Source organism: Pseudomonas sp. D4-21 (assembly GCF_051132125.1).
Classification (GTDB): Bacteria; Pseudomonadota; Gammaproteobacteria; order Pseudomonadales; family Pseudomonadaceae; genus Aquipseudomonas.
Genome location: NZ_CP071664.1, coordinates 2,621,056 through 2,677,612 on the forward strand (window position 1 = coordinate 2,621,056; position 56,557 = coordinate 2,677,612).

The window sequence follows — 56,557 nt, forward strand, 5'->3', positions numbered from 1 at the left end:
TTCCCGCGATCATTCCGTTGCCGCCACCGCCGCCTCCGCCCCCGGAAAAACCGCCGGAGCCGGAAAAGCCGGTGGAAGAAAAAATCGTCGAGCCCGAACCCACGCCCGAACCGGAGGAAGTCAAGCCGGAGGAAGAAGCACCGCCTTCACCCGCTGAGGACCTGGCCGACCCGATGCAAATGGACAGCGACGCCCAGGCTGGCTCCGACGCTTTCAATATCGGCGCGGGCAAGGGCGGCGGGATGGCTGGCGCCGGTGGCGGACGCCTCGGCAACGGCACCTACAGCCAGTTCCTTGCCTACAGCTTCCAGCGCTTGCTGCGCGAGTCGCCCGAGCTGCGCAACCTGGCGTTCCGCCTGGAGGCCGACGTCTGGCTGGACGAGGCCGGTCGCGTGACGCGCGTGGAGCTGGGACGCAGCAGTGGCGATGCCGAACTCGACGCCAAGGTTCTGGCGACCTTGCGCGCTTCACCCCATCTGGAACGTCCACCCGCCTCGTTGCAGGTGCCGGTGCGTATCCGCCTACAAGGACGCCGACCGGGCTGAGCCGGGTCGACAAGAGACCATTAGGAGTTGTGTTCATGATCTGCAAAATCAATCGATTGGCGCTGGGCGTCGGCCTGGTGATCGCCAGCCTGGCGGGCAGCGCGTTGGCGCAGACACCCTCGCAGAACGCGACGGTCAATCTGATTCGCCTGTTGGTGCAACAAGGCGTGCTCAAGCAGGACCAGGCGCAAGCGCTGATCAATCAGGCCGAAGCCGAGGCCGTGCAAGCCCGGCAGGCCGCCGCGACTGCCGCGCCGGTGCCAGCGCCCGGCGCGCCGGGGGAGGTGCGGGTGCAATACGTGCCGGCCATCGTTCGGGAACAGATTCGCGACCAGGTGAAAGCCGAAGTGATCGCCCAGGCCAAACAGGAAAACTGGGCCCAGCCCAACACCTTCCCCGACTGGGTCTCACGCATCACCTTTGAAGGCGACGTGCGCTTGCGCAACGAGTCGCGCTTCTACTCGGGCAGCAACAGCAACGAGATCGTCGACTTCGCCGAGCTCAACAACAGCGGGCCTTATGACGTCAACCCCAACAGCGGCTCGCAACTTCCGCCGTTGCTCAATACCCGCGAAGACCGCGAGAACATGCTGCGCCTGCGGGCTCGCATGGGGATGCGCGCCGCGCTTTCCCCGCAATGGACAGCGGCTATCCGCCTGGGCACGGGATCGGACAGCAGTCCTGTCTCCACCACCCAGACCCTCGGCGGCGGCTTTGACAAAAAGGACCTGTGGCTCGATCAGGGCTACCTCAACTATCGCCCCACCAAGGAACTGAGCTTCACCGGCGGGCGCATGCCCAACCCGTTCATGTCCACCGATCTGCTGTATTCCAACGACCTCAATTTCGACGGCTTGGCCGGCTCGTTCAATCACCCGTTGAGCCGCGACCTGGCAATGTTCGGCACCCTCGGTGCGTTCCCGGTGGAGTACAGCTCCGACAGCGCGTCGAGCGATGGTTTCAACAAGGAAGACAGCGAGAACAAGTGGCTCTACGGCGCCCAGCTTGGCGCAACCTGGGCGTTTGCGCCGGACAACAGCATCAAAGGGGCACTGGCTTACTACCAGTTTGACGACATCGAAGGGCGGCGCTCCAACCCTTGCGCTATCTACGACGGCGCGCCGGCCTGTGACAGTGACGAAACGCGTCCGGCGTTCATGCAAAAGGGCAACACCCTGATGGAACTGCGCAACCTGGTGCCTGACCCTTCCGCGCCGACCACCTCGCCGCAACCACAATTCGTGGGCCTGGCCTCGGAGTTCAACGTGCTTGACTTGAATCTGGTGTGGGACACCTTGCTGTTCGACGATCTCAAGCTGCGCAGCCAGGGCAACTACCTGGTCAACCTTGGTTACGACGAAGGCAAGATGCGCAAGCGCTCGGCCGGTGCGCTGGTCAACAACGTGGACGAAAACGGTGACATCGAAAGCGGCGATACCGCCTGGATGCTGCAGTTCACCCTGGGCAGTTCCCTGGACCTGAAGAAGCGCGGCGATTGGAACCTGTTCGCCGGCTACAAATACATCGAGCCGGACGCCTTGCCGGACGGCTTCAACGACTCCTCGTTCCACCTCGGCGGCACCAACGCCAAGGGTTATTTCCTCGGCGGCAACTACGGCATCGAAGACAACGTCTTCGCGACCGCGCGCTGGTTGAGCAGCGAAGAAGTCTACGGCGCGCCGTTCGATATCGACGTTCTGCAACTTGAGCTCAACACGCGCTTCTAGCGCCGGGAGAGACAGCATGAAAAAGTCATTTCATCCCGCGATCCACGCCGTGGTGCTGCTGTTGGGGCTCGGTGCAGCCCTGGGCGCATCGGCGCAAACCTTGGAAGAACGCCTGCGTGCCCAGTTGCGCAGTACCACTCAACAGCTGCAAACCTTGCAGAGCGAACAGGCGCAAGGCGCCGCCGCGCGCCAGGCAGCACAAACCGAGCTGAGCGCGGCACAAGCGCAAATCAAGCAACTGACCGCCGAACTCGCCAAGGCCCGCAGCCAGAGCGAACAACTGGGCGCGCAACAGGACGCCGTACGCAGCAGCGCCCAGGCGCAGATCGCGGCCAGTACCGAGCAGGTCGGCAAGTTCAAACAAGCTTATGAAGAGCTGCTGGGCCGCGCACGGGGTATAGAGGCGGCGCGCGCCACGCTGCAAGCCAGCCTGACCAGTCGGGACAGTGAAGTGCAGCAGTGCGTGGCGAAAAACCAAGAGATGTACGGCATCGCCAAGGAGATCCTCACTGCCTACGAAAACATCGAGGTCAGCGACGTATTGAAGATCCGCCAACCCTTCGCCAGTGGGGCACGGGTGAAGTTCGAAGAATTGGCGCAGCGCTACGGCGATGCGCTGTACCAGACCCAGTTCGATGCCGCCAAGACCACTGCCGGCAACTAACCATTGATCAAATGACCATAAGGAACATCCTGTCATGACCGCACAGACACTGATCCATAGCATCACTCCCGAGCAACTGGGCGAATTACTGCAAGCCTCCGGTTATCGTGTCAATCGTACCGAGCAAGGCGCCGTGGTTCAGTTGTTGAGCGCCAGCCAGGGCATTGGTTTTGCCGTGCGTTTCGGCAACCCGGCCGCCACCGAGGGCAGCTTTGTCGATTTCACGTTCAGTTGCGCGTTGCGCATCGAGGGCCAATTGCCTGACGGTCTGGTCCAGGTATGGAATGCCAGTCGCCGCTTTGCCCGCCTGAGTCGCCAGGGCGATTTCCTGGTGATGGAAATGGATGCCATCGTTGCCGCCGGTGTCAGTGAAGACCACGTGCGTGGCGTGCTGGAACTCTGGGACCGCCTGTTGCAGGAGTTCGTGGTGTACCTGCGCGACTACAGCCAGCACACACGCGAGCAGCACAAAGACGGTGCGGATGTAACGCAGGAAGCTGCGGTCGAAGAGGTCTGATTACGATGAACAGGTTTAGTAGACTGGCTGGCATCAGTGCGGCTGTCCTGATGCTCGGCGGCATTGTGCTGACGGTGATCTCCAACCCTGACGGCGTATCCCAAGCCTCGGTGCCTGCGGCACAACCGAAACCCGCCAGAGCCCCGGCCGAGGCTGCACCGGCCGTGGCCAGTCTGGGCGAACTGCAACTGAGCAGCGCCGAGCTCAACGCTGTGTTGAGCGCGCTCACACCGCAGGTGCGCGAGCAGCTGCGCGGCAATCGTGGTGCGCTGGAGGGGTGGGTCCGAGCGCGCCTGGCAGAGAAAGCCCTGTTGCAGCAGGCCGACGCCCAAGGTTGGCAGGAGCGTCCGGACATCCAACAGATGACCCGCGCGGCTACCGAACAGATTTTGCTGCGCACTTACTTGCAATCCGTCAGCCAGGTCCCCGCCGACTATCCGGATGACCAAGCCCTGCAACAGGCTTACGAGAGCGCCAAGGACAAGCTGCAAAGCCCGGCGCTGTACCGAGTCAGCCAGATTTTCATCGCGGTTGAGCCGGGAGCCAACGAAGAACCGCTGCGCAAGAAAGCCACCGAGCTGGCTCGTCGTGCCCAGGCCCCCAACGCGGATTTCGCCGACCTCGCCCGGCAGTTTTCCGAGGACCAGGCGACGGCCCAACGGGGCGGTGACAGCGGCTTGCAACCGTTGCAGCAATATGTGCCGGAGATGCGCCAAGTCTTGAGCCGACAACGGGTCGGCAGCGTCTCCGACGCGTTGCGTAGCCAGGCGGGTTTTCACATCCTCAAACTGACCGACATGCAGCCGGCACGCGCCGCCAGCCTGGATGAAGTTCGTGAACAACTGCGCGAGGCGCTGCGCAATCAGCGCCAGGAACAAGTGGCCAGGGCCTATATGGAAGGGCTGGTGAGCAAGGCAACGCTGAGCATCGATGGCGCGCAACTGAATCAGGCATTGGAGTCTGTACGTTAAGCGGTCCGGCAATTCGAGGGTCACCTTAGGGAGGAGGGCGTATGGCGTTGGAGGAGGTTGATCTCATTCACGAGTGTGCGCGGCAGGCCACCTCGGTAGGTACCGATGTCTTGAACGGCTTCAAGGATCTCCAGGCATTGGAGTTCTTCCTGGTGGCGGCCCGTTGCAGCTGTTTTATGCAGGCGGCGCGGAGCCTCAACGTCAAAGCTTCGTTGTTGCGCAAAAAACTTTCGCGGCTATCGAGCCATTACGGGCGTCCTTTGTTCGAGCACCGAGGCAATGCGCTGGTGCTCAGCCAGGACGGTCGTCATCTGCGCAGCCAGTTGCTGGCCCACCGTGCGTTGCTGGCATTGCCCGGCACGTCCGACGAGGACCCGGCGCTGGTTCGTGTGGCCGTGGCGGAGCCCTTGTTGCATGACATCCTTAATCGCGACCTGCTCGGCTTCCTGCGCCAGCACGCCAACGTACGCCTGAACCTGCTGCGCCTCGACAGCGAACCGGTCGAGGCGGATGTCATCGTCTGGCTCGCCGACTCGCAAGTCGTGGCTCCGAGGCTGTCGTTTCCGGTGGCCGAGCTCAGTTGTCTCGCCGAACTGGAATACATTCCGCACATCGCCAAGCGTTATTCACGGGAAGCGAGCCGCCCGCGCAGCCTGGTCGAACTGCAGGACTACATGTTGGTGAGCCTGCACAGCCACGCGGACATTGCTTCCCTGCAGCCTTGGAATAGAGCAGTCGAGGCGCGTCGTTCTGGCGTCACCCACGTGAATTCCTATGAATTGATGCGCCAGATGATCCAGTGGAGCGCTTGCGTGGGCCTGCTGCCGCATTACGTAGGCGCGCTCGAAAAAAACCTGCAGCCGCTACCCGAGTTGTTCGGCCGGGACATGACGATGCAGGTCTGGATGGCCGTGCACGGCGACGAAGCACACCGGGAAGAAGTCGCCCGGCTGGCGGCGCTGGTCCGCGCGGCGTTTGAGGAACACCGGGAATGGTTCTAGCCCGTGCCGGCCAGCCCTCCTTCACAACGCCAGGTCCGGGTCGGAGTCGCTGTGCTTCTGGCCCACCGGATCGCTGTTGGTCGGAGCCTTCGGCTCACTGTTGCCACGAATATCCGGTGGCGGTGTCAGTTGTAACACGTCGCTGGTGTATTTCCATTCCTCGTAGACACGGTCAGGATCGTCGTTGAGGCGTGTCCCATAGCTGGGCACGATCTGGTGCAGCTTTTGCTGCCAGGCCGGGGAGGCGACCTTGTCCTTGAAGACCCGTTGCATCACTTCAAGCATGATCGGGGCCGCCGTCGATGCGCCAGGGGACGCGCCAAGCAGGCCGGCGATGCTGCCGTCCTGGGAGGCCACCACTTCGGTGCCCAACTTCAGCACGCCGCCTTTTTCCTCATCGCGCTTGATGACCTGCACCCGTTGGCCGGCTTGCCAGAGGCGCCAGTCTTCCTGCTTGGCCTGGGGGAAATACTCCTGCAAGGCCTTGAAACGATCATCATCCGACAGCATGAGCTGGCCGGCCAGGTATTCAACCAAGGGGTATTGCTCGATGCCGACCTTGGTCATGGGCCAGACATTGTGCGTGGTCATGCTGGTGAACAGGTCGAAGTAGGAACCTTCCTTGAGAAACTTGGTGGAGAAGGTCGCAAATGGCCCGAACAGGACGACGCGCTTGCCGTCCAGTACCCGCGTATCCAAATGAGGCACCGACATCGGCGGCGCGCCGGTGGACGCAATCCCGTAGGCCTTTGCCATGTGTCGTTCGGCAACGCTGGGGTTCTCGGCGACCAGGAACGAGCCGCCGACCGGGAAGCCCGCGTATTCGTCAGCCTCTGGAATGCCTGACTTCTGCAACAGATGCAGGGCGCCGCCGCCTGCGCCGATAAACAGGAACTTGGCGTCGGTGGCGCTCGTTTCGCCGTCCTTGAGGTTCTTGTATTCAACGTGCCAGGTACCGTCGTCATTGCGGGTGATGTCGCGCACTTCGCTGGACAGCTTCAGGCTGAAGTTGGGTTTGCTTTGCAGATAGCTGACGTACTGGCGGGTGATTTCACCAAAGTTCACATCGGTGCCGATCGGCGCCCAAGTGGCCGCGAGCTTTTGATTCGGATCGCGGCCTTCCATCATCAAGGGCACCCACTTCTTGATCTGCTCCGGGTCTTCCGAATATTGCATTGGGCGGAACAAGGGGCTCGCCTGCAGCGCTTCGTAGCGTTTGCGCAGGAACTTGATGTTGTCGTCACCCCATACAAAGCTCATGTGCGGGGTGGAGTTGATAAACGAACGGGGGTTTTTCAAGACGCCGCTCTTGACCTGCCACGCCAGGAACTGCCGGGTGATCTGGAAGGCCTCGTTGATCTCGATGGCCTTGGTAATGTTGACGTTGCCTTGGTCGTCCATCGGCGTGTAGTTCAGCTCGGCCAGCGCCGAATGGCCGGTGCCGGCGTTATTCCAGCCGTTGGAGCTTTCTTCGGCCACGGCATCCAGGCGTTCGACCATTTCCATCGACCAGCCCGGTTCTAGCTCGTTGAGCCATATGCCCAAGGTTGAACTCATGATGCCGCCGCCCACCAGCAGCACATCGACTTTTTTCGTTTCCGCGGCCTGGGCACCGTTGACGCTCAATGAGAGAGCGACGGTCAGCAGGGTCGCAATGATTGCAGTGTTCATAGTTCCATCCTCGGCGACCGAGGAAGTCGCTCGTTAACGAAATGACGCAACCGACCTTGTGTTGACTGGCGTCACGGGGCGCTGTTCAGCGACCCGGCGGGAGAGGGTGACGAAAGGTGATTCAGCCTGGGCTGCGGCGGGGGTTTGACGACCCGAACAAGACCCGGCATATTGTGCTCGTTTATGTTTATTCATGCTCGTTTATGCAGGTTGTGATGTCATGAGCGCCACTTACGAAGTATTTCCCGGCGAGCGCCAACGCTTGATCAGTGAGCGACTCGCCGTTTATGGCCGGGTCATCGCGGCGGACCTGGCCAGCGAATTCAATGTATCCGAACACTCGATCCGCAGGGACCTCGGGGCATTGGCGGCGGCAGGCTTGTGCAAGCGCGTCTATGGCGGCGCGATTCGCCTGCCGGCGGCCGAAGCGCCCATAGACGTTCGGATCCATCAGGATCCGGCGCGCAAGGACGACCTTGCCCGGACGGCGGCGTCGTTGCTCAGCGCCGGTCAGCACGTCTTTCTCGATGCCGGGTCGACCAACCTGGCGATTGCCCGTGCCATCGATCCAGCGCTGCGCTTGACCATCAGCACCAACTCGCCCTTGATCGCGGTGGAGTTGATGAAGCTGCCCAACGCCGAGGTCATCCTGCTCGGTGGCCGTCTGAACCCTGTCGCCGGCGGTGCGATCGGGCTGGCGGCCGTCCAGCAATTGCGCCAGTTCAATTTCGACCTGTGTTTTGTCGGTGCCTGCGCCATCGACCCGGACAATGGCGTGACGGCGTTTGGCCTGGATGACGCCGAATTCAAGCGTGCGGTGGTCGCGGCGAGCGGTCAGGTGGTGGTGGCGGTTACCAACCAGAAGCTGTCCAGCGTTGCTCATTACCAAGTGGCGACGTGTGAAGAAGTCACCGCGCTGGTGGTGGAACACGATGCACCCCATGAGCGGCTCGACCCCTTCCTGGAGCGCATCGCCAAGGTCATCAAAGCCCCCGCCAAGACATAAGATGCTGCAACGGGCCACGAGCCCATTGTCCGACAAGCGTTTTACGTCTAGTTTGCTGCCCCATCATAAGTACAAAAGTCAGGAGTCATCGATGCAACCGATCCGTCTCGGTCTGGTGGGCTACGGTAAAATTGCCCAGGACCAACACGTGCCCGCTATCCGCGCCAACCCTGCGTTCGAGTTGGTGGCGGTCGCGACCCAAGGGCAGCCTTGCGCTGGAGTGGAGAACTTCCAGTCCCTGGGGGAGCTGCTGGACAAAGGTCCGCGCGTCGATGCGGTCGCGTTTTGCACGCCGCCCCAGGGCCGGTTCGAGCTGGTGCGGCAGGCGCTGGAGGCGGGTAAACACGTCCTGGTGGAAAAGCCGCCGTGCGCCACATTGGGCGAGGCCATGGCGTTGGTGGACCAGGCGCATGCGGCAGGCGTCAGCGGGCTGTTCGCCTGGCATTCGCGTTATGCGCCCGGCATCGAGGCGGCCCGCGACTGGCTTGCCAGCCGCACGCTGCAAAGCGTCCAGATCGATTGGAAGGAAGACGTGCGCAAATGGCACCCCGGCCAGGCATGGATCTGGCAACCCGGCGGCCTGGGCGTGTTTGATCCGGGCATCAACGCCTTGTCCATCGCCACCCACCTGTTGCCGCTGTCATTGTTCGTCGAGTCGGCCGAACTGCGGGTTCCCGACAACTGCCAGTCGCCCATCGCCGCGAGCATCAAGATGTCGGACGCGCGCGGTCTCGATATCCGCGCGGAGTTCGATTTCGACCATGGTCATGATGAGCTCTGGAGCATCGAGATTCGTTGCGCCGAAGGCACTTTGCGCTTGGACAACGGCGGTGCGCTGCTGAGCATCGACGGCGTGCGCCAGGTCGTGTCGCAGGAGGGTGAGTACGCGGCGGTGTACCGGCACTTCCAGCAACTGATCAATGACAAGGCGTGCGACATGGACCTGCAACCGCTGCGCCTGGTGGCGGACAGCTTTTTCGTCGGCAGCCGTACCTTGGTCGAGCCGTTCTACGACTGAAATACCCCATGCCGGGGGTATAGCAGAGCTTCCATGGCGAGCGAGCTTGCTCCCTCGCCATGGTGCCTTGCCTAGCCCAAATCCTGCGCCCGATGCCGCTCCGGCACCTGGCTCGCCTCATCGCCCCAGGTCCGGTTGACACGCTGTCCGCGCATGACTGCGGGCCGCTGGGCGATTTCCTCCGCCCAGCGCTGCACATGGGTGTACTCATGGGCGCTAAGAAATTCGGCCGCCGAGTACACGTTGTTCCGCACCAGTTGGCCATACCAAGGCCAGACCGCGATGTCGGCGATGGTGTACGCCTCGCCGGCCAGGTAGCGGTTTTCAGCCAGGCGACGGTCCAGGACATCCAGTTGGCGCTTGGCTTCCATGGTGAAGCGATTGATGGGGTATTCCAGTTTGTCCGGCGCGTAGGCGTAGAAATGGCCGAAACCACCGCCCAGGTAAGGGGCCGAGCCCATCTGCCAGAACAACCAGTTCAGGGTTTCAGTGCGGCCGGCCAGATCGCTGGGCAGCAAAGCGCTGAATTTCTCCGCCAGGTACAGCAGGATCGAACCGGACTCGAACACACGGGTCGGCGGCTCGACGCTGCGGTCCAGCAGGGCCGGGATCTTGGAGTTCGGATTGACTTCGACAAAGCCGCTGGAGAACTGGTCGCCTTCGCCGATGCGAATCAGCCAGGCGTCGTATTCCGCGCCGGTGTGCCCGAGGGCCAACAGCTCTTCGAGCATGATCGTGACTTTCACGCCATTGGGCGTTGCCAGCGAATAGAGCTGCAAAGGATGCTCGCCGATCGGCAAGTCTTTTTCGTGGGTCGGCCCGGCGACAGGCCGGTTGATGCTCGCGAAGTGGCCACCCGAGGGGGCCTCGTGTTTCCAGACTTTGGGTGGAACGTAAGACGCTTGGCTCATGAACGTACCTTATCGTTGAGTGCACTTGTTCCGGGACGAAGCCACGACACGTTTGCGCTATGGCTGGCGTCGAGACGTGGACTCTAATCTATGGGCGCTCTGTCAGGCAGACAAGGGCAACCGACAAGATAAGTCGAGTCGACGGCGCAGCGCTTTGAAGGGTCATTCCATTTAATGAAACAGTGGATTTCAATCCATGCGTATTCCTGCGCCACCGCTTTGGGCAGAAGATGGCTCCACCTCATGCACCGTTCGCCATCGGTGTGATGGACCCTCCCTGACCAATGCGCATTCAACCCCGTTGCAAAACGGGGGGCGCGAGGAGTAGCTGATGAACGAAGCCACCAAAGCACAATCTTCGCCCTGGCATGAAGGGGAGCTGACCTTGCAGCGCTCCGTCGGGGCGGTTGAGATGATGGCTGGCGTCGGTCAGCGACAACTGGCGCGTACCTGGATGCCGGACCAGCACCGGGAGTTCTACGGGCAATTGCCGTTTGTGGTGCTTGGGGCAGTGGATCGTCAGGGCGATGTCTGGGCGACTCTGCGCACCGGGCAGCCCGGCTTCATGAATTCACCTGATCCTGAAACGCTGCATATCCATTTCGATCCGCAGCCTGAAGACCCGGCACAAGAAGGGCTGGGCGAGGGCGACGCCATCGGCATGCTGGGTATCGAATTGCACACCCGTCGGCGTAATCGCATGAACGGCGTGGTGCGCCGCGAGCTTGACCAGGGCCTGGAGATTTCGGTGACCCAGGCCTATGGCAACTGCCCGCGCTACATCAATCTGCGCCAATACCGCTTCGTCGATGAGCAGCCTGCTGCCTCACGTGAGCTGGAAGTAGCCGATCCTTTGGTTCGTCGTCTGGTCACCGCGTCAGACTCGTTCTACATCGCCACTTACGTGGTACGCGACGGTGAACGGCAGGTCGACGCCTCCCATCGCGGCGGCAAGCCCGGTTTCGTACGCATGGACGAGGACGGGACGCTGACCATCCCGGATTTTTCTGGAAACCTGTTCTTCAACACGCTCGGCAACATCCTGCTGAACCCCCGCGCAGGCTTGGTGTTCGTCGATTTCCAGACCGGCGACCTGCTGCAGATGAGTGGTTCAGCGCAGGTGGTGTTGGAAGACCCGCAGATCGCCGCGTTCCAGGGCGCCGAACGGTTATTGCGGTTCACCCCGCAGCGCGTGGTCTACCGTTCGACGGCAATACCGTTGCGCTGGAAGGATCAGGCTGAAGGCGACTCGCCCAATTCACTGATGACCGGCAACTGGGAACAGACTGCCGAACGCTTGCAGGCCGAGGTCCTGCGTACCCATTGGCGTGCGCTGCAAGTCACGCGAGTGGTGGACGAAAGCCACAACATCCGCTCGTTCTATCTGCAAACCACCGACGGTGCCGGCTTGCCCCGGTTCGAGGCCGGGCAGCATCTGCCCGTGCGGGTGTTGTTGGAGGGGCAGGGCGTGCCTTCGATCCGGACGTACAGCGTGTCCAGCGCGCCCTCGGATGATTTCCTGCGCATCAGCGTCAAGCGTGACGGCGCGGTCTCTTCGCATCTGCATGAGCAGATCCAGGCGAGCCACGATATCGAAGCCCGGGCGCCACAAGGTCATTTCACGGTGGACGCCACCGAGCGCCGGCCGTTGGTGCTGCTGGCGGCGGGCGTTGGCATCACGCCGCTGTTGTCGATGCTGCGCGAGGTGGTCTATCAAGGAAAACGCATTAGCCGCATGCGTCCGGTCTGGCTGGTGCAAAGTGCCCGGCACGTGGCCGACCTGGCCTTTGGCGAGGAAATCGATGAGCTGGTGGCGCGTGCCGGTGACAAAGTGAAAGTGCTGCGCCTGGTCAGCCAACCGCCCACCGACGGCAAACCCGGGCAGGGTTATGACGTGGCCGGACGAATCGATGTGGCGCTGCTCAAGCAACTGCTGCCGCTGGACGACTACGATTACTACCTGTGCGGTCCGGGCACGTTTACCCAGGCGCTCTACGACGGCCTGCGCAAGCTGCGTATCCCGGATGATCGCATTCACGCTGAAACCTTTGGTCCGTCTACGCTGGTGCGCGATATCGAGGTCCGCGTACCGGCCGCCGAACAGGTGCCGGCGGCGACTGAGGCGGTGAAAGTGCTGTTCTCCGGTTCGGCCAAGGAAGCCCGCTGGGAACCCGGCAGCGGGACGCTGCTCGAGCTGGCCGAGGCCCGCGGCCTGAATCCGGAATTCAGTTGCCGTGGCGGTTCCTGCGGTACCTGCAAAACCCGCATGACCCAAGGTCAGGTGCACTACCTGACCCAACCCGCCGAACCCGTGGCCGACGGCGAAGTGCTGATCTGTTGCGCGGTACCGGCCCAGGGCAGCGAGCCTTTGGTGCTCGAAGCCTGATGCCCGACGATGCAGGCTGGCTAGATTGTCCGTGGGCAAGTGCTGGCCATCGGAAAACAGGAAACTAACGTGTGGCGGGGTTGTTCCTATGAAACGGCCAGCTGAATTCGGATGCGTCATGGAAAAACCCAGCTTCTACACAATCGGCCATTCAACCCGAACCCTTGAGCAATTCGTTGACATCGTGAAGAGCTTCGGTGTCGAGATGATTGTCGACGTGAGGACTGTTCCAAGATCGCGCACGAATCCCCAGTACAACCTCGATACGCTTCCCGCGCTTTTGGAACGGTACGGGCTCAAGCATGAGCAAATACGGCAGTTGGGTGGGCTGCGAAAAAAATCCAGGATCGTTGCCGATGAGGTCAATGGGTTCTGGGAAAACCGCAGTTTTCACAATTACGCGGATTACGCGTTGTCGGATGAGTTCGAGGCGGGCCTGGATCATCTTTTGGTACACGGCCAGACTCTCAAATGCGCAATCATGTGCGCGGAAGCGCTCTGGTGGCGTTGCCATCGCAGGATCATCACCGATTATCTGTTGCTCCGTGATGTCGACGTCTTCCATATACTGGACAAAGACAAGGCGACTCAAGCCGTGTTGAATCCAGCGGCACAAAACTCTGGGCTGAAGTTGACCTATCCAGCGTATCCCGACTCAGCACACCCGCCATGACATGGCGCAACGGCTGCCCGGTGCGAAGCCGCGACGGTATTCCTCTGCCAGGATGGCGGCCAGGCGCGGGGCCAGCGTGGCTTCGGGCAACTGTTCGAAACCCAGTCGGGCGTAGAATGGTGCGTTCCACGGTACGTTCTTGAAAGTAGTCAAGGTAATGGCTAGCAGCCCCTTGGCGCGCGCGTGGGCCATCGCGATTTCCATCAATCGACGGCCAATCCCTTGCCTTTGCTCGGATTGCATGACGGATAACTCGTGCACATGAAGCGCTTCGTCATACCGTTCTGCGCTTAACAAACCTTGAGGCAAGTCCCGGTGGTTGACGGCCACCCAGCACGTCGACAACGCAATAATCCGCTGGTGACGCTCGACAGGCATGGGCGCTGAATCAACCACCCAGCTCAGAGCTTCTATGGTACTGAATGCCCGGGCGGCGGATTTTTCAACGTCGGGCAGGAACGGCGCATCATCTGGATGTGCGAGACGAATGGTGATGGTCATGGGGCGCTTTTTTGGTTTTCTTCCGGTACTGAATTCTGGCAAATGACATCTGCTGAGACAAACTTCGAGATGCCTGGAATGTACTATGCTTTTTCGTATGCGGTAAAAGCAGTCATTTAACGCAGCGAAGGGAAACCTCAAATGACCAGTGCTGAAACCGTAGTTGGTAGGGCCAAGCAAGCGGACCTGACCGGTATCCTGGCCCTCCAGGCTAAGAACCAGATGGATCGGGGAGGATCGCTTTCTGCCAGCCTCCCGCGAACCCGCGTAAAAGCCATGATGAGGAATATGCCGTTGATCGTCGCGCGTCGTAATGGCCAGGTCACCGGTTTCCTGATGGCGACTCCTCGTGCGATGAACCTGGATCTTCCCATCGTCCAGGCCATGTTTTCTTCGTACGGGGGAACCTCGGATGCATACATCTATGGGCCTATTTGCGTAGGGGAAGAGGAGCGCGGCAAGGGCTTGGCCCAACGAATGTTCGACGAGCTCAAGCGACTCGCCCCCAAGCGCGAGGGCGTTCTTTTCATTCGCACGGATAACGCCCCGTCGCTTCGTGCGCATCAGAAAATGGGTATGAAGGAAGTGGGTTCTTTTCGCTTCAACGATTTCCAATACGCTGTGTTTTCCTATTTTGGCTAGTCCCGCTTGGATTCGATTGACCCCGAGCCTGACGAGCCTCATCGCGCACAACCAACCCGATCCCGACAGCAGACACCGCCATCCCCAGCGCCATCTGCCAAGACAGCGGCTCGTCGAACATCACCCAGGCCCACACCATGGTAATGGGCGGGCTCAGGTAGAGGACGCTGGCGACCCGGGTCGCCGAGGCCCGGCGCAGGCATAGCCAGTAGAGTCCATAGCCGCCCATCGTCGACAGTCCGGCCGTCCATATGACGCTCAGGGCGAACCCGGTACTGGGTATCGGCGCCAGACTGCCTTGCACGCCTTCGATCAGGGCAAAGGCCAGGCCCGAGACACAACATTGCAACCAGAGGTTCGGTAGCAGCCCCATGGATTGCGAGGCTGGCAGGTGTTTTTGCCAGAGTGTCGCCGCAGCGAGCGACAACATGCCCAGCAGTGGCAGCCCGTAGACCCACAACGGCGCGCTGCCCCACCCGAGCGCGCCATGGGTGCCCAGGGCAACGCCCGTCAGGCCTATGAACAAACCTGCCCAGACCCGCGGCGCCATGCGCTGCCCCAGGATACCCGCGGCCATCAGCGCCAGGCCCATCGGCAACAAGTCGGCGAACAAGGCGGCCAGGCCAGCGGGCACACCCCAGGCAATGCCCTGGGTAATACCAGCCAGGTAACCCGCCATCGCCAGCAGTCCGATACCGGCGTTTTTCAGGAGGGTGACGAGGGCGGTACGCCTCAGTTGCCGGACGACGAAAGGAAACAGCAGGAGCGTGACCAGCACGCAACGCCAGAACACCACAAGCAGCGGCGGGGCGTAATCGATGGAGAATCGCGCGCCGACGAAGCCGGAGCTCCAGGCCACGAGTAATGCCGCTTCGAGCAAGGGCAACGGAATCAGCCAATACGCACTGGGCGGCAACGAGCGGGTGATCGATTTGGTCGGGTTCATGGTCACAGGCTACGAAAGCCGACTAATCTAATAAATCAAAATATCGTGCAGCACTGGTTTAAAAAGGTTGAATCATGACAGCCATACTGGATATCGAACTGATCCGGACGTTTCATGCAGTCGCGCGCCTGGGCAAGTTCAGCGGCGCGGCGCAGCAGCTCCACAAGAGCCCGGCAGCGGTGAGCGTGCACATCCAACGATTGGAAGCAGTCGCCGGGGGCCGTTTGCTGGACCGTGACAATCAGTCGGTTTCCCTGACCGCCCTGGGCAAGCGCCTGCTCGTGTCCACCACGGAGCTGCTCGCGACCCATGACCGCGTGCTCGCCGACCTACACGGGACACGGCTGGCGGGGCGCGTCACCCTGGGCGTGCCGGACGAATACGCCGATCATGTCATTCGCGACATTCTGCCGACATTCACCGCAGCCTGGCCAAACGTGGTCCTCGAACTCAAGACCGCACCCAGCTATGCGCTGCGCGAGTATGTCCAACGTGCAAAACTGCAGGCCGCCGTACTCACCCAGCCAATGGACCAGCCTGAGGCGGCGGGCCAGATCCTGGTCACCACCACGCCGGTTTGGGTAGGCGCGACCCATGGGGCGCCGAGCGCGACGGACCCGCTCCCGCTGGCCGTGCATGCGGCGCAATGCCCTTACCGCCAAGTCATGCTGCAGGCGCTGCGGCAAAGCGGGCGCAAGGTGCGAATCGTCCTGGAGAGCCCCTCGAACCAGGCCATCAAGGCATGCGTGGAAGCCGGACTGGGAATCAGCCTGATCGACCGCGCCCGGGTGACGGAGAACATGCGCATCCTCGAGGGTTTGCCGGTGGTGCCCGATCATGAAGTGGTGTTCGTGCGCTCCCAGGCCTCACACGCCGATGAAGCGGTAGACCTGTTGGGCAAAGCGATCCAGCAGCGCTTTCGACTGTAAGAACAGGAGGAGGCGACGGCTATTCTTCCGCCGGCCTTATGTGAAAGAGGGTGTAGGGCAGGATAAGCGTATCGGCGACAAAACTGAGGGGCAGATCGATGGCCGCGAGCGGCGCAAACGCACTGGCGTACGTCGCGTTATCCTCCGTCGCCGCTTCCTTGAGCACCTGATAATCGAAATACGTACCGCAATAAGGCTGCACACCGCAGAGCGACCCGGGGCCAAAGGTTTCGTTGGCCGTTGCGCAGCCGGTCAGCAGTGCGATGGTTAGAGCCGCTCCGATGATGCGCATGGCGTTCCCTCGAATATTGGAGCGCGACTGTAGCATTTGTGACGGGTGAGTCGGTGCCTTGATCGAAAGCGCCTCGCAGCTCGCCGCGCACAAGTTATCGATCACGCCGATTTCTGTTCAGCGCACCCGCCCCGATGAATCGAAACGCCCCACAAACCCAACGCTACAACACTGATCGACCCACCCAGCCAACTGACCGCGGCCCAGCCCCATAGCGCATAGACCTGGGTCGCGGCGGCGGCACCCAGTGCGCTGCCGATCGAATAGAAACACATGTAGGCGCCGACCATGCGGCTTTGCGCGTCGGGACGTGCGGCGAGGATGAGGCTCTGGTTGGTGACATGCACGGCTTGTACGGCAAAGTCGAGCAGGACCACGCCGAAGACCAGGGCGATCAGGGAGCTTTCGGCGAAGGAGATGGGCAACCATGAGAGCACCAGCAGACCCAGCGAAAGACCCGTCACGCGTTGCCCCAGTCCTCGATCGGCCCAGCGACCGGCTCTGCGAGCCGCCAGCGCGCCGGCAACCCCGGCCAGGCCAAACAGGCCGATGGCGGTGTGGGAAAGCGACAATGGCGGGGCACTCAACGGCAGGACCATGGCGGTCCAGAGGACGGAAAACGCGGCGAAGATCAGCAGCGCGAACAGCCCCCTGATTCGTAACAGCGGTTCGGTCATGAACAGTTGGAACAGCGAGCGGATCAGGGCTGGATAGGGCTGCCGATTTCCCGGTGACGCCGTGGTGGGTGCCACTTTCCAGAACACCGTCGCGATGATCAGCATCAGTCCCGACGACACAAAATAAACCGCACGCCAGCCGGCGAGGTCGGCGATGAACCCCGAGATGAATCGCGCCAGAAGTATGCCCATCACGACTGCGCTGGTGAGGGTGCCGACGGTCTGGCCTCGTCGGGACGGTGCCGATAGCACGGCTGCATAGGCCACCAGCACTTGGACGACGACCGCGAGCAGGCCCGTGGTGATCATGGCGCCCAGGAGGATGAGCCAATGCTGGGATGCGCCGACGGCCGCCAATGCAATCACGGACAACGTCACCAGGGTCAGGATCAGCCGTTTGCCGTCGACCCTGTCGCCCAGCGGGACGATAAAGAGCAAGCCCAATGCGTATCCAAGCTGGGTGGCCGTGACCACGATGCCGATCGAGGCGGGAGCGACACCCAGGCTCTCGGCCATCGAGGCTAGGAGGGGTTGGGCGAAGTAGACGTTGGCGACGGCCAGTGCGCAGGTGATGGATAACAGGGATGTGAGGGCTGGGGACAGGCCTTGGCTTGGGAAGATGGGTGCGGTCATGTGCGCCTTCCAATCTGGTTGCAATTAAAAACCGGATTGGATTTTTGCTTGAATGGGTTTTAATTTGCAACTAGTTTGGTGGAGCTACCCCCCAGCGTCAGCAAACAGGAAACCCAATGTCAGAAAACACCCCATCGCCCAACAGCGAATGCCCGGTAGCCCGAACACTGGAAATCATCGGTGACCGCTGGTCGCTCATGATCATCCGCGATGCCTTCGACGGCATTCGCCGCTTCAGCGAATTCCAGAAGAGCCTGGGCGTTGCCAAGAACATCCTCGCATCGCGCCTCAAAGGCCTGGTTCAAGTCGGTGTATTGCGCGTGCAGCCCGCATCGGACGCAAGCGCCTACAAGGAATATGTCCTGACGGAAAAAGGCCAGGAAATCTTTCCAATCGTGATCAGCCTGCGGCAGTGGGGCGAACGTTTTTTGTTCGCCGAGCACGAGACGCGGTCGGTGCTGTTGGACAACGCCTCTGGCGAGCCGTTGATGCCCATCGAGGTCCGCGCATTGAGCGGCCAGAAATTGCAACCGGGGGATTGCCACAGGGTGAGACGCATCGCCGGCGAGCCGTGACTCAGGCGCGTTGCTTCAGGGCTGGGGAGGCTGCTCATAGCGTTGCTGGATACGCGCCAATTCGCCGGACCGGCGCAGTTGCTCCAGCGCGTTGCTCCAAGCGGTGATCAGTTCGTCGTCACTGTCGGTGCTGAAGGCGATGTACAGCGACGAGCGGTAAAGCTCGATGGGAATCTTGCGCAGGGTGCCCGGCGCGATGTCCAATTGGCGGCTGTAATACGCCACTCCGGCCGCGGTGTCGCCGACGATGATGCTGGTTCGTCCGGCAAGCAGCATGCGGTACAGCAGCCTGCTTTCGGTCGCACTTTTGTCCAGGTTATTGAAACCCAGCGATTGCAACGTCTGCGGCACCAGGCCCGCGTGCCGCGTGGTGATCTGCGGAGCGCGCAGCAGTTGTTCGAGAGAGTTGATCGGCGGCGAGCCGGCCAGTTGGTAGGCGTGGATGGATTCCTCAACGATCGGGCCGACCCATTTGTACAATGGCTCACGCTCCGGTGTGCGGAACAGCGAATACATGATGGTCTTGGGCCGGTTCTTCAGGATCTGCGTGGCGCGCATGCTGGGTTGCACCGACATCTCGAAATGATCGCCAGTCAGCGCCATGATGGCCCGGACGATTTCCGTGGTCATGCCGGTGAGCCGATGGTTCTCCACATAGTTGTAGGGTGCCCATTCCTCGGTGACGACCTGATATTGCCCGTGTGCGGTCGCCGGGCCGAGCAACAGGCTGAGCAGCACTGCGGCAGGCATCGAATACTTCACGTGTTCTCCTGATCAACGGTTCGCTGTTGCTGGCGAACCCAAGACAAGCATAGACCCAAACACGTGCCGGGCATCGGCGGCTGCTTCGTTATGCGAGCAATGCCTCAGCTCATTGTCGCAAGCGTGGCCGGTAGCAACTTTTACATTCCATCGCTGATAAAGTGGGCGCCCCGCCAAGACAGCGGCCGCATAAGCAACGCAAAACAGGATTGAACGCTTGAACGAACAGACATTGTCCATGCGCCTTGAACGCGTGGCGGGGCTCGTGCCGACAGGGGCGCGCCTGGCCGATATCGGCTCGGACCATGGCTACCTCCCGGTGGCGTTGATCAAGCGTGGGGTGATCGCGGCGGCGGTGGCGGTAGAGGTGGCGTTGACGCCGTTCCGCGCGGCTGAGCGCACCGTGCGTGAAAGCGGCCTGGACGAATGGATCAGCGTGCGCCTGGCCGACGGCCTGGCGGCGATCGAACCGGCGGACGGCATCACGGCGATCAGTCTGTGCGGCATGGGCGGCGAGACGATTCGCGACATTCTTGACAGTGGCAAGTGTCGCCTGAGCGGTCGGGAACGCCTGATCCTCCAGCCCAATGGCGGCGAACAGCCCTTGCGCCAATGGCTGATGGACAACGACTACCGCATCCTGTGCGAAGACGTATTGCGGGAAAACCGCTTCTACTACGAAATCATCGTCGCCGAGCGTGACGGGCCGGTGATGTACAGCGCCGAGGAGCTGTACTTCGGCCCGCTGCAAATGCAGGCCCGCAGCCCGGTATTCCTGGCCAAGTGGCAACGCATGCTGCGCCTCAAGCACAAGACCCTGGCCAATTTCACCCAGGCGCAGCAGGCCGTGGCTGAAGAAAAAGTACAAGACGTCGCGCGGCAGGTGCGGTGGATCAACGAGCTGCTGGCGTGAGCCCAGCGAATCTCGATGACGTCCCCGATCCAATCGGCTAACGGTCCGTCGCGTCCTGTTTCAACACCAGCAACCGATAGACGCCGCCGTCATTTTCGATCCCATGGGTGTCATGGGTGAAGCCAGGGAATGACCGGTCAAAACTCTCCAGAGCCTTCAGGTAAGCCAGCAAGGGTCCGTCTGATGGGCCAGCATTTTCCCCTGGCATCAACAGGGGGATGCCCGGTGGATACGGCACGATCCCCGTTGCCGCGATCCGACCGGCGGCCTCGTCCAGCGTCACCTGCTCGATTTCGTTTCTGACCAGTTTTTCGTAGGCCTCCACGGGGCTGAACTGCGCTTGCGGCAGCGTGCCGAAAGCCTTGGCCATGGCTGCGGTGGTCTTGGTTTTTTTCATGGCGGCGAAGATCTCTTCGGCCAGGTCCTTGAGCCCCATGCCGGCATAGCGCTGTTGGTTGGCGCTCAACAGGTCGGGCAGGCACAGCTCCAGTTCGAGGTTGGCGTCGTAGTCACGCTTGAAGTCGAGCAGGGCGTTCACCAGGGTGCCCCATTTGCCTTTGGTGATGCCGATGGAAAACAGGAACAGGATGGTGAAGTCGGTGGTTTTTTCCACCACGATGCCTTGCGTGCCCAGGTAGGCGCTGAGTACACAGGCCGGGATGCCAAAGTCCAGCAGATTCCCGTCGTCGCCCATGCCAGGGCTCAGGATCGAGACCTTGATCGGATCGAGCATGCAGTAGCCGTCTTCAATGTCGCCGAAGCCGTGCCAGACCTCATTGGGGTGCAGCACCCAGCAACCAGGATCGGCCTTGAGCCGCGCTGGATCGACCTCATGGAAGGCGATCGACTGCCCGTCCACTTGCACCATCGGCGGCTGCCAGCACGAGAAGAACCAATCGTCGTGACTGAACATCTCGCTCTGCATATGGGAAATGACCTGCCGGAAGGCGACAGCTTCTTCGATCGCCTCGCTGGTGAGGATCTGCCCGCTGGGCGCCTCCATCATCGCCGAGCTGACATCGCACGAGGCCATGATCGCGTAGTTGGGCGAGGTCGAGGCGTGCATCATGTACGACTCGTTGAAGCGCCCGTGGGGAATCGGATTACGGCCATTGCGCACGTGGATCATCGACGCCTGGGACAGCGCAGCCAGCAGCTTGTGAGTGGACTGGGTGGCGAACACGGTCGGTTTCGACGGGTCGTGGTCGTCCGGGCTGCCGTGCATCGCAAAGCGGTCCTTGTACAGCGGGTTGAAGCGCGCGTAGCCATACCAGGCTTCGTCGAAGTGCAAGCGATCGACGCTTTGCCCCAACAGTTCCTCGACGCGGGTGACGTTGTAGGTCAGGCCGTCGTAGGTGGAATTGGTGATAATCGCGTGCACGGGTGTCGGGTCGATGTCGCTCTTGACCAACGGATTGCTGGCTATGGCGGCCTTCACGCCCTCGGCGCTGAGGGTCTGCGGCAGGATCGGGCCGATGATGCCGAAGCGGTTGCGAGTCGGCACCAGGTAGGTCGGAATTGCCCCGGACAGCGTCATCGCATGCTCGGCGGATTTGTGACAGTTGCGGTCGCACAAGGCGATCTGGTCCCGCGTCACGCTGGCCATCAGGATCACGCGGTTGGACATCGATGACCCGTTGGTGACGTAGTAGGTGCGATGGGCGCCGAAGACCTTGGCGGCATAACGCTCGCCTTGCCCGATGGGGCCGCTGTGGTCGAGCAGCGAACCCAGCTCGCCGACGGAGATGGACAGGTCCGAGCGCAGCAGGTTTTCCCCGAAGAATTCATAGAATGCCCGGCCCGCCGTGCTTTTCAGAAAGGCCGTGCCGCCGGCGTGGCCCGGCGTGTGCCATGAATATTCGTAGCTGCGGGCAAATTTCAGCAGGGCGCCGAACATCGGTGGCAACACTGCCTGGCGATAACGTTCGATCGCCGCCAGGATCCGCCCGCTCAGGAACCGGCTGGTGTCCTCGGGCAGCCAGATGAAGTCGTCGGCGTGTTGCATGACGATCAACGGCACGTTGGACGCGGTGCTGCGATCACTGATCAGGAACACCGGCACGCGGGTGTTGCGCTCGCGCAGGGCGGTCAGCAGGTCGATGCATTCGCGATGGTCTTCGCTGGTGTCTATTTCCCAGCTGAGCAGCACGCACTGGATGGCCGGGTCGGAACTGAGGATCGACTTGGCATCGCTCAGGGTCTCGGAAGTCAGCACACTGACGGCGCGATCCTCTACGTCACTGATCAGCTGGATCAGGGCCCGGCCGAATACGCTGCGCTTGTCGGGTGCGTTGGAGACGAGCAGGGCCAGCATCCCCAATAGATTTCGATGTTCCGTCATGGCAATGCCTCCAGGTTAGCCGGCTTCAAGTGGTTGACGGGAATGGGCTCGCCAACGATGTGCTGCGCCGCGACGGTCTGGGTCGGTACGCTGTTGTTCATGGCCTCCAGGCGGATCAGGCGGGTATTGACGTAACCGAACAGCGTGTAGCCGACGATGACCGCCACGCCGCCGAGCATCAGCGCTTGTTCGCCCGAGCTGTAGAGCGCCAGGTAACTGTAGGCCGCGGCGATGCCTGCGACGATATTGGTGACCAGAGCCTTGTTCGCCGGGACATTGGAAACCTTCTGCAGGGTCACCAGCGTCGCCATGGAGAGAATGTACGGCACCAGGTTGGTCACCACGGCGAGGTTCACCAGCGTATCGAACTGCTTGGCGAGGTCGGGACTGATGGTCAGCAGCGCCATCGCCGTCTGCATCGCCAGCAGGATCAACATGCTGATGATCGGCACGCCATGCTTGTTGGCCTTGGCGAAGATCGGCAAGAAGTAACCCGTGTCCGCCGAACTCTTGAACACCTGGGCGACGGTGAACTGCCAACCGAGCAGGGAGCCGACGCACGCCAGCACCATCAGCCCCATGACGATGTTGCCCACCAGGGGCGTGAACATCTTGGCGAACACCAGGCCGAACGGCGCGGTGGAGGACACCAGCTCGGCGTTGTCGACGATACCGGCGATGACGTTGGTCGAGACGATGTAGATCACAGCGGCGCCGAGCGTCCCGCCGAGAACGGCGATCGGCACGTTCTTCTCGGGGTTCTCCACCGCGTCACCGTTGGCGCACGCCGACTCCAGGCCCAGGAAGGCCCAGAGCGTGATTGCCACCGATGCGCCAGCCGCTTCGTACCAGGGTTTGTCGTGAGGGTTCCAACCGGCCGCATAGACACTGCTGTCGAACCAGAACCAACCAAGGGTCGACACCAGCACCACCGGGGCAATGACGCCCCATACGGTCACGGCGCCGATCTTGCCGGTAACGCTTGCGCCGCCGAAATTGGCGAAGGTGGTCAGCCACAACAAGGCGATGGTTGCCAGGCCGACTTGCAGCGAGTCGAGCTGGATGCTGAAAAGCGTCTGGATATAGCCGACGGCCGTGATGCTGATCGCCACGTTGGCAATCAGCAGCGATAGGCCATAGGTGTAGTTGGTGATGTAGTTGCCGGATTTGCCAAAGGTGTATTCGGCGTATCCGCCCATGCCGCCGGTCTTTCGACTGAGCATGCCGCAGCGGGCGAACGCGTAGGCCAGCGCCAGGGAGCCCGTGGCGGTGATCAACCAGGACAGGATGGAGATGCCGCCGACTTCGGCGAGCTTGGTGGGTAACAGGACAATGCCGGATCCCAGCATGTTGACGGCAGTCAGCATGGTGAGTTGCCCCACGCTCATTTTCTTGGCGGCTGACATTCCCTTGCCTCACATACTGAAAGTGACGGGGTTAAGTCATAGCAGAGGATCTCCAGTAAGCAAGAATCGCTCGCATCGCGATGACTCCATCTATCGAATAACCCGTGGCGAGGGAGCTTGCTCCCGCTGGCCGGCGAAGCCGTCCCCGGCAGTCTTCGGGTAGACCGCGTCGGCTGTTTGCGACTGCTGCGCAGCCGAGCGGGAGCAAGCTCCCTCGCCACGGTGGGTGTGAGGATCAGCCGTCGAGCAAGGTCATCACCTCGGCACTGTAGCGCTCGCCGGCCACGGCGCCTTCGGGGGCGAAAATGGCGTCCAGATGATTCAAGTCATCGCTGCTCAGGAAAACGCTGGCGGCGGCGACGTTGCTTTCCAGGTATCGACGCTGCTTGGTGCCCGGGATCGCGGTGACATTGCTTCCCTGGGCCAGTACCCAGCCCAAGGCCAGTTGCGCGGCGCTGATGTGCTTGTCCTCGGCCATGGCCCGGACTCGTTCGACCAGGGCGAGGTTGCGATAGAAGTTGTCGGCCTCGAAACGCGGATTGAAGCGCCGATAGTCGTCGGCGGCAAAGTCCTCCGGCGTCTTCAACTCGCCCGTCAGGAAACCACGCCCCAACGGGCTGTAGGCGACAAAAGCGATTCCCAGGCGTCGGCAGGTTTCGAGCACGCCGTTGTGTTCCGGCTCCCTGGACCACAACGAATATTCGCTTTGCACCGCCGCCAGGGGATGCACGGCATGGGCCCGCTCGATTGTCTCGGCGCTGGCTTCCGAAATGCCGATGTGGCGAACCTTGCCGGCCTTGACCAATTCGGCCATGGCGCCAATCGTTTCTTCCACCGGCACCTGAGGGTCGATTCGGTGTTGATAGTAAAGATCCAGGTAATCGGTTCCGAGGCGCTTGAGGCTGCCGTCGATCGATTGCCGGACGTACTCCGGGCGACCATCGACGCCCCGGGCATGTGGATCGTCGCTGCGAACCAGGCCGAACTTGCTCGCCAGAAAAATCCCATCGCGCTTGCCGCGCAACGCCCGTCCCACCAATTGCTCGTTGGTGTGCGGCCCGTACATGTCCGCGGTGTCGAAGTGTGTTACGCCCAGTTCCACGGCGCGGTGGAGCGTAGCGATTGCCTCTCGTTCATCCGCGCCGGTGGTGTAGAAATCCGACATGCCCATGCAGCCCAAGCCGATGGCGCTGACGTGTGGGCCTTGATGGCCAAGTTGGCGGGTGATCATAAGAGTGTTCCTTTGGGTTGAGATGACGAGATCAGTCTCCTTAAATTGGTTTAATGGATAAAGCTGGTGATTTTGGTTTAACTATTCGTGATTTCTAAACAGTGAGCCGAATAATGGACCGATTACAGGCAATGCAAGTGTTCCGACGCATCGTCGAGCTGGGCGGTTTTGGCAGGGCGGCCGATGACCTGGGGCTGCCCAGGGCCACCGTCAGCTTGTTGATCCAGCAGTTGGAAAGCCACTTGGGCGTGCAGTTGTTGCAGCGCACCACCCGGCAAGTGCGTGCCACCCTCGACGGCGAAGCCTATTACCAGCGCTGCGGCCACTTGTTGGAAGAACTGGACGACCTGGAAAACTCGCTCTCCACGCAACGGAGCCAACCCCGGGGCACCTTGCGCGTGGACATGCCGATCGCCTTCGGCTGCACTTGGATCGTGCCGAACCTGGCGGACTTCTATCGACGCTATCCGCAGTTGCAACTGGACCTTGGTTTCCATGATCGGCAAGTACATCTGCAACGCGAGGGGGTCGATTGCGCCATCCGGGCCGGCAATATCGTCGACCAGGCGCTGGTGGCGCGGCCGATCGTGCGGCTGCATCAAGTGACCTGCGCCAGCCCGCAGTACCTGGCTCGCGAGGGCACGCCACGGCGACCTGAAGAATTGTCCGGGCACCGCGCCGTTGGCTTCGCGTCCGGCAATGGACGTTTTTTTCCGTTCGAGTTCGAGGCAGCGGGGCAGGTGCGAGAGCTGAACATGCCTTCGGAACTGACCGTCAACAATGCCGACGCCTACGTGACGGCCTGCGAAGCGGGACTCGGCTTGATTCAGGCGCCGCGTTATCACGTGCAGCGGCAGTTGGCAGAAGGGCGCTTGGTGCAAGTGTTGACGGAACATCCAGTGCCGTCATGGCCGATTTCGGTGGTCTATCCGCCCCATCGGCAACTGTCGCCCCGGGTGCGGGTGTTTATCGACTGGGTGATCGAGTTGCTCCATGGCGAAGCGGATGCCCAAGGCGAGTTGATGATGAAGGTGTAAGGCTTGGAAAAGCACGGCGCTGCGTTGCGCTGATGGGATCCAAGACTGGCGAAGCCGCCATGAATGGCTATTTTGTAAGGTGCGAAAATTTTCTGGAGTGTCTCATCGACACATGAGGTTCAGCATGGACAACGCACACAGCAATGCAGGATTGGCCCCACGAGCAGGCACCGGGAAGACCTTCGTCGACCTTGACGGCTACAACGACACCAAGAAAATCGCGGTGGCCCCGGACGGCACGATATGGCTGGCGGGCATGACAAAGGTAGAAAAGGATTGGGAGTACGAAGGCTACCGGACCTCCCTGATGCGCTTCAATGCCGACGGCACCCTCGATACGACCTTCAGCGACGACGGCAAGACGCAGCTCCCTCACGATATTTTCCCAGGGGAAGGCTACAGTGCGGCCGTGCAGCCAGACGGGAAGTATCTGCTCGTCTACCCACAATTCACGTCCGGCATCGCCATGATCCGGCTCAATACCGACGGCACGGTGGACCAGGGGTTTGGTGTCAACGGTAAGGCCATCGTGCCGGGGTCCTGGGGCGATTATGCCAGTGCCACGGTACAGCCTGACGGCAAGATCCTGGTGTCGAATCAGGACAGCTACGAGAGTCTGTTTTCGGTCAGTCGCCTCAATGCCGACGGAACGCTTGACTCGACCTTCAATGGCGGCAACGCCATCCAATTCAATATCCCGAACATGGGCGCGCTGGAAGGGTACGGATTCACCCTGCAAGCGGATGGCAAATTGCTGGTGCCGGGTTACAACGGCGAGATGGTGGTCGCGCGCTTGAATGCAGACGGCAGCCTGGACAGCAGTTTCGGCACGGACGGCCTGGTCGATACGCAGGTGGCGGGCCTTGCAGCCTCGGTCACCGTCCAGGCCGATGGCAAGATCCTGTTGGCCGGTGGCGGCGAACAAAATGGCAGCGGTTTTGATTTCAAGATCATCAGGCTGAACCAGGACGGCACTCTGGACACAAGTTTCGGCAACGCTGGCGTCGCGGTGATCGACCTGACCGGTGATCGGGACATGGCTCGGGACATTACCGTTCTGGCGGACGGGAAAATCCTGGTGGCGGGGCAGAGCACCTATTTCGGCAACGCTGATTTCAGCCTTATCCGGCTCAACCCTGATGGTACGCTCGATACCACCTTCGGCGCACTTGACGGTGTGTTGCCGGGCATCGATGGAGGGCGGGGCGATGACGTCCTGTCAGGCACCTATGTCCCGGAACGACTCAGCGGCCATGACGGTGCCGACTTGCTTGATGGCGCTGGGCAACGGGACGTGCTGGAGGGCGGAGCCGGTGCCGATGTCTTCCGGGTCAGTACGATCGGCGACAGTTACCGCACCGACAACCAGGCCGTCAGCGATCGAATCGTCGACTTCGACGCCGATCTGGATCGGATCGATTTGACGTCGCTGGGGTTCAGCGGGTTCGGCAACGGATTGGATGGAACCCTGGCGGTGCACGTCAACGAGGCCGGAACGCGAACCTATCTGAAAAGCTTCGACGCGGACGGGCGGGGGCATCGTTTCGAATTGGTCCTGGATGGCGACGTGGCTCAGGCCCTCGATGAAACCAACGTGGTATTCGCGCCGCACCTGATCCAGGGGACCGAGTCAGCCGACCGACTGATGGGTTCGGTGGTCGGTGACCAGATTGTCGCCGGCGCCGGTAACGATGTCGTTTCGGGCGGCAATGGGCACGATGTCATCGACGGCGGGCTGGGACGCGACGTGCTCAGCGGCGGCGAGGGTTGGGATGTTTTCCGCTTCGATGCTCTCGATGACAGCTTTCGCACGGCCGACGGCAATTTCCAGGATCGGATCATCGACTTCGATCCGCTCACGGACAAGATCGACGTGTCGGCGTTGGGCTTCACCGAGTTCTGGAGCGGCTATAACAAAACGCTGCAAGCGGTCGTCAGTGAAGACGGCCAGCGGACCTACCTGAAAAGCTATGAGGCCGATGACGAGGGGCGCCGATTCGAGGTCACCCTGGAGGGGAATGTGGCAGCGCAACTGAGCGACAAGAACTTTATCTTCGCTTCAGGTGACGAGCCCTTTGCGCAACTGCAACTCTTGGGCGTCGCGGCCCCGGAACAGTTCGGGTAGACGGTCTGCCTGCGAGTAAAAATGTCGGAACTAACGCGCTCCCGACACGATCCTTTTCCAAGGCGTATCACCGCGACCGAAAAGGAGTTGTCATGACCGTTACCGCCCATCCTATCTACCGAAGCACGCCGGGACCGCTCCATGCGGTCCTGCTTGCCGGCACGGTTCCACTGTTTCTCGGGGGCCTGCTCAGCGACATCGCTTACTACAAGACCTACCAGATCCAATGGAGCAATTTCGCCTCCTGGTTGATTGCCGGTGGGTTGCTGTTTTGTGGGCTGGCGTTGGTGTTCGCGCTGGTCAATCTGATTCGCGCGGACCACAAGGCCGGTCGTCCGGTAGGCTATTTCCTGTTGTTGCTCGTCACCTGGGTGCTGGGGCTGATCAACGCCTTCGAGCACGCCAAAGACGCCTGGGCCGCGATGCCCCAGGGCCTGGCATTGTCCGTCGTCGTGACCTTGCTGGCCTGCGTGGCGGCATGGGTCGGGCTGACCAACCTGCGTTCGGGAGGTGAGCAATGAACTCTCGCATCCCATTGACGGCCTTGAGCATGGCCCTGCTGTTGAGCGGTTGCGGAGGCGAAGGGGACGCTACGCAAGCGCGCGGTCCGGACCCGAAGTTGCCGGAGCCCCAGCGTAGCCTCCTGCCCAGCATGAAAATCGCCGAGCCGGTGGCTTGGGGTGACCAGAAGCCTACGGTGCCGCAAGGCTACGACATCACCGCCATCGCCACCGACCTGAAAATACCGCGCCAGACCCTCGTCTTGCCCAACGGCGATATCCTGGTGGCCGAAGGCAGAGGCGGAAATGCACCGAAGTTGAAGCCCAAAGATGTGATCGCCAGCGTCATCAAGGCGAAGGGCAACACGCAGGTCAAGGGCGGTAACCGCCTGACCCTGTTGCGCGACGCCGATGGCGATGGCACTTACGAGCTCAAGACTGTCTTCGCCGAAAACCTCAACGCGCCCTATGGGCTGGCGTTTGCCGACGGCAAGCTGTACGTGGCGAACCAGGATGCGCTGGTCCGCTTCGACTACCAGGAGGGCCAGACCAAGGCCAGCGGGGCGCCCGTCAAGGTCACTGATCTACCGTCGGCGATCAACCATCACTGGACCAAGGCGTTGGCCATCAGCCCCGACGGGCGCTCGCTGTATGTCGGTATCGGTTCCAACAGCAACGTCACCGAGCGTGGCATGGAAGTCGAGATCGACCGAGCGATGGTCTGGCAGATCGACGCCGAGACGGGCGCCCACAAGCCTTATGCGACCGGCCTGCGCAACCCGACGGCGTTGAAGGTCGAACCTGGTTCCGGGCAGTTGTGGGCGGTGGTCAACGAGCGGGACGAGTTAGGGCCGGACCTGGTGCCGGATTACCTGACTTCCGTGCGCGAAGGCGCGTTCTATGGGTGGCCCTATAGCTATTGGGGGCAGAACGTCGATCCACGGGCGCAGCCGCAGGATCCGCAAAAAGTCGCCGCTGCGGTCAAGCCCGACTACAGCCTGGGGTCCCACGTCGCCGCCCTGGGTGTCGATTTTTCCATTCCGGCCATGGGCGAACAGTTCGCCGAAGGGGCGTTCGTGGGTGAGCACGGCAGTTGGAACCGTGACCAGCCTGTGGGCTACAAGGTGATCTTCGTGCCGTTCAGCAACGGGCGGCCCGCCGGTGAGCCGGTGGATTTCGCGACTGGCTTTCGCGGGTCCGATGGCAAGACCCGGGGGCGGCCAGTGGGTGTGACGGTCGATCCTCGGGGTGCCTTGATCATCGCCGACGACCTGGCGAACACGGTCTGGCGTGTAACCCGCAAGCCATGATCCCAAGCCCGGGGCGGATCGTCGTCCCGGGCAACCTCCATGACTTACTAAGCGGAAACACTGTTCGACCGGTTTTTTGCGCTTTCAGAACGGGCCCAGTTTGAGTGGGTACTGGATGACGATGTACAGCCTGTCGATGTCATCGCCGGCCTGGGCGCTGTTGGCGCGATGGGTGACGTGGGACAGCTGCAACGACAAGTCCTTGGCCGGGCCTGACGGCACGAGATAGCGCAGGTCGATGTCGCGTTCCCAATGTCGGCCGCCGTCTCCCTGCTGCGGGACGTAGTTGCCGATGTTGCCGTCGTACGGGTTGTAGGCGCCGCCCCGGGGAGCATGGCTGCCATCTATCCCGCGCCCCGTCACGTAGCGGGCCATGAAGCTCAGGCCGGGAACGCCCATGGCGCCCAGGTCAAGGTCGTAGCGTGCCTGCCAGGAGCGTTCGCCCGGGCCATTGAAGTCGGCATATTTGATCGAATTGGCCAAGTAGATGGAGTCGCCGCCGACGAAGTCGAAAGGCGTGTCGCCGCGGACTTTCTGATAGGCCAGGGTGAATGCCTGGGCCTCGCGTCGGTATTTACCCGCGAGGCTGAATGCCGTGTTGTCAATGGCCCCGGCACTGGCCTGGCCGTGGTCGCGGGTGTAATACAGGTTGCCGTCGAGGAACAGGTCGCCAGCGGTTGCGTGCAGATTGCCGTAGTACTGACGCCAGGTGTCGCTCAGTTCGGAGGCGTAGAGCGCGCCACCCACTCGCTGGCCGCTGAAAAGATCGGCACCGATGAAATCGATGCTGGCGTGTCGGGTGGTTGCCCCGTAGCCGGAAAAATCTCCCTTGGCGGTGGACGCATCCTGATTCTTGAACGCGCTGAAATGACCGGCCTGGAGATCGACCCCGTCGATCTCCCGACTGGTGAGGAGTGCGCCGCTGGCGTATTCCGGTTGCAGGCGTTTGTCCGCAGTGTCGAATACCGGCGTCGCCACGGTCATTTCGCCCAGTGCCAGGGTGGTTCGCGACAGGTTGAATTTCAGCGCGCCGCCGGCGCTGGAATATTGATCCTCGCTACGGCCGTCGCTGTCCAGCGGCAGCAATCCCGTTCCGGCGTGGCCCTTGCCGCCGTCCAGTTTCAAGCCCAGGAACCCGTGGGCGTCGATGCCTACGCCGAGGATGCCGGGGGTGAAGCCAGACTCGAACGTGGCGATGAATCCTTGCGCCCATTCCTTCTTGTAGCTTTGGCCCGCCGGGGTAGGGGACCGGTAGTCACTGTTGAGGTAAAAGTTGCGGCTCAGTACCTCCAGCGACGCTCCTTCCAAGAGGCCGGGCGCCGCCAGTGCTGGGGCGTTTGCTGTCAGCAGGGCGAGGAACCAGAGCGGCTTCAGCGTAAACGTCGCTTGCCCGGGGGCGATCAGGTTTTTCGTGACAGGCGACATGGATGATTTCCAGATAACAGAGGCTCGCGCGATCACCCAGGCTCTCCCGCGTGCAGTAACGTGCGCAGCATGCGGGATCGCCAGGCGAACGGGCTGATGCCTTCGCTATGGGTGAAGATGTGGCAGAAGTGCGCCTGGTCGCAAAAACCGCATTCCTGACTGATTTGCGTGAGGGTCAGGTCGGTGGTCTGCATCAGGCGCTTGGCGCGCATGATGCGCTGGCCCCGGATCCAGGCTTGAGGGGACTGACCGGTGCTGGCCTTGAACGCTCGGGAAAAGTGACTACGGGAAAGCGCGCACGCCTCGGCCAGCCGGGCTATTGCCAATGTTTCACCGAGGCCGTCGAAGATCATTTTCTTGACCAGGCTTTCACGCCAGGGCGAAAGGCCGCCGTGGTTGGATTTTTGCAACGGCGTAAGGGGCGTCCTGACGGCGCTGAGCGATGGATGAGCCATGACATGAATTCCGTGCCAGCGGGAAGCACGTCGATGTGCAGCGCTCTGGGGCGCGCGTCCCGCTTTAGAAGGTCTGCAGAGAGCCTCCATTTTTGGTGACGCCGCGCGCGGGTGCGAGTTAATCGTTGTTAATTACGTTCAGACAATCGAATGAACGCCTGATTTGACCCACCGGTCATACGATAACGGACCCGACAGCACTCCAGAAAGCCGCGCCCGTGCCGACTCAAGGGTATTGCCTATAGTTTCTGCTTCACAGGGACGCCCGCTGACGCGACGGAACACAGATCATGACCCAATCTTCTTCCCATCCCAACTTCAAGTCCCTTGGCTGCGCCGAGTGTCGTGACCACGAGGCGCTGGGGTTCGAATTCACCATGGCGTTCCAACCCATCTTCAATGTCCGCACGCGCCAGGCGTTTGCGTACGAGGCGTTGGTCCGAGGCCTGAAGGGTGAGTCGGCCGGCCATATCCTGGGGCTGGTGAACGACAGCAACCGCTACCGATTCGACCAGGCCTGTCGCGTGAAGGCCATCGAAGAAGCCGCTCGGCTGGGTATCCTGGAGATTCCCGGTTGCCTGCTCAGCATCAACTTCCTGCCCAACGCCGTTTACCGGGCCGAAACCTGCATTCGCGCAACCCTGGAGGCTGCGCGTCAGACCGGCTTTCCGCCAGACAGGCTGATGTTCGAAGTGACGGAAGGCGAGCGTGTCGACGACCCGGATCACTTGAAATCGATTTTCATGGAATACGAGCGCCAGGGCTTCACCACGGCCATCGATGATTTCGGGTCTGGCTACTCAGGGCTCAACCTGTTGGCGCTGTTCCAACCCCAGGTGCTGAAAATCGACATGGCGCTGACCCGAGGCATCGATCACGATCCGGTCAAGCGTGCCATCGTCGAGGGGATCATCCTGGTCGCCAACCGGCTGGGGATTACCATCATTGCCGAGGGCGTCGAGACGCGAGAAGAGAGCGCTACGCTGCTGGCGATGGGCATCGAGTTGATGCAAGGATTTCTTTATGCGCGGCCCGAAATCGGCCGGCTGGCGGTCGGAAGCTTTGATTAACCGATAGCTTGAAGCAATGGTGGCGCAGGCCTCACCGGGGTGGGCCTGCTTTTACCAGGGCGGTGCTGTTGTGGTTACAACGGCGGAGTCCGCGGCGGGATCATCCGTTTCGATCCCAGCGACTCGAACGCCGAAGCCAGCTGCAACAGCTTCGAATCGTCATAGGCTCGGCCGGCGAACGTCAGACCGACAGGCATGCCGATGTCTGCCATGACGCCCATCGGCACGGTGACGGTGGGCACGCCCAGATGGCGGATGGCGAGGTTGCCGTTGGCGACCCAGACCCCATTGCTCCAGGCGATGTCGGCCGAGGCTGGATTGACGTCCGCGTCCGCTGGGCCGACGTCGGCCACCGTGGGGAAGATCACCGCATCGAGGCCCAGGCGCGCCATCCAATCTTCCAAGTCGATCCGGCGCGTCTCTTCGAGACCTCGCAAGCCATCAGGCAAGGTAGGAATCTGGTCCCACGGCGTGATTCCGCGCTGGGCCATCTTCACGTACTCGTCCATGCCGGCGGCAAGGTCGTCCTCGCGGTTGGGCAGGGTGCCAGGGTCGTGGGGGAAAATCAGCGGTCCGTCGACGTCGGCCAGGCGATTGAGTTTCGGATCACCGTTGGCCCGCAGGAAATCATCGAATGCCCAGGCCGATAGATCCCACAATTCGTGGTGCAGGAACTCCTTGGACACCAGGCCGCGGGTGAACACGGTCGGCGCGCCAGGGCGATCACCCTCGCAGTTGGATACCAACGGGAAATCCACCTCGATCACCTCGGCGCCTTGGGCTTGCAGAGCCTTGCGCGCTTCTTCCCAAAGAGCGATCACCGACGGGCGCGTGATGATGCGCTGGCCGGTCGGGCCACCGATCCCTGGCTTTTCGGCCGTGCCCGCCTCGGGGTCGGCGTTGATGTACATGCGCGGGACCCCAAAGCGCACGCCGGCCAGCACCTGCGGTTTGGCGGCAAGGCTTTGGTAGGACGCGGGACGAACGGAATCGACGGAAGGAATCGGCACCCAGGGTTGCAGGCGCCACAGGTCTCCGCGGGTGTCGGGGTCATTGGCCACCACCACGTCAAGCACTTCGAGCAGGTCGGCCATGGTCCTGGCGAAGGGCACGACAACGTCCATGGTTGGCGTCAACGGCCAATTGCCGCGCACCGAGATCACTCCCCGCGAAGGCGTGTAGGCGCACAGCCCGTTGTTGGACGCGGGGCCGCGTCCGCTGGACCAGGTTTCTTCGGCGAGGCCAAAGGCGGCAAAGCTGGCGGCGGTGGCGGTGCCCGCACCGTTGGACGAGCCGGAGGCAAAGGGCGCGGTGAGGTAGTCACCGTTGTACGGGCTTTCGGCGCGGCCATACACGCCGCGTTGCATGCCGCCGTTCGCCATCGGCGGCATGTTGGTCTTGCCCAGGCAAATGGCCCCGGCGGCGCGCAGCCGCTCGACGGTGAAGGCGTCGCGATAGGCAACCAGGTCCTTGAAGGCCGGGCTGCCAGAGGCAGCGGTCAGGCCCTTCACCAGGTAACTGTCCTTGGCCGTGTAAGGAATGCCGTCGAGCGGGCCCAGTGTCTGGCCCTTGGCCCGACGGGTATCCGACGCCTTCGCCTCTTGCAGCGCGTCGGGGTTGCGAACCACCACGGCGTTGAGGGCCGTGGGCGTTTCGGGGCCGTCGTAGGCGTCGATTCGGGCAAGGTAGGCCTGGACCAGTTCGACCGCCGTGGTCTGGCCGGATTCGAGCGCAGCCCGGAGTTGGGCGATGGAGACTTCGGTGATTTCAATCATGCGATGACCGCTGCGGCTGGCGAATGACGTGATGCGAGGCTTGGTTCGAACGAAGTTCGGGTGGCTTCACGTCTTTCAAAATGGGTTCTGATATCGGTTGCAGACTTTACTACGAGAGCGCCAGCCATTCACGAGGAATGTCCCGTGGCGTGGCAGCCGTTGTCACTGACCGTCCGAGGGGACGTGCGGTAATCGAGCATTCTTGACAACAGATTCGTGGGCGCGAATACTTCCGCCTAAATTCATATAGATGACTAGATAACAAGGTAGATAACGTCTGATGAACCCACTCCCCAGCGATGCCCGCTTGCCGCTCTATCAACGTTTGCGCGACCAATTGGCCGAGCAGATTGCCAACAATCGCTGGCGTCCGGGGGAGGCGATTCCCACCGAGGCGGCGCTTTCAGCCGAATACCAACTGTCCACCGGGACGGTGCGCAAGGCGATCGATGCGTTGGTCAGCGAAGGCGTCCTGGAGCGTCAGCAGGGCCGAGGCACCTTCATTCGTCGCCCCCAGTTCCAGTCGTCGTTGTTTCGTTTCTTCCGTTTTCAGTCCGCGTCCGGGGAGCGCCGGGTTCCAGAGAGCCGCATCTTGTCGGTAGAGCCGGTGGCGGCGCCGTCAGCCGTGGCCCAGGCGTTGGGGCTGCCAGTGGAGGCGGCGGTGATTCGTATCGTGCGGGTGCGTCTGCTGGACGTCGAGCCCGTGCTCGCCGAAGAGATCTGGCTGCCTCGCAGCCGATTCCAGCCGTTGCTGGAAATCGACCTGAACCACAAAGGCCCGTTGCTTTATCCCATCTATGAAGAGACCTGCGGGCAGGTTGTCGCTTATGCGCAGGAAACCCTCACCGCCGAGTCAGTCAACGACGTGCATGCCCGCTTGTTGCAAGTGCCGGTCAATAGCCCGGTGGTGGTAATCGAGCGCCTGGCCCGTGATTACGCGGGCAACCCGCTGGAGTGGCGACGTTCGCGCGGGCATGCCGAGCATTTCCGCTACAGCGTAGAGATTCGTTGACCTCACCGGGTTAGCGGATCGTCCGGCAGCAAATACCGCTGCCCTTGCCGTTTTTGTTTTTCCTGACTGGCCTTGCAGCGGCACGGTTCGCGCTCGGCTGCCTTTCGTTCCACCTACAAGGATAAAAATCATGTTCAGTTGGTATCGGCAAATCACCTCCCGGGAGCGTAAGACGTTCTGGGCCTGTTTCGGCGGATGGTCCCTCGACGCGCTGGAAGTTCAGATGTTCGGCCTGGCGATCCCGGCGCTGATCGCCGCGTTCGCCTTGTCCAAAGGTGATGCGGGGCTGATCAGCGGGGTCACGCTGGTGACCTCGGCCCTGGGTGGCTGGGTGGGCGGGACGCTGTCGGATCGCTACGGGCGGGTGCGCACGCTGCAGTGGATGATCCTGTGGTTTTCGTTCTTCACCTTCCTGTCGGCGTTCGTCACTGGCTTCCATCAATTGTTGATCGTCAAGGCCCTGCAAGGCTTCGGGATCGGTGGCGAATGGGCCGCCGGCGCGGTGCTGATGGCCGAGACGATCAATCCGAAATACCGCGGCAAGGTCATGGGCACGGTGCAGAGTGCCTGGGCGGTGGGCTGGGGGTTGGCGGTGGGCGTCTTTACGCTGATCTATTCCCTGGTGCCGCAGGACATGGCCTGGCGGGTGATGTTCATCGTCGGCCTGCTGCCGTCGTTCCTGATCATCTGGGTGCGTCGCAACGTCGAGGAGCCGGACAGCTTCCAACGGCTGCAAAAGGAACAGGCCATTCCCCAGAGTTTTTTCAAGTCCCTGGGCGGTATCTTTCGCCCTGAGTTGATTCGCGTGACATTGTTCGGTGGCTTGCTGGGGCTGGGGGCACACGGCGGTTACCACGCGGTGATGACGTGGCTGCCGACGTTCCTCAAGACCGAACGCAACCTGTCGGTGCTCAACTCCGGCGGCTACCTGGCGGTGATCATCTTCGCCTTCTGGTGTGGCTGTGTGGTCAGCGGGCTGCTGATCGATCGCATCGGCCGGCGCAAGAACATCCTGCTGTTTGCGCTGTGCTGCGTCGTGACGGTGCAGTGCTACGTGTTCCTGCCGCTGACCAATACCCAGATGTTGTTCCTGGGTTTCCCCCTCGGCTTTTTCGCGGCCGGCATTCCGGCCAGTCTCGGGGCGTTTTTCAACGAGTTGTACCCGGCGGATGTGCGCGGCGCCGGTGTCGGCTTTTGCTACAACTTCGGCCGGGTCCTCTCGGCGCTGTTTCCGTTCCTGGTTGGTCATATGAGCGACTCCATGTCCCTGGGGTCGGCCATCGGTATCGACGCCGGCATTGCCTACGGCGTAGCGGTGCTTGCGGCGCTTTGCCTGCCGGAAACCCGAGGCCGCAGCCTTGAGGCCACGGCGCCGCCTGCACCGGACGGAGCGCCTGGCACCGAGAGCGCCCGGGCCTGATCACTGCTTATTTTTGAAAGATGAAGACCAATGGTTGATACCTGCACTACGCCGATCACCGGCATCGACAGCCATGCCCATGTGTTCAGCCGTGAACTGGAGCTGGCTGCGGTGCGGCGCTACACACCGGATTATGACGCCACGCTTGCGCAATACCTGGATCACCTGCGTTCCCACGGCCTGAGCCATGGGGTATTGGTCCAGCCGAGCTTTCTCGGCACCGATAACCGTTACCTGCTGGCCGCCCTCCGGCAGGCACCGGGGCAACTGCGCGGCGTTGTGGTGGTGGAACCCGAGATCAGCCGGACCGTGCTGAATGAAATGGCACGGCTGGGGGTGGTCGGCGTTCGCTTGAACCTGATGGGCAAGGCCGTGCCTGATTTTTGCGAGACAAGGTGGAAAGGCTTCCTGGCGCATCTTGCCGAGTTGGACTGGCACGTGGAACTGCATGCGCCGATCGACCAACTGGCCGGGTTGATCAGCCAACTGATCCCTTTTGGCATCCGCCTGGTGGTCGACCATTTCGGTCGTCCGGATGCCCGTCTGGGCCTCGACCAACCGGGTTTCGCCGAGCTGCTTGAGTTGGGGCTCGGCGGGCAAGTCTGGATGAAGGTCTCGGGCATCTACCGATTGGCGGGGACGGATCGAGAAAATCTCGACTTCGCCCGCTCCGCGTTGGCGATGCTGGAGCAGAGCCTGGGCCCTCATCGGATGGTGTGGGGCAGCGATTGGCCACATACACAACATGAAGGCGTCGTGGGCTTCGACACCGTTGTCCGGCAGTTGCGGGCTTTGCAATGCCCGGCGCCGCTCTTGCGCGCGCTCATGGTGGAAACCCCCCGCAGATTATTCAAGTTTTAAGACGCGCCCGCCGGTATGGCGAACTTTCCTGAACTCGTAGGCTGAATAAACATCTAGTATCTATTGCAGCTGCATGAAAAAATCCGCGCCGGCATATTTATAAGGAGTTATCCGGGCCGGGATCACGACTCAGGTTGAAGCCTGAGTCGTTGTGTAGCAGGCATTCAGCCAGGCGGATTGAGGATCAACCATGTCGAATATAGAAGCGTTTCCCACGGGGACGCGCACGCCGAGCGAGTATGAAAGCCTTGTGGCAACGGGCGCCAGCGCACTTGATGCGATTCCTGGCGCGGTGTACCTGTGCGATCACAACGGCTGGCTGGTGCGGCACAACAGCGAGGCGGCCGCCATGTGGGGGCGGACGCCGATTCTGGGGGAGGGCGGTGATCGTTTCTGCGGTTCCTACCGTTTGTTCCTGCCCGACGGCACTCCGCTTGCCTTCGAAGACTGCCCGATGGCCACAGCCCTCGTCACGGGTGAGGCAACGCGCAACCAGGAAGTGTTCATCGAGCGTCCGGATGGGTCGCGATTCATTGCCCTGGTGAATATCAGGCCGTTGAAAGACTCCCAAGGCATCATCCAAGGGGCGATCAACTGCTTCCAGGACATTTCGGCGCAGCATGCCTTGGCCGAAGAGTTGCGACGCAAGAATGAGGACCTTGAAGATTTCTTCGAGAACAGCGCCGTGGGCCTCCACATCGTCAGTGGTGAAGGCATCATCCTGCGCGCCAACAAGGCCGAACTGGCCTTGCTGGGTTATTCGCCGGAGGAATACATCGGCCGTAGCATCACCGATTTCCATGCCGACGAGCCGGTCATCAGCGACATCCTGAACAAGCTCGGCAGCGGTCAATGCCTGCAGGATTACCCGGCGCGCCTGAAGGCCAAGGACGGCTCGATCAAGCATGTCACCATCACGTCCAACGGCCGGTTCGAAGAGGGAAAACTGTTCAATACGCGGTGCTTTACGGTGGACATGACCAGTGTCCACGTGGCCGAGACGGCGCGCCAGGAGAGCGACGACAGACTCCTGGCGACTTACCAAGCGGCGACGATCGGCATTGCCGAGTCCGGCGCGGATGGCCGGCTGCTGCGCGTCAATGACGCCCTCTGCAACATGCTGGGCCGCACGCGCGAAGAGCTATTGGAAATGACATTCCTGGACTACACGCACAGGGACAGTACCGACGAGGATGCAGCCCTTTATGCACGCCAGGTGGCGGGTGAACTGGACAATTACGTGCTGCGCAAGCGCGCCTTCAAGCCCGATGGCGAGACCGTCTACCTGGACATCCACAGCTCGTCCGTGCGCGACGCCAACGGCGCGTTTCGGTATGGGGTCCGGATACTGCAGGACGTCACGCTGGCGCGTCGCATGGAAAATCAGATCCGCGACAGCGAGCGGCATATGCGCAATCTGCTCGAGGCCCTGCCGGCGGCTGTCTACACCACCGATGCTCAAGGCCGTATCACCTTTTTCAATCGGGCAGCAGTGGAGTTGTCGGGACAAACACCACAGTTGGGCGACCTTTGGTGCGTGACCTGGAAATTGTTCACCACCGACGGGACCTTCCTGCCCCACGACCAGTGCCCGATGGCAGTCGCCCTGAAGGAAAACCGGCCGATACGCGGGGTCGAAGCCGTCGCGGAGCGGCCCGACGGCACACGGGTGCCGTTCGCCCCGTACCCTACGCCGCTGCACGATGCCGAGGGCAACCTGGTGGGCGCCATCAACATGCTGGTGGATATCTCCGAGCGAAAACAAGCGGAAGACCGGCAAAAAACCCTGATCGACGAGCTCAACCATCGGGTCAAGAACACCTTGGCCACGGTGCAATCCCTGGCGGCCCAGACGGCACGCAACGCAGAAAGCGCCAAGGACGGTTACAACCGGTTCGAAGCGCGGCTGCTCGCGTTGTCCCGCGCCCATGACCTGCTGACGAGGCGGCATTGGGGCCATACGGCCCTGGGGTCCCTGGCCCAGGAGGTGCTCATGCCCATTTTCGGCACTGATTCTGACCGTATCACGATCGAGGGTGATCCCATTGACGTCGATACCCGGGTCGCGCTCGGCCTCACGATGACGCTCAACGAATTGGCGATCAACGCCCTCAAATACGGTTCGATGTCCGTCGAGACGGGCCGCCTTTCAGTGAGCTGGAATGTCCAGCCGCAATCAAACGGCGTGTTGCTGACCGTGGACTGGCGCGAGCAAGACGGACCGCCAGTGTCGCAACCGGAACGCGAGGGTTTGGGTTCGCGATTGATGAAGCGCTGCATCGAACGCGACCTGGGTGGAATATTTGTGCTGACCTTCGCGCCTGAAGGCGTGCTCTGCCGGTTCTCCTTCATGGTTCCCGAGCACCACGCATGACGATATTTGCCGGGATCAAGGTGTTGCTCGTCGAGGATGAAGGCACAGTCGCCATGCTGATCGAGGAAATGCTCGAAGAGCAGGGGTGCGAGGTGGTGGCCTCCATCCCGCGGCTTGCCATGGCCCGGGAGGCGGCGGGCACGGTTGAGGTCGATCTGGCGATCCTGGACGTCAACCTGGCCGGAGAACGGGTTTTTCCGGTGGCTGAAATCCTTCGTGATCGTAAAATTCCTTTTTTATTCAGCACCGGATACGGCGCCAGCGGCCTGCCCGCCGAGTTTGCCCAGTGCCCGGTGTTGCACAAGCCGTTTTCGGAAAACGAGTTGCAATTGAAGATAGCGTTGACGCTGGAAAACCAAAGCATGTCCAAGGAGCGACCATGAGTCTGCACGGCCAATACGATTCCCAGAACATTTTCGCGATGATCCTTCGGGGTGAAGCACCTGCCTACAAGATCTACGAAGATGACGATGTGCTGGCCTTCCTCGACATCTTTCCCCAGTCCCGGGGCCATGTGCTAGTCATTCCAAAGGGGGCCCAGGCGCGCAACATCCTCGACGTCGACCCGGCAATCCTTGGCAAGATGATGGCAGCGGTACAACGCCTGACCCGCATCATCGTCGACGAGTTGCAACCCGACGGCGTGCAAATCGCCCAATTCAACGGCGCGCCGGCGGGGCAGACGGTCTTTCACATCCATGTGCACATCGTTCCGCGCTGGGAAGGACAGGCGCCTGGCCTACATGGGCAAGGGAAAGCCGATCCGCAGGAGCTTGAGGCGTTGCAGGCGCGGTTGGTGGAGCGGATTCGCTCGGGGGCTTGATCCTCACCGCAGCGGAACGTACACATCGGTTTGCCATTGATCTCGTGGTGTCTCGGGATAGGCGCTCAGGTAGTGGAAAAACAGCGGCTGGTCACGAAGTTCCTCGCCGCTTGCGGGTAGCCATTCACGGTAGATCGGATAGATCGTTTCGCCGATATGATCAGGCGATCCGGCGTGGCGGACCACTGCGTAGCGACCGCCGGGGATGACCATCGGCTGAACACCGAACGCGTTCGGCGCCACTTCCTCATCAATCTCGCCGCAGATCGCGAAGCGGAAGTCGTGTGGCGGTGTGGTGTCGGGGTTGCCGTAGGGAATGCCAAACGTACGGCTTGATGCCACGGGCGACTGCCCGCTACGCATACGCCATTCGATGAACCGGTCCACGCTTTCGCTGACGAGCCCGGCCGGGCCGCGATGTTCAAACGCCGCAATCCTGACTTCAGGGAACTCGATGATTCGAACTTGCATAAAGATACTCCGTGAGAAATGGGGGATGGCAAACACCGTACTCCAGACCTGCCAGTTGGGTTTCTTCCGGAACGCGCTTGGCGCCATGCCGAACGCTCGGCCAAACGCTCGACAGAACGCCTCGGGGCTTTTAAAGCCCGCATCCAATGCGGCATCCAGTACCGAGTACCCAGCAAAGGCAACCAATTGATGTGCCGCGCGTCGTAGCCGCATCAGCTGCACATAACGTGAAACGGGCACGCCCATGAACGCCGTGAATTGTCGATGGAAGTGAAACACCGAGAAGTTCGCCACATCACTCAACGTTTTCACCGAGAGATCCCCTTCCAGATTGGCGTCGATGTAGGCGAGGACGGCGTCGAAGCGTCTTTTATAGGTGGAGGTCTTTGGCAAGTCGGGCACGGATCAGGGCTCTTGGAAACGGGTCGGGCCTAGAGTCGACTATACGCCGCGAGCCCGCCTAGCCGCTTTTGCTAAAAGAACTGGCGGGGACTACGAACGCGGACGGCTGAAATTACCCCGCCCGCCATTATCACCGCGTGTTACGCGGGTCCGATATGCACGCGGTACCGGATATGTCGATCGAATCGGTCTTCCGGATTTTCATAGGCTTCCAGCTTTTCCAGGAAGCCTATGGGCTCAAGACCGGCCAAGTCCTCTAGCGTCCAGTCAAACGGGAAGTCGCCGGAGAACGTCTTGCCTTGATGTTCAACCCAGTGATCGACGGGAAAGGGCATGTAGCCGAGCCACTCTGATTGATAGGTGATTTCATCAGAATGGCTCGTGGTCACAACGGCTCGGATCAGCTTCTTGATAATTGCTAGGCGTTCGTCCATGGGTTTTTCGAACCTGGTTGCCGATATATCACTTCAGGCTGTTCTGAAAGAAACTCATCAACTTGTCAAACGGAATCAGATCGACCCGATCATAAAGATCCACATGCCCGGCCCCAGGGATGATCACCAGTTCCTTGGGCTGGCCGGCAAGTTTATAGGCCTCTTCGCTGAACTCCCTGGAGTGGGCATCGGCGCCGGCAATGAAGAGCATCGGGTGAGGTGAAATGGTCTCGATGTCATTGAGCGGGTAGAAGTTCATGAACTTGATGTTGCTGGTGAGCGTGGGGTGCGTAGTCAAGTCCCTGGACGAGCCGGATGGCGTGAACTCGCCGCGTGGGGTGCGGTAGAAGTCGAAGAATTCGCGTTGGATAGGGTGGGTGTTTTCATCCAGCTTGTGCACCGTACCGCTGGTGTACAGCGTTTCACCGCCGGCGAACTCGACGTTACGCTGCTGCGTTGCCTGAGCGATGATGGCTCGGCGTTGATCGAGCGTCTGGGAATGCTTCAACCCGTTGCGATTGACGCCGCCCATGTCATACATGCTCACGGTGGCGATGGCCTTCATGCGCGGGTCGATCTTGGCGGCACTGATCACGAAGCTGCCGCTGCCGCAGATACCGAGGGCGCCAATCCGTTCCTTGTCGACGAAAGGTTGGGCACTGAGATAGTCCACCGCCGCGCTGAAGTCCTCGGCGTAGATATCCGGCGAGACCGCGTTGCGTGGCCGTCCCTCGCTTTCGCCCCAGAACGACAGGTCGAGAGAGAGGGTCACGAAGCCTTTTTCAGCCATCTTCGTCGCATATAGATTCGCGCTCTGTTCCTTCACCGCGCCCATTGGATGGCCCACGACAATCGCCGGATTGCTTGTGTTGCCGTTGAGTTTTTTCGGGATGAACAGGTTGCCTGCCACATTCATCTGATATTGGTTCTTGAAACTGACCTTTTTCACGGTCACTTCGTCGCTGGTGTAGAAATTGTCTGCGCCGTTGGATATATCGGCTCCTATCGCTGAAAGAGACGTGACGAAAAGCGTTAATAGAACGAGGATCTTTTTCATGGGTGGACCTGTCGATGCGGGTTATCAATCGTGGGAGAACGTCACTCGCACGGTGCCTGGGCCCAATGCCTGAGCGAGTCCCGAGGTGTCGGTCACTTGACCGAGGCGCGTGTAGGCGTAGGTCGAGTCGAAATCCTTGTAGAACACGACCAGGGTGTCCTTGCCGTACAGCATCAGGTCGCCGTTGCGGATGGTTCCCGGCCTGCTCGCCGTGGCGGGCAGCGTTTGGGGGAGGGTGGCGTATTTCTCGTTGCGATTGAGATCGCTCATCTCCAGTGCCAGTGGCGATAGCGCGACAAACCTCTGGGCAGCGGCGTTGTCAGCCACGGTAATGGCGAAACGCTGTTCACCCACGGTCATCCACATTGCCGTTTTCTCCGTGAGGGAAGATGCCAACGCAGCACCGTTGAGCGTTGCGTGGTTGCCAAGTACGAGCATGACCAGCGGCAACACAAGCCGGCCCGACCTTATCGCCGTTGTGCAGGGGTTCTTTTTCATAGGGGCCATGGTGACCTGCGCACAGTAAAGCGACTAGCTAATGAATGCTTAACAAGGCTATAAGCAAAGCTAATCAAACTGCTTGAAGTGCTTTCGCCATGGTCAAAAGAAATCTCAACGATCTGCTGTCTTTCGTCACCGTGGCGAGGGAGGGCAGTTTCACCCGGGCTGCCGGCGCATTGGGCGTCACCCAATCGGCGCTGAGCCAGGCGATCAGTGGTCTGGAGGCACGCCTGCAGATCCGCCTGCTCACGCGCACCACCCGCAGCGTGTCGCCGACCATCGCGGGGGAGCGCCTGCTGCAGGCCATCGGCAATCGTTTCGATGAGATCGAAGCTGAGCTGGCTATGCTCACGGAAATGCGCGACAAGCCCGCAGGCATTGTTCGCATCACCTGCGGCGACCACGTCTTGCGCACCACTTTGCTGCCGAAACTGACTGGGTTGCTGCATGACTATCCGGACATCAACGTTGAATTTGACGTCAGTTACGGCTTCCGTGACATCGTCGCGGACCGTTTCGATGCCGGGGTACGCTTGGGCGACACCATCGACAAGGACATGGTGGCAGTGCCGATAGGTCCTGAATTGCGAATGGCTGCCGTGGCTTCACCTGGTTACTTCGACACCCGCGCCATTCCCAAGAGCCCCCGCGACCTGCTCGGCCATCGCTGTATCAACCAGCGCATGCCGACTTCTGGCGGGCTTTATGTCTGGGATTTCGAGCGGCGCGGCAAGCAGGTCAACGTCCGAGTAGACGGCCAGCTCATCTTCAATACCTCGACCCACATCGTTGACGCCGCGTTGGCCGGACTGGGCATTGCGTACCTGCCGGAAGAGGAATTCGAACCGCACCTGGAGGCGGGCCGGCTGGTGCGCGTACTGGAGGATTGGTGCCCACCATTTCCAGGCTACTATCTGTACTATCCCAGCCGACGGCAGCCTTCGCCTGCCTTCACCCTGGTTGCCAATGCATTGCGCAACGTCTGAGAGTAAAACGCTACGCCAGTCAGCCGGAACCTATGCATCGTCTCAAGCGGGCTAGATCGATAGGTCATTTCGGCGCGAGTGTTTTGGTCAGGATGTGTTGCTCTTGTGGCGAGACGGGAGTCCTTTTTTCGTGGAGATCTGTGGGCTGATAAGAACTGCTGTTGCACTGAAACCGGGCGCTCCAATACCTCTAAAGAAACGTTACGGCTTGGAGAAAGCCGTAACGTTAGTGACTCATATACTAGTTCTTATGAGAATCTCGATATCCACCAAGTGATATAGGCTTCGAGGTGATTGTTTGACCATGATATGTATTTCAACCCTTGGTGGTTGGTCAGGTGTTTTATAGTCAGCGCCTCGGATTTACTTGCTGGATACCTTTCAAATACCGTATCTGAAGCTTTTGGGAAGTAGGAAATGGCAAATAATCGTCCATTTATAAAGCTGAATTGCGCAGATCCAGTATCGTTGTCTATTTTATAGTTGGATACTTCAAATATTTTTAAAGAAAATTTTTTTCGTAGAAGGCCGCTGTTCTTTTCTGAGCTTTCTAGGATTACTGGCTTGTAGCCTTCCGCCTCAAGAAAACTCAATGTCTGATCAACAAAGCCGCAGCTATTTAAGTTGTTTGTTAGCAGAGGTGGAGTGCCCTCGCAGGCAAGTTCAATGTTTACGGGTTCTTTGTATCTGAGTTGAAAGGCAGCAAAAAATACAACCGCTAGAGCAACCAATACTGCTGTTCTTTTCGATATTTTAAGAATGATGTTAATAGTATGCACCTTCAGAGCTTGCCTCTGTCCTTAAAATTCCATTATTAAGAAATGTCATGCAGCTTTGGGGGCAGTTTTCTGGGGGGTTGTTGCCCTTGGCTGCGCATATACCTGCTTGGTTGTTAAAATCATCCATGGCTCTTTCGCTGGGATTTTGTCCAAAATTGGATATTTCATTTGCCCAGCCTGTAAATGCTCGCCAAGGAGTTCGCCATTTAATCCGTAGATAAACGTTGTCGTGCCTTGAGAGGTGATTTTCTGGCTGCGTTGGCCGAGAGCGTTGTAGCGGAACCGAGCCTTGATAACCCCCTTGATTTTCACTTTGCTCAGGCGATTCTGCTCGTCGTAGGAAAACTGACGATTAGCGCGGTCTGCGGTCAGGTTGCCTGCCGCGTCGAAGTCTACCGAGTGGGTGCCTGCCTGCGTCAACCGATTGTTGCTCGCCCCATACCGATAAGACGTGCCAGCGGTGATACGTAACTCGCCGTCAATCAAAGTGCTGAGCGCTTTTCGGGTGCGGTTCCCCGCCGGATCATAAACGTAAGTCATCCGGTTGAAAGCAGTAGATTCCCCTATCAGGCGATCCAGTGAGTCATAGCTGTAGCCATGGTTGTCGACTGAGTCGCGTTGCAATTGAGTCATGTTTCCCTGGCCGTCGTAAGTATAGGTCTTGCTCTGGCCGGCAACGGTTTGAGCGGTCAGCCGGTAGTCCAGATCGTAGGTACGTTGAAGCGTAGCCCCGTTGGCCCAGGTCAGGTTTTTAAGCGGACCGAAAGGTTGATACGTGATGTGACTGGCAAATGCGGTTGGCTGCCCTGTGCCGCGCCGGATCTGCACTTGGCTGATTTGTCCTGCGGTGTTGTGCGAGTAGACGATGCCAAAATCCGCCGGATAGTCGATGCTGCTCAATCGATTGGCGACATCGTATCCATAGCCGATTTTTTCTGGCTGAGTGGCTGTGTTTGCGGGCGCTGTTTGCCGCTGGGCTGTAACGTTGCCTTGGGCGTCGTAGGTGTAATTCAGCACCCCGTTGACATCCTCCACGGCTGTCAGTCGGCCGATGCCTTTGTTACCGGCGGCAATCGAATCGTAGTGGAACTGAACGTCCAATGCCGGGTTCGTCGAATAGCGGCGGGCGGTCAGGCGATTGAGCGCATCGTCGCTAAAAGTCGTGACCACACCACGCGCGTCCACCTGTTGCGTCACGTTGCCTGCGGCATCGTGCTGGTAGTGAGTGGCGCCGCTGTCAGGGCTGTTCACCCGCGTCAGGTTTCCCAGGCCGTCGCTGACAGTCAGGAAAACGGCCAATAGCCACCGATCGCTGTGCGTCGCCTACAATCATTTGTGCATTTGACCTCCTGTGGACGCAGGACAACTTTTCACCCCTGGTCGCTTTCAGAACACGTTTAGTCGTCCATGTGCAATCGCCACCCCCCGGGAGTGGCAAGCTGTGAAAGATGCCCCGGACCCAGTGCGCCAAAGACACTTGGCCGGCGAGCAAGAATGGCGATCGGATTTGCCACGTAACCGTGACGTGGGCCGCACGCCGCAGCCAAGACTCCGAACGGCCACCGCCACGCGGCGCTGTCGTTCGAGATGCCGAGGTACGTTTATGCCTGATGAGACGCTTCACCTGCCTCTGATTCACGACGTGCTGGCGCGCAAGAAGGACACCCCCGGTGCCTTGTTGCCCATCCTCCATGCCATCCAGGAAGGGTGCGGGTACGTTCCCGACACCGCCGTCCCTGAAATCGCCCATGCCCTCAACCTCAGCCAGGCTGAAGTGCGCGGGGTGATCAGCTTCTACCATGACTTTCGCACAACGCCACCGGCGCGCCACACCCTGCGCCTGTGCCGGGCGGAGTCGTGCCAGAGCATGGGGGCCGAGGGGCTGGCTGCGCAGTTGCGCGAACAGCTTTCGCTGGATGACCACGGCACCAGCGCCGATGGAGCGATCAGCCTGCGACCCGTCTATTGCCTGGGCGCCTGCGTCTGTTCGCCGGCCCTGGAGCTGGACGGGGAACTGCATGCGCGGCTGACCCCGGAGCGCCTGCGCCAATTGGTGAATGGCTGCCTGGAGGATGGCCCATGCTGACCCTCTGCGTTCCCCGTGATTCAGTGGCCCGCGCCGTCGGTGCGGACAAGGTGGCCGATGCGCTGGTCCGCGAGGCCGAGCGGCGTCAATTGCCCTTGCAGGTGTTGCGCACCAGTTCCCGTGGGCTTTATTGGCTGGAACCGTTGGTGGAGCTGGACACACCTGAAGGACGCTTGGGTTTTGGCCCAGTCACGGCCCAGGACGTACCGGGCCTGCTCGACGCGCTGGCGGGTGATCCTGGTAGCCATCCATCGGCATTGGGATTGGTTGAGCACATTCCCTACCTCAAGAGCCAGCAACGCCTGTTATTTGCCCGTGCCGGCATCACTCAACCTTTGTCCCTCGATGACTACCGCGCCCAGGGCGGGTTCCTTGGCCTGGCCCGGGCGATCCAGACGGACGGCGCCGAGGTGGTGGCGCAAGTGCTCGACTCTGGCCTGCGAGGCCGGGGTGGGGCGGCTTTCCCGGCGGGCATCAAGTGGCGCACCGTGCGCGACGCTCCGGGGCCGCAGAAGTACGTGGTATGCAATGCCGACGAAGGCGACTCCGGCACCTTTGCCGACCGCATGCTGATGGAAGGCGACCCGTTCCTGCTGATCGAAGGCATGATCATCGCCGGCATCGCCGTCGGCGCGACTATGGGTTACATCTACGTGCGCTCGGAATACCCCGACGCCGTCAGCACCTTGAACGAAGCACTGCGCATCGCCCGCGAGGCCGGTTACCTGGGGACCGATGTGGGCGGCAGCGGTCGCGCCTTCGAGCTTGAAGTCCGGGTTGGCGCCGGCGCCTATATCTGTGGTGAGGAAACGGCGCTGCTCGAATCCCTCGAAGGCAAGCGCGGCACGGTGCGCGCCAAGCCGCCGCTGCCGGCGTTGCAGGGCCTGTTTGGCTTGCCGACGCTGGTGCACAACGTGGTGACGCTGGCCTCGGTACCGGTGATCCTGGAGAAGGGCGCGCAGTTCTATCGCGATTTCGGCATGGGTCGTTCCCTGGGAACCATGCCGTTTCAATTGGCCGGCAACGTTCGCCGTGGCGGCCTGGTTGAGAGAGCGTTCGGCCTGAGCCTGCGCGAATTGGTGGAAGAATATGGCGGCGGCACCGCTAGCGGTCGTCCGCTGAAGGCCGCGCAAGTCGGCGGGCCGTTGGGCGCCTGGGTGCCGCCAGCGCAGTTCGACACGCCATTGGACTACGAGGCGTTCGCCGCCATGGGCGCAATGCTCGGCCACGGTGGCGTGGTGGTCGCCGATGACAGCCTGGACATGGCCAGGATGGCCCGGTTTGCCTTGCAATTCTGCGCCGAGGAATCCTGCGGCAAGTGCACGCCGTGCCGCATCGGCTCGACCCGTGGCGTCGAGGTGGTGGATCGCCTGCTCGCCAGCACCGATGCCCATGCCCGTCAGGACCAGGCGCTGTTGCTGCAAGACCTGTGCGACACGCTGCAATACGGCTCGCTTTGTGCCCTCGGTGGGATGACGTCCTACCCCGTCGCCAGCGCCCTCAAGCATTTCCCCGCCGACTTCGGTCTGGCGACCTCGGAGGCCGACCAATGATCACCATTTTCGATCCAGCCAGCGACATCGACCTGGGCACCCCGGCCCGCGAAAGCGACGTGCAGGTCAGCCTGACCATCGACGGGCGCGAAATCAGGGTTCCGTCCGGCACCTCGGTGATGCGCGCGGCGGCCCTGGTCGGCACCACCATCCCCAAACTGTGCGCCACCGACAGCATGGAAGCCTTCGGCTCCTGCCGCATGTGCCTGGTGGAAATCGATGGCATGCGCGGCTATCCGGCCTCGTGCACGACGCCGGTGACCGACGGCATGGTGGTCCGCACGCAGACGTCCAAGCTCGCCACGCTGCGCCGCAATGTGATGGAACTGTACATTTCCGATCACCCGCTGGACTGCCTGACATGCCCGGCCAACGGCAACTGCGAACTGCAGACCGTGGCGGGGCAGGTGGGTTTGCGTGAGGTGCGCTACGGCTACGAAGGGGCCAATCACCTGGCCGAAGCCAAGGATGTGTCCAACCCGTATTTCGATTACGACCCGAGCAAGTGCATCGTCTGCAGTCGCTGCGTGCGCGCCTGCGAGGAAATCCAGGGCACCTTCGCCCTGACCATCAGCGGGCGCGGCTTCGACTCCCGAGTAGAAGCGGCTGGCGGCGAGAACTTCCTCGATTCCGAATGCGTGTCTTGTGGCGCCTGCGTACAAGCCTGCCCGACGGCCACGCTGATCGACAAAAGCGTCGTGGAGATCGGCCAGCCGGAACGCAGCGTTGTCACCACCTGCGCCTATTGCGGCGTGGGTTGTTCGTTCCGCGCCGAGATGAAAGGCGAACAACTGGTGCGCATGGTCCCGGACAAGAACGGCCAGGCCAACCACGGCCACTCCTGCGTCAAGGGCCGCTTCGCCTGGGGCTATGCCACGCACCCGGACCGCATCACCAAGCCGATGATCCGCAAGCACATCAGCGACCCGTGGCAGGAAGTCAGCTGGGATGAGGCGGTCACCTACGCCGCCAGCGAACTGCGGCGCATCCAGCTCAAGTACGGGCGCGATTCCATCGGCGGCATCACCTCCAGCCGTTGCACTAACGAAGAAACCTACCTGGTGCAGAAACTGGTGCGCACCGCGTTCGGCAACAACAACGTCGACACCTGCGCGCGGGTCTGCCATTCGCCGACCGGCTATGGCCTCAAGCAAACCTTGGGCGAGTCCGCCGGCACGCAGAATTTCGACTCGGTGATGAAGGCCGACGTCATCCTGGTGATGGGCGCCAACCCTACCGATGCACACCCGGTGTTCGGCTCCCAGCTCAAGCGTCGCTTGCGCCAGGGCGCACGTCTGATTGTCATCGACCCACGGCGCATCGACCTGGTGGATTCACCCCACGCCCGCGCCGAGCTGCATTTGCAACTGCGTCCAGGCACCAACGTGGCGATGCTCAACGCGTTGGCCCATGTGATCGCCACCGAGGGTTTGATTGACCAACCCTTTGTCGAGGCCCGTTGCGAGGCGACGGATTTCGCTCGCTGGCGCGATTTCGTCAGCCTGCCGGAAAATGCCCCCGAAGTCCTCGGCCCTGTCTGCGGCGTGCCTGCCGAGCAGATCCGCGCCGCCGCAAGGGTCTACGCCACGGGCGGCAACGCAGCCATCTATTATGGCCTCGGCGTCACCGAACACAGCCAGGGCAGCACGTCGGTGATGGGCATTGCCAACCTCGCCATGGCCACCGGCAATATCGGTCGCGAAGGCGTCGGGGTGAACCCGTTGCGTGGGCAGAACAACGTCCAGGGCTCTTGCGACATGGGCTCCTTTCCCCACGAACTGCCCGGCTACCGGCACATCTCCAACGAAACGGTGCGAGCCCAGTTCGAACAGGCTTGGAACGTGACCCTGCAACCCGATCCGGGCCTGCGCATCCCGAACATGTTCGAGGCGGCGCTGGACGGCACCTTCAAGGCGCTTTACTGCCAAGGCGAGGACATCGCCCAGAGCGACCCCAATACCCAGCACGTCACCGCGGCCCTGACCGCCCTTGAATGCGTGATCGTCCAGGACATCTTCCTCAACGAAACGGCCAAGTTCGCCCACGTGTTCCTGCCGGGCAGCTCGTTTCTGGAAAAGGACGGCACCTTCACCAATGCCGAGCGCCGCATTTCCCGCGTGCGCAAGGTGATGGAACCGTTGGCCGGCAAGGCCGATTGGGAAGCCACCGTCGCCCTGGCCGATGCCCTGGGCTACAAAATGGACTACCGCCATCCCTCGGAAATCATGGATGAAATCGCCCGTTTGACGCCGACCTTCAGCCGCGTCAGCTACGCCGAACTGGAGCGTCATGGCAGCCTGCAATGGCCGTGCAACGACGCCGCGCCGGACGGCACGCCGACCATGCACATGGAGGCGTTCGTGCGGGGCAAAGGGCGTTTCATGCTCACCGGCTACGTGCCCACCGACGAGAAGGTCAACGGCCGTTATCCGCTATTGCTGACCACCGGGCGCATCCTCAGCCAGTACAACGTCGGCGCCCAGACCCGGCGCACCGACAACGTCGCCTGGCACGAGGAAGATCGCCTGGAAATCCACCCGACCGACGCCGAGAACCGCGGTATCGCCGAAGACGATTGGGTCGGCATCAGCAGCCGCGCCGGGCAGACCGTGCTGCGGGCCAAGGTCACCGAGCGGGTGGCGCCGGGCGTGGTCTACACCACGTTCCACTTCCCCGAATCCGGCGCCAACGTGATCACCACCGACAACTCCGACTGGGCCACCAACTGCCCGGAATACAAAGTCACGGCGGTGGAAATCGTGCGGGTCAGCCAGCCTTCGGAATGGCAGAAGCGGTATCAGGCCTTCAGCGACGAGCAACGCCGCTTGCTCAAGGAACGCCGTCAAGGGGAAAAGGCCGAGGTGCGTCGATGAGCGCTCAGAACCTGATCAAAATGGCCAACGAGATCGCCCGGTATTTCGCCACCGAGCCTGACCACGCCCTGGCGGTGAACGGCGTTCGGCAACACATCAAGAACTTCTGGACACCAGGCATGCGCCGGGACCTGGGGGCTTGGCAGGAGAAATATCCGGATGCGGTGCTGCATCCGTTGGTGTTGGCGTCGCTGAAAGAGCCGGAGGAGGCGGCCTGACGCACAACCCCGACGGGAGCAAGCAATCCCCGTGGCGAGGGAGCTTGCTCCCGCTCGGTGGAGCAGCCGCGGCAAAACCGGGCGATGCGGTGTGCCTGGAGAAACGGAGTCGCTGATTTGGGGCCGCTTCGCAGCCCAGCGGGAGCAAGCTCCCTCGCCACGGGTGCAACGCTGCTTGGTCACAGGCCCGACGCGAAACCTGTGGGAGCGAGCTTGCTCGCGATGACATTCGATCAATCAATATTTTCACAGGCTGACACGGCGCCATCGCGAGCAAGCTCGCTCCCACAGTGCTGTTTGCTTCGAGATCGCGTCGTTCGATAACGCCGAATACGTCCATCGCCCTCAGCCCTTACAACCGACCTGTAGAACGCCCCAATCCCCGTGGCGAGGGAGCTTGCTCCCGCTCGGTGGCGCAGCCGCCGCAAAACCGGGCGCTGCGGTGTACCTGAAGAAATGCAGTCACTGATTTGGGGCCGCTTCGCAGCCCAGCGGGAGCAAGCTCCCTCGCCACGGGTGCAACGCTGCTTGGTCACAGGCCCGACGCGAAACCTGTGGGAGCGAGCTTGCTCGCGATGACATTCGATCAATCAATATTTTCACTGGCTGACACGGCGCCATCGCGAGCAAGCTCGCTCCCACAGTGCTGTTTGCTTCGAGATCGCGTCGTTCGATAACGCCGAATACGTCCATCGCCCTCAGCCCTTACAACCGACCTGTAGAACGCCCCAATCCCCGTGGCGAGGGAGCTTGCTCCCGCTCGGTGGCGCAGCCGCCGCAAAACCGGGCGATGCGGTGTGCCTGGAGAAACGGAGTCGCTGGTTTGGGGCCGCTTCGCAGCCCAGCGGGAGCAAGCTCCCTCGCCACGGGTGCAACGCTGCTTGGTCACGCCCGACGCGAAACCTGTGGGAGCGAGCTTGCTCGCGATGACATTCGATCAATCAATATTTTCACTGGCTGACACGGCGCCATCGCGAGCAAGCTCGCTCCCACAGTGCTGTTTGCTTCGAGATCGCGTCGTTCGATAACGCCGAATACGTCCATCGCCCTCAGCCCTTACAACCGACCTGTAGAACGCCTCAATCCCCGTGGCGAGGGAGCTTGCTCCCGCTCGGTGGCGCAGCCGCCGCAAAACCGGGCGCTGCGGTGTGTCTGGAGAAATGGAGTCGCTAATGTGGGGCCGCTTCGCAGCCCAGCGGGAGCAAGCTCCCTCGCCACGGGTCGTCATTTCCTACGAGATTTTCGGACCGCCTTGGCTTATCGCAAGTCCCGGAAAAATGCCCGAATATCCTCCGCCAACAACTCAGGCTGCTCCAACGCCGCAAAATGACCGCCCCGGGGCATCTGCGTCCAGCGCTGGACGTTGTAGCCACGCTCCACCCAACTGCGTGGCGGCAGCGGCAGTTCCTTGGGAAACAGCGCGACCCCCAACGGCGGCTTTATTCGCTCACCGCTGGCAAGCACCAGAGGCCGCCGACTGCCTTCCACATACGGGCGAAACGACGAGCCAATGCAGTTGGTCAGCCAATAAAGCGTCACATTGGTCAGCAGCCATTCGCGATCGATGGGGGCGCTCGGATCGCACCACGACAGAATCTTTTCGCCCATCCAGGCCAGCAATCCAGCAGGTGAGTCGTTCAAGCCCACGGCCAGGCTTTGCGGCTTGGTTCGCTGGATATGCGCATAGGCACCTTCGGCTTCGCTGAACGCCGCGGCGCGTTGCAGGAATGCGGTTTCCTCTTCGCTCAGAGGCGGGTCGGTTTCGCCCAGGGGCGGGCGGTAGGCGCCGGGGATGTAGTTGAGGTGGATGCCGGTCAGACGCTCGGCAAAGCGCACGCCCAACCAACTGGTGACAGCCGCGCCGACATCGCCGCCCTGGGCACCGAACCGCTCGTAACCCAGCCCGGTCATCAGCTCGCTCCATAACCCGGCCACTTCATAAGGCCCGCACCCGGTTTGCATGAACGGCGCCGAAAAGGTGTAGCCCGGCAAGGACGGTACTACCACATCAAAAGCATCGGCCGGGTCGCCGCCATGGCTGGCGGGGTCCGTCAGCAGCTCGATGATGCGCTGCATCTCGATGTACGAGCCGGGCCAGCCATGGGTGAGCACAAGGGGCATGGGATTGGGCCCGATCCCGCGCTGATGGACGAAGTGAATCTCTTGCTCGCCCAACGTGGCGACGAAGTGCGGCAGGCGATTGAGCGCCGCTTCCTGGGCCCGCCAGTCGAAGTTTGTCGACCATTGGGCGAGCAGATCGCGCAGCATGTCCGCGTCCATGCCTTCGCTCCAGCCCACGCCGGCCAAGGGCTCTGGCAACCGGGTGCGACGCAGGCGATCGTGCAGGTCGTCAAGCGCGCTGTCAGGGACGGCGATGGAGAAAGGTCGGACGAACATGTTTTGCTCCAGACGGGTGGTTTATTGAATTTATCAGACCGCCGTCGAGTCTTTGAAAAATGGACACCGCAACGGATCGGCGACCAGTCGCTGCCTGCCGACGTATTCCATTACCTCAGACAGCTGACACCAGCTAAGGACGGACAATGACCTTCTTTATTTTTCTCATCGCCTGCTGTGCTGCTGCGAGTACTGGCGTCATTTTCAAACCGGGCCAATGGTACGAATCCCTCGTCAAACCCAGCTTCACACCGCCCAACTGGATGTTCCCGGTGGCCTGGTCGATTATTTACCTGCTGCTTGCCTGGGCAGGGTACCGCTTGAGCCTGATACCGGGAAGCCAGTTGGTCTTGGCGCTGTGGGCGGCGCAAATTGCGCTCAACACGTTATGGACGCCGGTGTTTTTCGGGGCGCATCAGATTCTCGCCGGCATGGTGATCATCGCGTTGCTCTGGCTCGTGGTGGCGGCGATGGTGGTGTTGGCACTGCGTTTGGATGTGATCACCGGGCTGATCCTGTTTCCCTACCTGGCGTGGCTATGCGTGGCTGCTGCGCTGAACTTCTCCATCCTGCGCAACAACCGTTGACGAGCTTGTTGAAACGCTAATCCCCCACACGAATATGCGGCGTAACGGACATCCCCACCCGCAGCTTCCTGGCAGCGGGCTGGTCGGGGGCAATGTGGATTCGTACCGGCAGGCGCTGGACGATCTTGGTGAAGTTCCCGGTCGCGTTGTGTGGCGCAACGGCCGAATAACTCGCGCCACTGGCCGGTCCCAGGCTTTGCACCGTGCCTTGCAACGCCTCGCCCGGCAATGCGTCCACTTCGATGTCCACCAGCTGTCCGGTCTCAACCCGCGCCAGTTGCGTCTCGCGAAAGTTCGCGGTGATGTAGACGGCGTCGAGCGGGACGATGGCCAGCAACGGTTTGCCCGCATTGACGAACGCACCGACCCGTACCGATTTCTGCCCGATCATGCCGCTGATCGGTGCCGTGATCCGGGTGTAGGACAGCTGCAGTTGCGCGATGGATTGCGTGGCCTCGGCATGGGCGAGGGTCGCCACGGCTTTTTCCAGGTCGGCCTTGAGGATTTCGACTTGTTGCCGGGCAGCTTGCAGACCCGCCTCGCTCTTGTCCCGGCGTGCCTGCTGGATGCTCAGTTGCGCTTCGGCCTGTTGCCGTGCCTGCACGGTGCCCGAGCCGTCATTGGCCAGGTTGCGATACCGCGTCTGGTTGGCAGTCGCCAACTTGACCGCGGCCTCGTCTGCCGCCAGCGCAGCCTGGGCCTGGCGAATGGCGGTGGCCTGCCGGGCCAGGTGTGCCTGCAAGCTGGCGATACCGGCCCGGGCACTGGCGACCTGGGCTGTCGCCGCGCTCAGCGCCGCCACGAAATCACGGTCGTCGATGGTCGCCAGCAAGTCGCCCTTGGCCACCGGTTGGTCGTGTTCGACCCATACCGAAGCCACCGTGCCCGACACTTGCGGCGCTACCGTGGTGAAGTCGGCGTGGACATAAGCATCGTCGGTCGACTGGATGGCGGCAGCCGACTCGGGTCGGTTGAGGTAGGCGGCCCCGCTGATCGCCACGGTGAGCAGCAATGCAATGATGAGCTTGGCTTTCTTGGGTAATGCCATGATGGGTCACCGATGGGAGGAAGAAGGGGGCGAGGCGGCC

53 protein-coding genes (2 of these 53 running past the window's edge) are annotated in these 56,557 nt (G+C 61.4%); 31 read left to right on the forward strand and 22 right to left on the reverse strand.

Annotated elements, in window-relative coordinates; translation table 11 throughout:
- The 6 genes in view from J3Q04_RS11780 to J3Q04_RS11805 are tightly spaced (at most 41 nt apart) and all read left to right on the forward strand, a layout consistent with a single transcriptional unit that may run on beyond the window.
- Positions 1-545 carry the 3' portion of an energy transducer TonB family protein gene (locus tag J3Q04_RS11780; RefSeq protein ID WP_434605987.1) on the forward strand. 178 nt of this gene lie to the left of the window's left edge, so only the last 545 of its 723 coding nucleotides appear in the window; the start codon falls outside the window, past its left edge; its stop codon occupies positions 543-545.
- Positions 546-580: 35 nt separating this feature from the next.
- Entirely contained in the window at positions 581-2,272 is a 1,692-nt protein-coding gene (locus J3Q04_RS11785) for a putative porin (protein WP_434605985.1), read from the forward strand.
- Positions 2,273-2,288: 16 nt separating this feature from the next.
- A complete protein-coding gene (locus J3Q04_RS11790) occupies positions 2,289-2,936 on the forward strand; it encodes a DNA repair protein (protein ID WP_434559109.1) in 648 nt (215 codons plus the stop codon).
- A 34-nt stretch (positions 2,937-2,970) separates the two neighbouring features.
- On the forward strand, positions 2,971-3,453 hold the full coding sequence (locus J3Q04_RS11795; RefSeq protein WP_434605983.1) for a YbjN domain-containing protein: 483 nt from the start codon (positions 2,971-2,973) through the stop codon (positions 3,451-3,453).
- A gap of 5 nt (positions 3,454-3,458) precedes the next feature.
- Positions 3,459-4,424 (forward strand): peptidylprolyl isomerase, encoded by a 966-nt coding sequence (locus J3Q04_RS11800; RefSeq protein ID WP_434605981.1) that lies wholly within the window; start codon positions 3,459-3,461, stop codon positions 4,422-4,424.
- Positions 4,425-4,465: 41 nt separating this feature from the next.
- Positions 4,466-5,425, forward strand: coding sequence for a LysR substrate-binding domain-containing protein (locus J3Q04_RS11805; RefSeq protein WP_434605979.1), 960 nt, complete (start codon positions 4,466-4,468; stop codon positions 5,423-5,425).
- A gap of 21 nt (positions 5,426-5,446) precedes the next feature.
- Here J3Q04_RS11805 and mqo read toward each other — a convergent pair whose 3' ends face one another.
- Positions 5,447-7,096, reverse strand: a complete 1,650-nt coding sequence (gene mqo, locus J3Q04_RS11810) for a malate dehydrogenase (quinone) (RefSeq protein WP_420763769.1) — start codon at positions 7,094-7,096, stop codon at positions 5,447-5,449.
- 220 nt (positions 7,097-7,316) lie between these two features.
- On the opposite strand from mqo, the gene J3Q04_RS11815 reads away from it, so the two are divergent.
- Positions 7,317-8,102, forward strand: coding sequence for a DeoR/GlpR family DNA-binding transcription regulator (locus J3Q04_RS11815; protein ID WP_434605976.1), 786 nt, complete (start codon positions 7,317-7,319; stop codon positions 8,100-8,102).
- Between the two features lie 91 nt (positions 8,103-8,193).
- Entirely contained in the window at positions 8,194-9,120 is a 927-nt protein-coding gene (locus J3Q04_RS11820; protein WP_434605974.1) for a Gfo/Idh/MocA family protein, read from the forward strand.
- Between the two features lie 71 nt (positions 9,121-9,191).
- On the opposite strand, the gene yghU is transcribed toward J3Q04_RS11820, so the two are convergent.
- On the reverse strand, positions 9,192-10,031 hold the full coding sequence (yghU, locus tag J3Q04_RS11825; RefSeq protein ID WP_434605972.1) for a glutathione-dependent disulfide-bond oxidoreductase: 840 nt from the start codon (positions 10,029-10,031) through the stop codon (positions 9,192-9,194).
- Between the two features lie 331 nt (positions 10,032-10,362).
- Here yghU and J3Q04_RS11830 point away from each other — a divergent pair, with 331 nt between their 5' ends.
- Together J3Q04_RS11830 and J3Q04_RS11835 are read left to right on the forward strand one after the other, a co-directional pair.
- A complete protein-coding gene (locus J3Q04_RS11830; protein ID WP_434605970.1) occupies positions 10,363-12,417 on the forward strand; it encodes a 2Fe-2S iron-sulfur cluster-binding protein in 2,055 nt (684 codons plus the stop codon).
- A 118-nt stretch (positions 12,418-12,535) separates the two neighbouring features.
- Positions 12,536-13,090, forward strand: a complete 555-nt coding sequence (locus J3Q04_RS11835) for a DUF488 domain-containing protein (RefSeq protein WP_434605968.1) — start codon at positions 12,536-12,538, stop codon at positions 13,088-13,090.
- Here J3Q04_RS11835 and J3Q04_RS11840 read toward each other — a convergent pair.
- Positions 13,073-13,591 carry a GNAT family N-acetyltransferase gene (locus J3Q04_RS11840; RefSeq protein ID WP_434605966.1) on the reverse strand — a complete coding sequence of 173 codons (519 nt, stop codon included), beginning with the start codon at positions 13,589-13,591 and terminating at the stop codon, positions 13,073-13,075. The two genes, J3Q04_RS11835 and J3Q04_RS11840, sit on opposite strands and share 18 nt — an antisense overlap.
- A gap of 141 nt (positions 13,592-13,732) precedes the next feature.
- On the opposite strand from J3Q04_RS11840, the gene J3Q04_RS11845 reads away from it, so the two are divergent.
- On the forward strand, positions 13,733-14,233 hold the full coding sequence (locus J3Q04_RS11845; RefSeq protein WP_434605964.1) for a GNAT family N-acetyltransferase: 501 nt from the start codon (positions 13,733-13,735) through the stop codon (positions 14,231-14,233).
- On the opposite strand, the gene J3Q04_RS11850 is transcribed toward J3Q04_RS11845, so the two are convergent.
- On the reverse strand, positions 14,193-15,179 hold the full coding sequence (locus tag J3Q04_RS11850) for a DMT family transporter (protein ID WP_434605962.1): 987 nt from the start codon (positions 15,177-15,179) through the stop codon (positions 14,193-14,195). The genes J3Q04_RS11845 and J3Q04_RS11850 overlap by 41 nt on opposite strands.
- 74 nt (positions 15,180-15,253) lie before the next feature.
- Here J3Q04_RS11850 and J3Q04_RS11855 point away from each other — a divergent pair, with 74 nt between their 5' ends.
- Positions 15,254-16,108: a LysR family transcriptional regulator gene (locus J3Q04_RS11855; RefSeq protein ID WP_434559087.1), complete on the forward strand. Its 855-nt coding sequence runs from the start codon at positions 15,254-15,256 to the stop codon at positions 16,106-16,108.
- 19 nt (positions 16,109-16,127) lie between these two features.
- Here the strand turns inward: J3Q04_RS11855 and J3Q04_RS11860 are convergent, their stop codons facing one another.
- Positions 16,128-16,505, reverse strand: a complete 378-nt coding sequence (locus tag J3Q04_RS11860; RefSeq protein WP_434605960.1) for a YceK/YidQ family lipoprotein — start codon at positions 16,503-16,505, stop codon at positions 16,128-16,130.
- Positions 16,502-17,710 carry an MFS transporter gene (locus J3Q04_RS11865; RefSeq protein WP_434605958.1) on the reverse strand — a complete coding sequence of 403 codons (1,209 nt, stop codon included), beginning with the start codon at positions 17,708-17,710 and terminating at the stop codon, positions 16,502-16,504. The genes J3Q04_RS11860 and J3Q04_RS11865 overlap by 4 nt, the downstream gene beginning before the upstream one ends.
- Positions 17,711-17,826: 116 nt before the next feature.
- On the opposite strand from J3Q04_RS11865, the gene J3Q04_RS11870 reads away from it, so the two are divergent.
- A complete protein-coding gene (locus tag J3Q04_RS11870; protein ID WP_420763778.1) occupies positions 17,827-18,285 on the forward strand; it encodes a winged helix-turn-helix transcriptional regulator in 459 nt (152 codons plus the stop codon).
- A 15-nt stretch (positions 18,286-18,300) separates the two neighbouring features.
- Here the strand turns inward: J3Q04_RS11870 and J3Q04_RS11875 are convergent, their stop codons facing one another.
- Entirely contained in the window at positions 18,301-19,047 is a 747-nt protein-coding gene (locus J3Q04_RS11875; protein ID WP_434605956.1) for a substrate-binding periplasmic protein, read from the reverse strand.
- 217 nt (positions 19,048-19,264) lie between these two features.
- On the opposite strand from J3Q04_RS11875, the gene J3Q04_RS11880 reads away from it, so the two are divergent.
- Positions 19,265-19,960: a tRNA (adenine(22)-N(1))-methyltransferase gene (locus J3Q04_RS11880; RefSeq protein ID WP_434605954.1), complete on the forward strand. Its 696-nt coding sequence runs from the start codon at positions 19,265-19,267 to the stop codon at positions 19,958-19,960.
- A gap of 37 nt (positions 19,961-19,997) precedes the next feature.
- Here J3Q04_RS11880 and J3Q04_RS11885 read toward each other — a convergent pair whose 3' ends face one another.
- The 3 genes from J3Q04_RS11885 to J3Q04_RS11895 all read right to left on the reverse strand — a co-directional run bounded on the left by J3Q04_RS11885 (position 19,998) and on the right by J3Q04_RS11895 (position 24,938).
- Positions 19,998-22,301 (reverse strand): Orn/Lys/Arg decarboxylase N-terminal domain-containing protein, encoded by a 2,304-nt coding sequence (locus J3Q04_RS11885; protein WP_434605952.1) that lies wholly within the window; start codon positions 22,299-22,301, stop codon positions 19,998-20,000.
- A complete protein-coding gene (potE, locus tag J3Q04_RS11890) occupies positions 22,298-23,707 on the reverse strand; it encodes a putrescine-ornithine antiporter (RefSeq protein ID WP_420763782.1) in 1,410 nt (469 codons plus the stop codon). The genes J3Q04_RS11885 and potE overlap by 4 nt, the downstream gene beginning before the upstream one ends.
- 235 nt (positions 23,708-23,942) lie before the next feature.
- Positions 23,943-24,938 carry an aldo/keto reductase gene (locus tag J3Q04_RS11895; protein WP_434605950.1) on the reverse strand — a complete coding sequence of 332 codons (996 nt, stop codon included), beginning with the start codon at positions 24,936-24,938 and terminating at the stop codon, positions 23,943-23,945.
- A 113-nt stretch (positions 24,939-25,051) separates the two neighbouring features.
- Here J3Q04_RS11895 and J3Q04_RS11900 point away from each other — a divergent pair, with 113 nt between their 5' ends.
- From J3Q04_RS11900 to J3Q04_RS11915, 4 genes are all read left to right on the forward strand, one after another.
- On the forward strand, positions 25,052-25,975 hold the full coding sequence (locus tag J3Q04_RS11900) for a LysR family transcriptional regulator (RefSeq protein ID WP_434605948.1): 924 nt from the start codon (positions 25,052-25,054) through the stop codon (positions 25,973-25,975).
- A gap of 124 nt (positions 25,976-26,099) precedes the next feature.
- The gene (locus J3Q04_RS11905) at positions 26,100-28,100 is read left to right on the forward strand and encodes a M10 family metallopeptidase C-terminal domain-containing protein (RefSeq protein ID WP_420763785.1); all 2,001 of its coding nucleotides are present in this window, start codon (positions 26,100-26,102) and stop codon (positions 28,098-28,100) included.
- 92 nt (positions 28,101-28,192) lie between these two features.
- Positions 28,193-28,621, forward strand: coding sequence for a DUF2231 domain-containing protein (locus J3Q04_RS11910; protein ID WP_420763786.1), 429 nt, complete (start codon positions 28,193-28,195; stop codon positions 28,619-28,621).
- On the forward strand, positions 28,618-29,910 hold the full coding sequence (locus J3Q04_RS11915) for a PQQ-dependent sugar dehydrogenase (RefSeq protein ID WP_434605946.1): 1,293 nt from the start codon (positions 28,618-28,620) through the stop codon (positions 29,908-29,910). The genes J3Q04_RS11910 and J3Q04_RS11915 overlap by 4 nt, the downstream gene beginning before the upstream one ends.
- An 84-nt stretch (positions 29,911-29,994) precedes the next feature.
- On the opposite strand, the gene J3Q04_RS11920 is transcribed toward J3Q04_RS11915, so the two are convergent.
- Complete coding sequence (locus J3Q04_RS11920; RefSeq protein WP_434605944.1) at positions 29,995-31,335, reverse strand: OprD family porin; 1,341 nt, start codon at positions 31,333-31,335, stop codon at positions 29,995-29,997.
- Positions 31,336-31,367: 32 nt separating this feature from the next.
- Positions 31,368-31,790 (reverse strand): AraC family transcriptional regulator, encoded by a 423-nt coding sequence (locus J3Q04_RS11925; RefSeq protein WP_434605942.1) that lies wholly within the window; start codon positions 31,788-31,790, stop codon positions 31,368-31,370.
- A 290-nt stretch (positions 31,791-32,080) separates the two neighbouring features.
- On the opposite strand from J3Q04_RS11925, the gene J3Q04_RS11930 reads away from it, so the two are divergent.
- Entirely contained in the window at positions 32,081-32,860 is a 780-nt protein-coding gene (locus tag J3Q04_RS11930) for an EAL domain-containing protein (RefSeq protein WP_434605940.1), read from the forward strand.
- Between the two features lie 74 nt (positions 32,861-32,934).
- Here the strand turns inward: J3Q04_RS11930 and J3Q04_RS11935 are convergent, their stop codons facing one another.
- Positions 32,935-34,635, reverse strand: a complete 1,701-nt coding sequence (locus J3Q04_RS11935) for an amidase (RefSeq protein ID WP_434605938.1) — start codon at positions 34,633-34,635, stop codon at positions 32,935-32,937.
- 280 nt (positions 34,636-34,915) lie between these two features.
- Here J3Q04_RS11935 and J3Q04_RS11940 point away from each other — a divergent pair, with 280 nt between their 5' ends.
- The 6 genes from J3Q04_RS11940 (at position 34,916) to J3Q04_RS11965 (ending at position 41,125) form a co-directional block, all read left to right on the forward strand.
- The gene (locus tag J3Q04_RS11940; protein ID WP_420763790.1) at positions 34,916-35,647 is read left to right on the forward strand and encodes a GntR family transcriptional regulator; all 732 of its coding nucleotides are present in this window, start codon (positions 34,916-34,918) and stop codon (positions 35,645-35,647) included.
- A 130-nt stretch (positions 35,648-35,777) separates the two neighbouring features.
- Positions 35,778-37,067 (forward strand): MFS transporter, encoded by a 1,290-nt coding sequence (locus J3Q04_RS11945; RefSeq protein ID WP_434605936.1) that lies wholly within the window; start codon positions 35,778-35,780, stop codon positions 37,065-37,067.
- Between the two features lie 30 nt (positions 37,068-37,097).
- Entirely contained in the window at positions 37,098-37,928 is an 831-nt protein-coding gene (locus J3Q04_RS11950) for an amidohydrolase family protein (RefSeq protein WP_434605934.1), read from the forward strand.
- Between the two features lie 190 nt (positions 37,929-38,118).
- Complete coding sequence (locus tag J3Q04_RS11955; RefSeq protein ID WP_434605932.1) at positions 38,119-40,302, forward strand: PAS domain-containing sensor histidine kinase; 2,184 nt, start codon at positions 38,119-38,121, stop codon at positions 40,300-40,302.
- Positions 40,303-40,355: 53 nt separating this feature from the next.
- Positions 40,356-40,685 carry a response regulator gene (locus J3Q04_RS11960; protein WP_434605930.1) on the forward strand — a complete coding sequence of 110 codons (330 nt, stop codon included), beginning with the start codon at positions 40,356-40,358 and terminating at the stop codon, positions 40,683-40,685.
- On the forward strand, positions 40,682-41,125 hold the full coding sequence (locus tag J3Q04_RS11965) for an HIT family protein (protein ID WP_434605928.1): 444 nt from the start codon (positions 40,682-40,684) through the stop codon (positions 41,123-41,125). The genes J3Q04_RS11960 and J3Q04_RS11965 overlap by 4 nt, the downstream gene beginning before the upstream one ends.
- 3 nt (positions 41,126-41,128) lie before the next feature.
- Here the strand turns inward: J3Q04_RS11965 and J3Q04_RS11970 are convergent, their stop codons facing one another.
- From J3Q04_RS11970 to J3Q04_RS11985, 4 genes are all read right to left on the reverse strand, one after another.
- Positions 41,129-41,998, reverse strand: a complete 870-nt coding sequence (locus tag J3Q04_RS11970; RefSeq protein WP_434605926.1) for an AraC family transcriptional regulator — start codon at positions 41,996-41,998, stop codon at positions 41,129-41,131.
- A 140-nt stretch (positions 41,999-42,138) separates the two neighbouring features.
- The gene (locus J3Q04_RS11975) at positions 42,139-42,432 is read right to left on the reverse strand and encodes a hypothetical protein (RefSeq protein WP_434605924.1); all 294 of its coding nucleotides are present in this window, start codon (positions 42,430-42,432) and stop codon (positions 42,139-42,141) included.
- A 28-nt stretch (positions 42,433-42,460) separates the two neighbouring features.
- On the reverse strand, positions 42,461-43,489 hold the full coding sequence (locus J3Q04_RS11980; protein ID WP_434605922.1) for an alpha/beta hydrolase: 1,029 nt from the start codon (positions 43,487-43,489) through the stop codon (positions 42,461-42,463).
- Positions 43,490-43,513: 24 nt separating this feature from the next.
- Positions 43,514-43,855: a cyclophilin-like fold protein gene (locus J3Q04_RS11985; protein WP_434605920.1), complete on the reverse strand. Its 342-nt coding sequence runs from the start codon at positions 43,853-43,855 to the stop codon at positions 43,514-43,516.
- A 230-nt stretch (positions 43,856-44,085) separates the two neighbouring features.
- Between J3Q04_RS11985 and J3Q04_RS11990 the strand changes: the two genes are divergently transcribed.
- The gene (locus J3Q04_RS11990) at positions 44,086-44,976 is read left to right on the forward strand and encodes a LysR family transcriptional regulator (protein ID WP_434605918.1); all 891 of its coding nucleotides are present in this window, start codon (positions 44,086-44,088) and stop codon (positions 44,974-44,976) included.
- A 248-nt stretch (positions 44,977-45,224) separates the two neighbouring features.
- Here J3Q04_RS11990 and J3Q04_RS11995 read toward each other — a convergent pair whose 3' ends face one another.
- Positions 45,225-45,755 carry a hypothetical protein gene (locus tag J3Q04_RS11995; protein WP_434605916.1) on the reverse strand — a complete coding sequence of 177 codons (531 nt, stop codon included), beginning with the start codon at positions 45,753-45,755 and terminating at the stop codon, positions 45,225-45,227.
- A 45-nt stretch (positions 45,756-45,800) separates the two neighbouring features.
- A complete protein-coding gene (locus J3Q04_RS12000) occupies positions 45,801-47,054 on the reverse strand; it encodes a hypothetical protein (protein WP_434605915.1) in 1,254 nt (417 codons plus the stop codon).
- A gap of 304 nt (positions 47,055-47,358) precedes the next feature.
- Here J3Q04_RS12000 and J3Q04_RS12005 point away from each other — a divergent pair, with 304 nt between their 5' ends.
- From J3Q04_RS12005 to J3Q04_RS12020, 4 genes are read left to right on the forward strand one after another with little or no spacing between them, the layout of a single operon-like run.
- Positions 47,359-47,841 carry a formate dehydrogenase subunit gamma gene (locus tag J3Q04_RS12005; RefSeq protein WP_420763805.1) on the forward strand — a complete coding sequence of 161 codons (483 nt, stop codon included), beginning with the start codon at positions 47,359-47,361 and terminating at the stop codon, positions 47,839-47,841.
- On the forward strand, positions 47,835-49,394 hold the full coding sequence (locus tag J3Q04_RS12010; protein ID WP_434605912.1) for a formate dehydrogenase beta subunit: 1,560 nt from the start codon (positions 47,835-47,837) through the stop codon (positions 49,392-49,394). The genes J3Q04_RS12005 and J3Q04_RS12010 overlap by 7 nt, the downstream gene beginning before the upstream one ends.
- Positions 49,391-52,267 carry a formate dehydrogenase subunit alpha gene (fdhF, locus tag J3Q04_RS12015; RefSeq protein WP_434605911.1) on the forward strand — a complete coding sequence of 959 codons (2,877 nt, stop codon included), beginning with the start codon at positions 49,391-49,393 and terminating at the stop codon, positions 52,265-52,267. The genes J3Q04_RS12010 and fdhF overlap by 4 nt, the downstream gene beginning before the upstream one ends.
- Positions 52,264-52,485, forward strand: coding sequence for a formate dehydrogenase subunit delta (locus tag J3Q04_RS12020; RefSeq protein ID WP_434605909.1), 222 nt, complete (start codon positions 52,264-52,266; stop codon positions 52,483-52,485). The genes fdhF and J3Q04_RS12020 overlap by 4 nt, the downstream gene beginning before the upstream one ends.
- Positions 52,486-53,742: 1,257 nt before the next feature.
- Here J3Q04_RS12020 and J3Q04_RS12025 read toward each other — a convergent pair.
- Complete coding sequence (locus tag J3Q04_RS12025; RefSeq protein WP_434605907.1) at positions 53,743-54,882, reverse strand: epoxide hydrolase family protein; 1,140 nt, start codon at positions 54,880-54,882, stop codon at positions 53,743-53,745.
- Positions 54,883-55,028: 146 nt separating this feature from the next.
- On the opposite strand from J3Q04_RS12025, the gene tspO reads away from it, so the two are divergent.
- Entirely contained in the window at positions 55,029-55,469 is a 441-nt protein-coding gene (gene tspO / locus J3Q04_RS12030; protein WP_434605905.1) for a tryptophan-rich sensory protein TspO, read from the forward strand.
- A 16-nt stretch (positions 55,470-55,485) separates the two neighbouring features.
- Here the strand turns inward: tspO and J3Q04_RS12035 are convergent, their stop codons facing one another.
- Positions 55,486-56,517, reverse strand: a complete 1,032-nt coding sequence (locus J3Q04_RS12035; RefSeq protein ID WP_434605903.1) for an HlyD family secretion protein — start codon at positions 56,515-56,517, stop codon at positions 55,486-55,488.
- A gap of 6 nt (positions 56,518-56,523) precedes the next feature.
- Positions 56,524-56,557, reverse strand: partial view of an MFS transporter gene (locus tag J3Q04_RS12040; protein WP_434605901.1) — the end only. 1,532 nt of this gene lie beyond the right edge of the window; 34 of the gene's 1,566 nt are visible here — the last part of the coding sequence; the start codon falls outside the window, past its right edge; the stop codon is at positions 56,524-56,526.

Bases quoted from the DNA above. Each gene is read 5' to 3' on its own strand.
- J3Q04_RS11785 (WP_434605985.1), top strand. From the start codon at position 581: ATGATCTGCAAAATCAATCGATTGGCGCTGGGCGTCGGCCTGGTGATC.
- J3Q04_RS11790 (WP_434559109.1), top strand. From the start codon at position 2,289: ATGAAAAAGTCATTTCATCCCGCGATCCACGCCGTGGTGCTGCTGTTG.
- J3Q04_RS11795 (WP_434605983.1), top strand. From the start codon at position 2,971: ATGACCGCACAGACACTGATCCATAGCATCACTCCCGAGCAACTGGGC.
- J3Q04_RS11800 (WP_434605981.1), top strand. From the start codon at position 3,459: ATGAACAGGTTTAGTAGACTGGCTGGCATCAGTGCGGCTGTCCTGATG.
- J3Q04_RS11805 (WP_434605979.1), top strand. From the start codon at position 4,466: ATGGCGTTGGAGGAGGTTGATCTCATTCACGAGTGTGCGCGGCAGGCC.
- mqo (WP_420763769.1), bottom strand. From the start codon at position 7,096: ATGAACACTGCAATCATTGCGACCCTGCTGACCGTCGCTCTCTCATTG.
- J3Q04_RS11815 (WP_434605976.1), top strand. From the start codon at position 7,317: ATGAGCGCCACTTACGAAGTATTTCCCGGCGAGCGCCAACGCTTGATC.
- J3Q04_RS11820 (WP_434605974.1), top strand. From the start codon at position 8,194: ATGCAACCGATCCGTCTCGGTCTGGTGGGCTACGGTAAAATTGCCCAG.
- yghU (WP_434605972.1), bottom strand. From the start codon at position 10,031: ATGAGCCAAGCGTCTTACGTTCCACCCAAAGTCTGGAAACACGAGGCC.
- J3Q04_RS11830 (WP_434605970.1), top strand. From the start codon at position 10,363: ATGAACGAAGCCACCAAAGCACAATCTTCGCCCTGGCATGAAGGGGAG.
- J3Q04_RS11835 (WP_434605968.1), top strand. From the start codon at position 12,536: ATGGAAAAACCCAGCTTCTACACAATCGGCCATTCAACCCGAACCCTT.
- J3Q04_RS11840 (WP_434605966.1), bottom strand. From the start codon at position 13,591: ATGACCATCACCATTCGTCTCGCACATCCAGATGATGCGCCGTTCCTG.
- J3Q04_RS11845 (WP_434605964.1), top strand. From the start codon at position 13,733: ATGACCAGTGCTGAAACCGTAGTTGGTAGGGCCAAGCAAGCGGACCTG.
- J3Q04_RS11850 (WP_434605962.1), bottom strand. From the start codon at position 15,179: ATGAACCCGACCAAATCGATCACCCGCTCGTTGCCGCCCAGTGCGTAT.
- J3Q04_RS11855 (WP_434559087.1), top strand. From the start codon at position 15,254: ATGACAGCCATACTGGATATCGAACTGATCCGGACGTTTCATGCAGTC.
- J3Q04_RS11865 (WP_434605958.1), bottom strand. From the start codon at position 17,710: ATGACCGCACCCATCTTCCCAAGCCAAGGCCTGTCCCCAGCCCTCACA.
- J3Q04_RS11870 (WP_420763778.1), top strand. From the start codon at position 17,827: ATGTCAGAAAACACCCCATCGCCCAACAGCGAATGCCCGGTAGCCCGA.
- J3Q04_RS11885 (WP_434605952.1), bottom strand. From the start codon at position 22,301: ATGACGGAACATCGAAATCTATTGGGGATGCTGGCCCTGCTCGTCTCC.
- potE (WP_420763782.1), bottom strand. From the start codon at position 23,707: ATGTCAGCCGCCAAGAAAATGAGCGTGGGGCAACTCACCATGCTGACT.
- J3Q04_RS11895 (WP_434605950.1), bottom strand. From the start codon at position 24,938: ATGATCACCCGCCAACTTGGCCATCAAGGCCCACACGTCAGCGCCATC.
- J3Q04_RS11900 (WP_434605948.1), top strand. From the start codon at position 25,052: ATGGACCGATTACAGGCAATGCAAGTGTTCCGACGCATCGTCGAGCTG.
- J3Q04_RS11905 (WP_420763785.1), top strand. From the start codon at position 26,100: ATGGACAACGCACACAGCAATGCAGGATTGGCCCCACGAGCAGGCACC.
- J3Q04_RS11910 (WP_420763786.1), top strand. From the start codon at position 28,193: ATGACCGTTACCGCCCATCCTATCTACCGAAGCACGCCGGGACCGCTC.
- J3Q04_RS11915 (WP_434605946.1), top strand. From the start codon at position 28,618: ATGAACTCTCGCATCCCATTGACGGCCTTGAGCATGGCCCTGCTGTTG.
- J3Q04_RS11920 (WP_434605944.1), bottom strand. From the start codon at position 31,335: ATGTCGCCTGTCACGAAAAACCTGATCGCCCCCGGGCAAGCGACGTTT.
- J3Q04_RS11925 (WP_434605942.1), bottom strand. From the start codon at position 31,790: ATGGCTCATCCATCGCTCAGCGCCGTCAGGACGCCCCTTACGCCGTTG.
- J3Q04_RS11930 (WP_434605940.1), top strand. From the start codon at position 32,081: ATGACCCAATCTTCTTCCCATCCCAACTTCAAGTCCCTTGGCTGCGCC.
- J3Q04_RS11935 (WP_434605938.1), bottom strand. From the start codon at position 34,635: ATGATTGAAATCACCGAAGTCTCCATCGCCCAACTCCGGGCTGCGCTC.
- J3Q04_RS11940 (WP_420763790.1), top strand. From the start codon at position 34,916: ATGAACCCACTCCCCAGCGATGCCCGCTTGCCGCTCTATCAACGTTTG.
- J3Q04_RS11945 (WP_434605936.1), top strand. From the start codon at position 35,778: ATGTTCAGTTGGTATCGGCAAATCACCTCCCGGGAGCGTAAGACGTTC.
- J3Q04_RS11950 (WP_434605934.1), top strand. From the start codon at position 37,098: ATGGTTGATACCTGCACTACGCCGATCACCGGCATCGACAGCCATGCC.
- J3Q04_RS11955 (WP_434605932.1), top strand. From the start codon at position 38,119: ATGTCGAATATAGAAGCGTTTCCCACGGGGACGCGCACGCCGAGCGAG.
- J3Q04_RS11960 (WP_434605930.1), top strand. From the start codon at position 40,356: ATGCTGATCGAGGAAATGCTCGAAGAGCAGGGGTGCGAGGTGGTGGCC.
- J3Q04_RS11965 (WP_434605928.1), top strand. From the start codon at position 40,682: ATGAGTCTGCACGGCCAATACGATTCCCAGAACATTTTCGCGATGATC.
- J3Q04_RS11975 (WP_434605924.1), bottom strand. From the start codon at position 42,432: ATGGACGAACGCCTAGCAATTATCAAGAAGCTGATCCGAGCCGTTGTG.
- J3Q04_RS11980 (WP_434605922.1), bottom strand. From the start codon at position 43,489: ATGAAAAAGATCCTCGTTCTATTAACGCTTTTCGTCACGTCTCTTTCA.
- J3Q04_RS11985 (WP_434605920.1), bottom strand. From the start codon at position 43,855: ATGTGGATGACCGTGGGTGAACAGCGTTTCGCCATTACCGTGGCTGAC.
- J3Q04_RS11990 (WP_434605918.1), top strand. From the start codon at position 44,086: ATGGTCAAAAGAAATCTCAACGATCTGCTGTCTTTCGTCACCGTGGCG.
- J3Q04_RS12005 (WP_420763805.1), top strand. From the start codon at position 47,359: ATGCCTGATGAGACGCTTCACCTGCCTCTGATTCACGACGTGCTGGCG.
- J3Q04_RS12010 (WP_434605912.1), top strand. From the start codon at position 47,835: ATGCTGACCCTCTGCGTTCCCCGTGATTCAGTGGCCCGCGCCGTCGGT.
- fdhF (WP_434605911.1), top strand. From the start codon at position 49,391: ATGATCACCATTTTCGATCCAGCCAGCGACATCGACCTGGGCACCCCG.
- J3Q04_RS12020 (WP_434605909.1), top strand. From the start codon at position 52,264: ATGAGCGCTCAGAACCTGATCAAAATGGCCAACGAGATCGCCCGGTAT.
- J3Q04_RS12025 (WP_434605907.1), bottom strand. From the start codon at position 54,882: ATGTTCGTCCGACCTTTCTCCATCGCCGTCCCTGACAGCGCGCTTGAC.
- tspO (WP_434605905.1), top strand. From the start codon at position 55,029: ATGACCTTCTTTATTTTTCTCATCGCCTGCTGTGCTGCTGCGAGTACT.
- J3Q04_RS12035 (WP_434605903.1), bottom strand. From the start codon at position 56,517: ATGGCATTACCCAAGAAAGCCAAGCTCATCATTGCATTGCTGCTCACC.